We start from the raw sequence: 55,059 nt of genomic DNA, 5'->3' as shown, positions 1-55,059 counted from the left end.
ACATGCGGATCGTCGTGCTGGAACGCGAGTTCGCGGGGTTCGGCGCGTCCGGCCGCAACGGCGGCTGGGTGCTGGGGGACATCGCCGGGTCCCGGGAGCGCTACGCGGCCCGGCACGGCCGCGGCGCGGCGATCGCGTTGCAGCGCGCCATGTTCGCGGCGGTGGACGAGGTCGTCCGCGTCGCCGCCGACGAGCGCGTCGACGCCGGCCTCGTCAAGGGCGGCGTCCTGCACGTCGCCCGCAACGCCGCCCAGCGCGCCCGCCTCGCCGCCATGGTCGGCGAGGCCCGCGAGTGGGGCTGGACGGACGACGACCTCGTCCCGCTGCCCGCCGCCGAACGGGACGACCGGCTGCGCGTCGAGGGGGCGACCGGCGCCGCGTGGAGCCCGCACTGCGCCCGCGTCCAGCCGGCCGCGCTCGTCCGCGGCCTCGCCTCGGCGGTGCGGCGCCTCGGCGTGGAGATCTACGAGGGGACGCCGGTCGTCCGGATCATCCCGCGCCGGGCCGGCGGCCCGGCCGCCGCCGTCACCCCGCGCGGAACCGTCACCGCCGACCACGTGCTGCGGGCCACCGAGGGATTCACCGCCGCGCTCCCCGGCCACCACCGCGACTGGCTCCCGATGAACAGCTCGATGATCGTCACGACGCCGCTGCCCGCGCGGACCTGGAAGGCGATCGGGTGGGAGCGCCGGGAGCTGCTCGGCGACATGGCGCACTACTACATGTACGCGCAGCGCACCGCCGACGACCGCATCGCCTTCGGCGGCCGCGGGCGGCCCTACCGGTACGGGTCCCGCATCGACGACGGAGGCCGGACCGAGCCGGCCACGATCGACGCGCTCTGGACGATGCTGACCGCGATGTTCCCCGCCGTCGCCGACGAGGGCCGGATCGACCACGCCTGGTCGGGCGTCCTCGGCGTGCCCCGCGACTGGTGCGCGACGGTCGTCCTCGACCGGGCCACCGGGCTCGGCCATGCCGGCGGCTACACCGGTCACGGCGTCGCCACCGCCAACCTCGCCGGCCGCACCCTCCGCGACCTCGTGCTGCGGGACGACACCGAACTGACCGCGCTGCCCTGGGTGGACCGCCGCGTCCGCCGATGGGAACCCGAGCCGCTGCGCTGGCTCGGCGTCCACGCGATGTACGCCCTCTACCGCGCGGCCGACGCCCGCGAGTCGTCCGCGGGGTCAGGCCGTACGTCGGCCCTGGCCCGCATCGCCGATCGGATCACCGGTCACTGACGAGCCGCTGGACGTCGCCGTACGTGGGCGCGGGGCGCTCCCCGCCGTCGCCGGTGACGGCCAGGGCCGCGACGACCGTGGCCTGCAGCGCCTTGCGGAACAGCAGCGACCCGGTGCTCACCCGGTGCACGCCCAGCCGTGCGAGCCGCGCGTACTCGGTCTTGCCCGGCAGGTACAGGACGTTCAGCGGCAGCCCCGCGGCCTCCAGGACGGCGCGGATGTCGGCGTCGTCCACGATCCCCGGCACGAAGATGCCGTCGGCGCCCGCCTCCGCGAACGCGCGCGCCCGCCGCAGCGTCTCGTCCCGGTCGGGGTCGCCCAGCCAGAACGTGTCGGTGCGGGCGTTGAGGAACACCTGCGGCGCGGCCCGCTTGACGGCGGTGATGACGGTCGTCTGATGGCCGATCGGTGCCAGGGTGCCGTCGGAGCGCCCGTCCTCCAGGTTGATCCCGGCGATCCCGAACGAGGCCAGCTCGGTGACGAGCCCGGCGACGTCGGCGGCCCGGTCGGAGAACCCGCCCTCGATGTCGACGGTGACCGGCACCGGAAGCCGGGACAGCGTCCGGGCGAGGGCGAGCGTCTCCTCGCGGGTGCCGCCGGCGGCGTCCGGCTTCCCGGCCGCCGCCGCGACGCCGAGGCTCGTCGTCCCGATCGCGGGGAACCCCGCCTCGGCCAGTGCCGCGCCGCTCGCGAAGTCCCACGCGTTCGGCAGCACCAGCGGACGATCACCGTGATGCAGCTCCCTGAAGCTCATCGGGCGGCCTCCGTTCCGTGCTCGACGGCCTCGATCACACCGGCGGTCAGCTCCAGCGCGTGACCGGTGCCGGGACACGGCCGCCGGCCCGCGCCGAACGTCAGGTGTGGGCGTTCCCGCCGGCCGGGATCGAAACGGCCAGGGTCCCCGAACACGGCGGGATCCCGGTTGGCAACCCGCAGATCCAGCGTCACAAGGGTGCCCTGGGCGATCGCGCGGCCGTTCACGCGGGCGTCCTCGGTGGCGACACGGCGCATCGCGGGGACGGGCGGGTCGAGCCGCAGCGTCTCGGCGATGACGTCCTCGACGGGCCGGCCGTGCGCCTCAGGTCGGCGGACGTGGCGCAATGTCGCCCGCACGAGCGCGCCGGTCGCCGCGTACGCCTGCATGAGGACGGCGATTCGGCCGGCGACCACTTCGTCCGGGCCGGGCCCAAGGAGCTCGGCGAGTACGGCGACTGCCTCGTCCGCCCCGTCCTGCCCGTGGCCGGTGAGGTAGCCGGATGCCGCGACGGGCACGGCCCGCGCCAGCGCGGCCAGGTCGGCGACCCGCAGGGCCTCGCCGAGCACGAGGCACGCCACCTCGCCCGGGTCGCCGCCGTCCTGCGCGAGCTCGCAGGCGCGGCGGCGCAGGTGCGCGAGGTCCATGGCGTCCAGCGCTTCCCCCACGAGGGCGCGGCGGCGCTCGTGGTCAGTGCCCTCACTGAACCGGCACACCGTCCGCCGGAGCCACGCCAGCGAGGGTGGCGGTCCGTCGCCCGCGGGCGGGGGCGGCGGGACGATGAAACGCGCGTCGGACAGGACGGCGACGACGTCGGCGTACCGGGTGATGACCAGCGCTGTGTTCTCCACGTCCCCGAATCTAGGGACGGGTTGTTTCACCGCCGGTCGAAATGTCGGCCGAGTGCTCGACGACCCCGGAGAGGAGCGCGACGAGCCGGTCGCGGTCGGCGGGCGCGAGCCAGCCGAACAGCCGGGCGCTCACCGCCGCCGCCGTCTCCGCGGACGCCCGTGCGTGCCGCCGTCCCTCGCCGGTCAGCTCGACCGCGTAGGCGCGGCGGTCGTGGGCGTCGCGGTTGCGCACCGCGAGACCGAGCCGCTCCAGCTCGTCCATGATCCGGACGACGGCGGACTTGTCCAGGCCGAGCAGCGCGCCGAGCCGCCGCTGGCTGGTCGGACCGAGCCGGTCGAGCGCGGCCAGCACGGCGAAGTGCCTGGTCTCGATCCCGAGCGGCCGCAGCTCATCGCTCAGCGCACCGCGCGCCGCCTGGTGGGCGGAGGCGAGCAGCATTCCCAGCGCGGCGTCATCGGTGTGCGGGTCACCGAGCGCGGTCGGCTCGGCAGGTTCGGTGTCCACCCTCGGGATTTTAGGGGTCGCCGATATAGTCTTAGTCGAGACATTCTCATATGATCCTACTTGGGCGGCTTCGACGAGTGGTTGGAGGCACATATGCGCGACGAGAACGAGGGCCGCACAGCGGACGGTCCGAGCCGGCGGAGGGTGATGAAGACGGCGGCGCTGGCGACGGCCGCCGCCACCGTCACTGGGCTGGGGCCCGCGGGCACGCCCGCCGCCCGGGCGGCCGGCGGCCCGCGGACGGGGCGGATCGACACCCACCACCACGCGCTCCCGCCCGAGATGAGGCGGTGGGCCGTCGAGCACGGGCTGCTGCCGCCCGAAGGCGGGCCGAACTGGGGCCGGTGGGACCTGAACAAGACCCTCGACACCATGGACGACCTGGGCATCGCCGCGGGCGTCGCGTCGGCGCCCGCGCCGCCCGAGATCTTCCGTGACCGGAAGCTCGCCGTCTCGGGGACGCGCGTCTTCAACGAATCGCTCGCCGGCCTGGTCCAGGACCATCCCACCCGGTTCGGCTTCTTCGCCTATCTGCCGCTGCTCCATGTCGACGTGGCGATCCAGGAGGCGGCCTACGCGCTCGACGAACTCGGCGCCGACGGGGTCCTGCTGATGGCCAACGCCGGCGGACGCTACCTGGGCGATCCCGTGTTCGAACCACTGTTCGCCGAGCTGGACCGGCGCAGCGCGGTCGTGTTCACCCATCCCGCCGGGCTGGCCGACGCGCGTCCCGTGCCCGGGGTCGAGGAGTGGATCGCCGACTTCATGCTCGACACCACCCGCGCCGCCCTCAGCCTCGTCAACGCGGGAACCCTCGACCGGTACAGGCGCCTGTCGGTGATCCTCTCCCACGCGGGCGGCTTCCTGCCCTACCTGGGCGGACGGGTCGAGCACGCGGGCCGCCAAGGTGAGGGGCCGAGCCCGGCGGCGTTCCGGCGGGCGGTGCGGCGGTTCTACTACGACACCGCCATGCCGGCCTCCCCGTACGCGACGCCGACCCTGCTCGCCGCGGTGGGCGCCGGGCGGCTGCTCTTCGGCACCGACTGGCCGCAGGTCGTCCGCCCCGAGGTGGACAGGACGACCGCGCTGCTCGACCGCGACCCGTCGCTGAGCCGGAGGGCGCACGCCGCCGTCAACCGGGAGAACGCACTGCGTCTCCTGCCGACGCTGGCGAGGCGGCTCAGGAAGTAGCGGCGGGGCCGCCGCGCCAGGCGGGAAGAGCGCGGCGGCCCACCGCCACGTCGAAGGCGGCGCGGGCCAGGAGACGGGTCGAGTCGAGCGTGGGCAACGGCGAGACGGCGGGTGTGACCAGGAGCGGGATCTCCGTGCACACCAGCGCGACGGCGTCGCAGCCGCGTTCTGCCAGGCGGCCGATGATCCGGACGTACTCGCGGCGCGAGTCCTCGGTGAAGACCCCGTTGACCAGCTCCTCGAAGATGATCCGGTTGACGGTCTCACGGTCGGCGGCGTCCGGGACCTCGGCGGCGATGCCGCGCGCCTCGAACTCGCGCGGGTAGACCGGGCCGTCCATGGTGTAGCGGGTGCCGAGCACGCCGACGCGCGTCCGGCCGTCGCCGGCGGCCCGGTCCGCGACGACCTGGGCGATGTGCAGGCCGGGCAGCGCCAGATCGCCGCCGGGACGTTCGAGGGCCATGTGCGCGGTGTTGTCCGGGCAGACGAAGAAGTCCGCGCCCGCCGCCGCGAGGCGGCGCACGCTCTCGGCCAGGACGGCCCGGATCGCGTCGTGGTCCCCGGAGTTCCACGCGGGCATGCTGCGCGCCAGCGCGATGAGGTCGAGCGTCACGTCCGGATGGTCGTCGGGGCCCAGCTCGCGGAAGCCCTCCTGGCAGAAGGTGCGGAAGCACAGCGCGGCGCCTTCCGCGCTGTGGGCGAGAATGCCGAGATGCCTCATGCTCAGTTCCTGTTCGATGTGGCGAACAATCGTCCAGTAGGATGAACATACCCGAGATTGTTCGCTGTACTGAACATCTGGACGTCTGGAGCGAACATATGGACCTGATCGCGTCGATCGCCGCGTCGATCCGCCGGGAACGCGAGCGTGCCGGGCTCTCCCAGACCGAACTGGCCAAACGGGCCGGACTGGCCAAGTCGACGCTCTCCCAGCTGGAATCGGGCACGGGCAACCCGGGCGTCGAGACCCTCTGGGCCCTCGGCACGGCCCTGAACGTCCCCTTCAGCCGACTGGTCGACCCGCCGCGCCCCGCCGTCCGGGTGCTGCGCGCGGGGGAGGGCCCGGCGGCGCACTCGCACCGATCCGACTACACCGCCACGCTGCTCGCGTCCTGCCCGCCGAACGCCCGCCGCGACCTCTACCGCGTGACCGCGGAGCCGGGGGAGCCGCGCCGCTCCGACCCGCACCCGCCGGGCACGACCGAGCATGTCGTCCTCAGTGCAGGCCGCGCCCTGGTCGGCCCGCCGGGCGACGCGGTCGAACTGACCCCCGGCGACTACATCACCTACCCGGGCGACGAGCCCCACATCTTCGAGGCCCTGACCTCCGGCACCTCGGCGATCTTCCTCATGGAGCACATCTAGCGTCGGCCCAGCAGGGACGCCAGCCGACCCAGGTCCGCCAGGCCGGCGAGACCGTAGGTCAGTTCGGTGATCTGCTCGGCCTGGGACTCCGGGATCCGGCGGGCGGCGTTGAGGCGGAACTTCGCCGCCAGTTCGTCCGCCGAGAGCGGATTGCCGGGGCCGCCCCTGTTGACGTCCACCCGTTCCTCCAGCAGGGCGCCGTCGCGGGTGCGGACGCGCAGGGCGGCCGGGAACTGGTGCGGGAAGATCTCGTCGCAGCGGGCGTCGGGCACGCAGCGCACCTTCGCGGCCAGCGCCAGCCGGCCGGGGTCCGCGGCGGCCGCGTCGGTGAATTCCTCGTGGAAGACCCCGAGGCCGCCGCCGCCGAGGAGGGCCGCCGCGATGGTGTAGGGGCCGGAGAACGCGGCGTGGTAGCCGGACTTGGGCCGGATCTTGTCCTCGCGCGGCTCCCCGATGGTCCGCAGCACCGGACTCGGCGCACCCAGCTCGATCGACTCGATGCCGGCCGGGTCCAGGCCGCGGGCGCGCAGCCGCAGCGCCGCGTCGATGCCGGCATGGGTGAAGTGGTTGCACGGATACGGTTTGAAGAAGACGCCGGGAAGTTCCCAGTGCTCGCCGAGCCCCGTGGTGAGGGCGTCCAGGTCGACCCGGTCGCCGCAGAACGCCTGGAGCAGCCCGAAACGGCCTTCCAGGACGGTCGGCGGCCCGGTGATCCCGGTCCGTGCGAGGCCGGCGGCGGTGACGGCGGCATGCGCGGCCCATCCGCAGTGGATCCGCTTGACCGTGCCGCCCGTCCGGTTGGCCTCCAGGATGCCCGAGCCCATGCTCGCGGCGATGCCCATGGCGTCCGCGATCCCGGCGCCGTCCAGGCCGGAGAGCATGGCGGCGGACGCGGCGGCGCCGACCGCCCCGCAGATCGCCGTCGCGTGCTGGCCGCGCTCGAAGAACACCGAGTTGCCGAGGTCGCGGTCGTACCCGGCCATGCCGAGCCGGACGGTGATCTCGACGCCGACCCCGACCGCGTCCAGCAGCCGGGACCCGCTCGCGCCCCGCGCCTCCGCCACGGCGAGCGCGGCGGGGACCACCGACGCCGACGGGTGCAGGACGGACGGCAGGTGCGTGTCGTCGAAGTCCAGCGAGTGGGCGAGCGTCCCGTTGAGCAGGGCGGCGCTCGGCTCGGGAAGCCGGGCGCCGGTCCCGATCGCGGTGGCCCGGCCCGCCCCGCCCCATTCGGCGACGAGTTCCCCGACGGCCCGCGCCGGCCGCTCTCCGGTGGCGGCCAGGCTGTTGCCCAGCACGTCGAGAACCCGCCGCGCGGCATCGGCCCTGAGCTCGGCGGGCAGCCCGCGGGAGGCGACGGAGGCCGCCAGATCGGCGAGCCGCTGGACCGGCGTCATGCCGTCACCGCCGCGAGCGGCCGGACGGGCGAGCCGGTGCCGCCCTTGATCCGCAGCGGGGCCAGCACGAACACGAACTCGTGCAGACCGGCCTCGGCGAGGGCTTCCAGGGTGAGGTGTTCCAGGATGAAGATCCCGGACTCGACCAGCAGGATCCGGTGCACGGGCAGGACCGCGTGTCCCGCGCCCTCCGGGATCTGCTCGTAGGCGGTCGTGTCGGCGCCCGTCGCGACGACGCCCCGCTCGGCCAGCCAGTGCGCCGCCGACGGTGTCGCGCCCGGCACGCCCGTTTCCTTGCCCAGGTAGGCGGTCGCGTCGCCGAAGTTACGCGCCCAGCCCGTGCGGATCAGCGCCACGTCGCCCGGGCCGGGTTCCGCCCCGGCGCGCTTGGCCGCGAGGTCCAGGTCCTCGGCGGTGACGCCGTAGCCGGGCGGCAGCGTCGCCACCTCGTGCACGGCGGCCACGTCCAGCAGGACGCCCCGCCGGAGCAGGCCGGGAAGGTTCTCCGCCCCGTGACGGGTGAAGACGCCCCCGCGCTGCGCGTCGGCGGCCGAGATCCCGCCGTGCAGCTCCCCGTCGTGGCTCACGTGCGACAGCGCGTCGATGTGGGTGCCGACGTGGCCGCCGGTCACGATGATCTCGTTCGCCGCGGATCCGCCGTCCGGACGCTCCATGTCGCCGTGCCGCCGGATCAGCGTCATCCGGAACCCGGGATGGTTGGGGGAGCAGGGCATGCCGGTGAAGAACGGCTGGCCCAGCTCGATCAGCCGGACGCCTCCGGTCACAGCGGCGAGCAGCGGATCGGTCATGAGGTATGGCCTTCCTTCACGTTGACGGGGGGATTGTCGGCGGCGAGGTCGAGCAGCCACCTGGCGCGCTCGACGACGGCCTTGTCCACGAACCGGCCGCTGGAGTCGATCCAGGCGGCGTTGTTCTCTGCTGTGCTCTTCAGCCGGCTCATCAGGTCGCGCGCCCAGGCGACGTCGTCCGGGTCGGGGGCGCACGCCTCGTGGACCACGGGGATCTGCGCGGGGTGGATCACCGAGCGGCCGAAGAACCCCGCGCGCCGTCCCGCGACGGTGTCGGCCCGCAGACCGTCCAGGTCGCGGACGGCGGTCCACACGCTCTGCGGAGGGGACGGCAGCCCGGCGGCCCGCGCGGCCACCACGACCCGGGATCGCGGCCACGCGAGCGCGTCGCCGCCGGACACCCGCAGGTCGGCCGCCAGGTCCGCCTCGCCGAGCGAGATCCCGGCGACGAGCGGGTGCGCGGTCGCCAGGGCCAGGGCGTTCTCGACGCCGAGGGCCGACTCCAGTACGGGGAAGACCGGCACACCGAGCGTCTCGGCGACGCGGCGCAGCTCGTCCGGGTCCTCGCACTTGGGGACCCGTACCCCGGCCGGGCCGTCCGGCACGGCCGCGAGTACGGCGATGTCGTCGGCGCCATCCGGGGTGGCGGGCGCGTTGATCCGCACGTGGGAGGTGCGCCCGGAGGCGAGCGTTTCCACGACGTTGCGGCGCGCCTGGTGCTTGGCGGCCGGTGCGACCGCGTCCTCCAGGTCGATGATCACCGCGTCCGCGGCGGAGGCCAGCGCCTTGCCGATCCGGTCAGGGCGGTCGCCCGGCACGTAGAGCCAGGAGCGCGGCGTCACTTGATCACCCCCTTGGCGCGAAGGTCGTCCAGCCCGGCCTCGTCCACGCCGTAGCGGGCGAGGATCTCGGCGGTGTGGGCGCCGAGCGGCGGGCCGGCCGACTCGATCCGCCCCGGCGTCCGGGACAGCCGGAAGAGCACGTTCTGCATCTTCACCGGACCCAGCTCGTCGTCCGGGACGGTCGCGATGCTGCCGAGCGCCTCGAACTGGGGGTCGGTCATGACGTCGGCGGCGGTGTAGATGGGCGCGACCGCGGCCTGCGCCTCCTCGAACGCCTTGACGACCTCGTCGCGGTCGCGCGCGGCGATCCACGATCCGACGGCCTCGTCCAGCACGTCGGCGTGCCCGGCGCGCTCCGCTCCGGTCGCGAACCACGGCTCGTCGATCAGCTCGGGCCGGCCGACCAGCCGCATGACCCGCTCGGCGATCGACTGGGCGCTCGTGGAGATCGCGACCCAGCCGCCGTCCCGGGTCCGGTAGGTGTTGCGCGGCGCGTTGTTGTGCGACCGGTTGCCCGTGCGGGCCTGGAGCTCGCCGAGCTGGTCGTAGGTGATGATCTGCGGACCGAGCAGGGTGAGGATCGGCTCGATGATGGCGAGGTCGACCACCTGCCCCTCACCGGTCGCCTCCCGCGCCCGCAGCGCCGTCATCACCGCGAAGGCGGTGGTCAGCGCGGCGATGCCGTCCGCCAGGCCGAACGGCGGCAGGGTCGGCGGGCCGTCCGGTTCCCCGGTGACGGCCGCGAACCCGCTCATCGCCTCGGCGAGCGTCCCGAACCCGGGCCGTCCGGCGTACGGGCCGGTCTGCCCGAACCCGGTGACCCGCGCGAGGACCAGCCGCGGATTGATCTTCTTCAGCTCGTCGTAGCCGAGGCCCCAGCGCTCCAGCGTCCCCGGCCGGAAGTTCTCGATCACCACGTCGGCGTCGGCGGCCAGGCGCCGGAACAGCTCCTGCCCCTCGGGCGAGCCGAGGTAGAGCGTCATCGCCCTCTTGTTCCGGCCGAGCATCTTCCACCAGAGCCCCACGCCGTCGCGCTGCGCGCCGTGGCCGCGCACCGGGTCGCCCCTCGGATGCTCGATCTTGATGACGTCGGCCCCGTAGTCGCCGAGCAGCGTCGCCGCGAGCGGGCCGGCGAACAGCGTGGCCGCGTCGAGGACCCGGACTCCGGACAGGGCGTCGGTCATGGACGGTACCGCCTTCGAGGATGATCGTTCCTCTAAGAGAAACGCTTGTCGAAATCTCGTCCGGCTCGCTTACGCGACCCGGACTTCTCAAGTTGGCACTGCTTGCTGAGTTACGTCAAGTTTCACCTAGATATTGACCCGATGGCGTGACGGGTGCCACGATGACGCATCAGTGACCTGCTGTTCCTCTAAGCGGAACACCCGTTGCGGGGAACCAGGGCAGATGCGGCAGGAGAGATGTATGTCGGCTCGAAAGCTCGCCGCCGGGCTCGGCGCCTGCGCGGTCCTGCTGGCCGCGGCCGGCTGCGGCGGCTCGGCGCCGTCCGGCGCGGCCGGGGTGGCGGCCGGACGCGACCGGGGCCCGGTCAAGATCGGCGCCCTGCATCCGGTCAGCGGCGCCAACGCGGTCGACGGCCAGCAGATGCGGCGCGGCGCGCAGCTGGCGGTGGAGGCGATCAACGCCGCCGGCGGCATCAGATCCCTCGGCGGACGCAAGGTCGAGCTGGAGACGGGCGACACCCAGGGCAAGGCGGAGGTCGGCCAGAGCGAGGCCCAGCGGCTCATCTCCGAGGGGTCCGTCGGGCTCGTCGGCACGTACCAGAGTGCCGTCAGCACCAACGTCGCCGTCGTCGCCGAACGCAACCGGGTGCCGTTCGTCATGGACGTCACCGCCTCGGACGCGATCTTCGCGAACGGCTACCGGTACTCGTTCCGGGTCCAGCCGGGCAGCGCCGCCATCGCCGGCGCCGCGGCCCGCTACCTCAAGGAGGTGTCGGACCAGGCGGGCAAGCCCGTCAGGAAGGTCGCGTTCCTGCACGAGCAGACCGACTTCGGCAGCGGCGCGGCCGAGGCGTTCACCAAGGCGGCGAAGAAGCTCGGGATCGAGGTCGGCCCGAACATCAGCTACGACGCGCTCACCGTGTCCGACCTCACGGCGCAGGTCACCCAGGTCAAGGCGTCCGGGGCGGACGTGCTGGCGGTCGCCGGCTACTACCGCGACAGCCTGCTCGCCGCCAAGGCGATCGCCGCGGTGAAACCGGACCTGAACGCGGTCTGGGGCGTGTCGAACGGCGCCTACGACCAGCCGAAGTTCGTCACCGACGGCGGCGCCGCCGCGGAGCGGATCTTCAGCACCAACTACCACTTCGACGCCCAGAACCCGCAGACCGTCAAGCTGCGGGCCGAGTACCAGCGGCGCTACGGCGCCCCCATGCGCACGGGCGCGGTCCTCGCCTACGACGCGGTCCAGGTGATCGCGCAGGGCGTGGAACGCGCGGGCACCACCGACGCGGAGAAGGTGCGCGACGCGATCGCGTCCTCGAAGGTCGAGCCCCTCACGGTCGGCACCGGCCCGATCACCTTCGCCCCCAACGGAGACAACGGCAACGCCCTGCCCGTCCTCATGCAGGTCCAGGGCGGCCAGGTCAAGCAGGTCTATCCGCCGGAGAAGGCCGAATCCAAGCCCGACTACTCGGTGACGTGGCGGTCATGAGCAACATCGGAACCAAGACGCAGTCCCCTCCCACCCCCGCCGTCCGGCGCCGCCCGCTCCTCGGCGGTGACGGGACCGGGGCCGTCCTCAAGCGTGCCGCCGTGACCGGCGGCCTCGTCGCGGCCGCCATCGCGGTCGCCCTGATCAAGTCCGGCAGCGGCCTGGTCGTCTGGCAGTCGGTGGTGACCGGCCTGCTGATGGGCGGGCTCTACGGGCTCATCGCGATGGGCCTCACCCTGATCTTCGGCGTGCTGGACATCGTCAACTTCGCGCACGGCGCGCTGCTCGCCATCGCGATGTTCATCGCCTTCGGCGTCGTGCGGGGCACCGGCCTGCACCCCTACCTGACCCTGCTCGTCGCGGTGCCCGCGCTGTTCCTGATCGGCGCGGCCGTGCACCGCGGCCTGCTCGGCGGGACGGGCGGAGCGTCGCTGGAGAACCAGCTGCTCATCACGCTCGGCCTGTCGCTGCTGCTGGAGAACGGGCTGCTGATGTTCTTCGGCGCAGAGCCCAAGACCGTCGCGCTGCCCGCCGACTTCCAGTTCTCCCTGTTCGGCGCGGTCGTCCTGGGCGCCCGGCTGTACGCGTTCGCCGGCGCCGTCCTGATCGGCGCGGCGCTGTTCTGGCTGCTGCGCCGCACCCGGTTCGGGACGGCGATCCGCGCGGTCGCCGCGAACGGGCCGGGCGCCGAGCTGGTGGGGGTGAACGTCCGGCGCGTCCACACGCTCACCTTCGCCATCGGGACGGCCTGCGCCGGCGCCGCGGCGGTCCTCGCCGCGCCGCTGGTCACGGTCACGCCCACCCTTGGCGAGCAGTTCAACATCACCGCGTTCGTCGTCGTGGTGCTCGGCGGCATGGGCAACGTCGCCGGCGCGCTCGCCGGCGGACTGCTCATCGGGCTGGTCGAGCAGCTCACCACGATCTACATGGACGGCCAGAGCTCTCTGCTCGGCGTGTTCGCCGTCTTCCTGATCGTGCTGTTCCTCCGCCCGCAGGGACTGTTCGGGAGGCGCGCATGACCGGCATCACGCTCACCGGCCGCCCGGACGCGGGCGCGGCCCGCCCGGTGAAGGCGCCGCCGCTGCGGCCGCAGAACCGGCAGCTCGCCGTCCTCGCGGTGCTGCTGCTGGTCGCGATCCCGCTGCCGCTGGTGCTGCCGCCCGCGCAGGGCGCCGTCGCCGTCCGCATCCTGATCTTCGCGCTGATGGCCATCGGCTGGAACGTGATGAGCGGGTTCGGCGGGATGTTCAGCTTCGGGCACGCCGCGTTCTTCGGCCTCGGCGCCTACACCAGCGCGTACCTGCTCGTGGAGCACGACGTGTCCCCGTGGATCGGGATGCTCGCCGGGATGGCGGTGGCCGCGGCCGTCGCCGTGGTCATCGGGTTCTTCGCGTTCCGGTACCGGCTGCGGGGCGCCTACTTCGCGCTGGCGACGTTCGCGTTCGCCGAGATGCTCCGCCTCGTCGTCACCACCACGGAGTTCACCAACAAGGCGGTCGGGTTCACCGTCCCGCTGATCCAGGGCTCGTCGTTCCGGAAGATCCAGTTCGCCGCGGACTCGCCCGCCTACTTCTGGATCGCGCTCGGGCTCGCGGGCGTCGCGGCCCTGGTCAGCATCCTGTTCCTGCACTCGCGGACCGGACGCTACGTCACCGCGATACGCGACGACGAACTCGCCGCGGCGTCGCTGGGCGCACCCGTCATGCGGTACAAGCTGGTCACGGTCGCGCTGTCGGCCGCGATCACGGCGGTCGCCGGCGCCTTCTACACGCAGTACTACCTGTTCGTGAACCCGGACCTGGCGTTCGGCTCGTCGGTGTCCATCCAGGCGATCGCGACCGTGGTCATCGGCGGCATCGGCACGATCTGGGGCCCGGTCGTCGGCGCGATCATCCTCGGTGCGCTGACGGACGTCACCGCCACGCTGCTGCGGACCCCGCCCGACTCCCTGGGCTTCCTCCAGGGACGCAGCGGGCTGGACGTCGCCGTCTACGCGGTCCTGCTGATCCTGATCGTCCGGCTGCTGCCCAAGGGCATCGTCGGCACGATCGCCGGGAGGTGGCGCAGATGAGCATCCTGACGGTTTCCGATGTCGGCAAGGGCTTCCGGGGCCTGCGGGCGCTCGCGGAGGTCGGCTTCCAGGTCGGCGAGGGCGAGATCCTCGGCATCATCGGCCCGAACGGCGCCGGCAAGACGACGCTGTTCAACGTCATCTCCGGCGCCCTCGCCCCCGACACGGGGCAGGTCGTGTTCGGCGGCCGGGACATCACCGGCTCCTCGCCCCACCGCATCGCGAGGGCGGGCATGGTCCGGACGTTCCAGCTGATGCGGCCGTTCGGGAGCATGACCGTCCTTGAGAACGTCGGCCTCGCCGCCCAGCACCGCCGCCAGCCGCCCCACCGGCTGCGCAGGCGGTCGCTGGACGTCGTGGAACGCGTCGGCCTCGGGCGGTGGGCGCACTCCAACGCCACCGAACTGCCCACGGCCGGGCTCAAGCGCCTCGAACTCGCGCGGGCGCTCGCGATGCGGCCGAAGGTCCTGCTGCTGGACGAGGTGCTGGCCGGGCTGGTCCCGGCGGAGCGCGAGCCCGTCCTGGACCTGCTCGTCGCGCTCCGCGAGGAGGACGGGACGACGCTGCTGTTCGTCGAGCACATCATGGCGGCGGTGATGCGGCTGTCGGACCGGGTCCTCGTCCTGGACCAGGGCCGGGTCCTGGCCGCGGGCTCGGCCGAGGAGGTCACCTCCGACCCGCGCGTGATCGAGGCGTACCTGGGAGAGGAGCCCGGTGGTGGCGAGGACCGAGATGCTGAGGATTGAGAAGCTCTGCGCCGGCTACGGCCGCATGCGGATCCTGCACGACATCGACCTGCGGCTCGGCGAGGGCGAGATCGTCGCGCTCGTCGGCGCGAACGGCGCGGGCAAGACGACGACGCTGCGGACGGTGTGCGGGCGGCTGCGGCCGGCGTCCGGGACGATCACGTTCTCCGGGGCGTCCACGGCCGGGCGCCGCCCCGACCAGCTCGTCCGGGACGGCCTGGTGCACGTCCCGGAGGACCGGGCGCTGTTCGGCACGCTCACCGTCGAGGAGAACCTGCGCATGGGGGCGTGGACCCGCCCCTCCGGCGAGGTGGACGCCGCCATGCGCGAGGTGTTCGAGCTGTTCCCCGTCCTCGCGGAGCGCCGCACGCAGACCGCGCAGACGTTCAGCGGCGGGCAGCAGCAGATGCTCGCGATCGGCCGCGCGCTGATGGCGCGGCCGAAGCTGCTCATGCTGGACGAGCCGTCCACCGGCCTGTCGCCGAAGCTGACGTGGGCGGTGCTCGACGCGGTCAAGCGGATCCGCGACACCGGCGTGGCGGTGCTGCTCGTCGAGCAGAACGCGAAGCAGGCCCTGGGCATCGCCGACCGCGCCTACGTGATGGAGAGCGGCTCGACCGTCCTGCACGGGACGGGCAGCGAGCTGGCCGGGTCCGCCGAGGTCAGGAAGGCGTACCTGGGGCTGTGACGAACGCGGGGAAGGCCACGGCGCGCCTGGGGGAGTGGGTCGCGCGGCTGGATGTGGCGGAGGTGCCGGGGCCGGTGCTCGACCGGCTGTCGCTCGTGCTGCTCGACGTCATGGGCGTGACCGCGCTCGGCGCCGACCAGCATGAGACGCGCGCCCTGGGCTCGGCCTGGAACGCGCCCGGCGGCCCGGCACCTCTCATCGGCGGCGGGCGGTGCGTGCCGGTCGACGCCGCCGCCTGGCTGAACGCGGTGGCGCTCGTCTGCCTTGAGCTCGATGAGGGCAACAAGTACGCCAAGGGGCATCCGGCGGCGCACGGGTTCCCGGCCGTCCTGGCGCTGGCGAGCGAACTGGACGCCTCCGGGCGCGACACGGCCGCCGCCCTCGTCGCGGCGTACGAGGTCGCGTCCCGGTTCGGGCGCGCGTCCCGGCTGCGGCCGGGCGCGCACCCGCACGGAAGCTGGGGCGTCGCCGGGGCGGCCGCCGGATGCGCGCGGCTGCTCCGCCTCGGCCCGGACGCGGTCGCCGCCGCGATCGACACGGGAGCGGGGCTGCCGGTCGCGGGCCACTTCGCGTCCGCGACGGACGGGAACCCGGTGCGGAACGCCTGGATGGGCGCGTCCAACATGTCCGGTCTGGTCGCCGCCCGGATGGCGTCCGCCGGAGTCGCCCGCAACACCGGGACGGCGGCGCTGTCGCTCGGGACCCTGCTCGGCGAGTTCGACGCGTCCGAGCTGACCGACGGTCTCGGCGACCGGTGGGACGTCACGCGCGGCTACTTCAAGCGGCACGCCTCCTGCTCGTTCACGCATCCGGCCGCCGACGCGGTGCTCGGCCTGCGTGCCGGCCTCGACACGTCCCGGATCACGCGGATCCTCGTCGAGACGCACGCGCTCGGAGCCGGCCTGGCCTCGGCGGAGTGGGTCAACCGGCTGTCGGCGATGTTCTCGACGCCGTTCGCCGTCGCCGCCGCCCTGCTCGACGGCGAGGTCGGGCCGCGCGCGAGCCTCGACGACCCGGCGCTGCGGGCGCTGGCGCGGCGCGTCCGGCTGGCGGAGGCGGGCGACCTGACCGCGCGCCTCCCGGACGAGCGCGCCGCCCGCGTCACCGTCGAACTGGACGACGGGACGGCCCGCACCCGCGAGGTGCCCAACCCGGTCGGCGACGCCGACCACCATCCCCTGGACGAGCGACACGTCCTGGCGATGCTCAAGGGCCGGCTGCCCGGCCGCGAGGACCTGATCGAACGGGCCGCGGCCCTCTCCCGGGAACTGCCCGGCCTGGACCATGTCGGCGAACGCCTCCGCGCCCTCGCCGGCGACGACACCGAGGAGCCGAACTGATGCGCGCCCTGGCCATGACGCCGATCCATCTGCCGCCGGACGAGATCCGGCGCCGGCAGGCCCGCTACGACCGGCTCGCCCCGCCCGGCCTGACGGTCGAGCTGCGCGACGTCGGCCCGGCCGCGCCCGGATCGCTGGACGACGAGGCGGCGGTCCGCGCCTCCGAGCGGGAGGTCGCCGCCGCGCTTGCCCGGGCCGGGGACGGCTGGGACCTCGCCTTCCCCGACTGCGTGCTCGACCCGGCCGTGCCCGACACCGTCGCTGACCAGGGCATTCCGGTCCATGGCCTGCTTAGGCTGACTGGTATGCACCTTGCCGCGATGAATGTTCGGTTCGGTGCGGTGGTGCGGAACGAGGCGATCGGCGCGGAACTGGGCCGCCGGCTCAAGGCCTACGGCCTGGAGCCCTACGTCGCCGGGATCGCGATCCTGGAACTGCCCTTCGACGCCATCGCCGACGCCGGCGCCTGGAACGCCGCCCTCGGCGAGGCCGTGGACGCGCTCGCCGCCGACGGCGCCACCGCGGTGATCAACGGCTGCTCGGCCGTCGACGTCGAGGAGGACCGGTCCGCCTCCCGGGTCGTCGACCCCACGGCCCTCGCCCTGAAGCTGATGACGATCGGGAGGAGCGCATGACGGACGGACCCGACCTCGTCATCGCGGGTGCGGGCGGCGGGCTCGCCGGGGCGCTGCGCGCCGCCGAACTCGGCCTGAGCGTGGTCGTCGTCGAGTCGAGCGAGCACTTCCGGCGTGGCAACAACACGTCGATGTCGACCGCGATGTTCCCCGGTGCGGGCTCCCGCTGGCAGGCGTCCGAGGGCGTCGGCGACTCACCGGACCGGTTCGTCGCCGACATCATGGCCAAGACCCGGGGACGGGCCGACGCCCGCCTCGCCCGGACGCTCGCCGAGGTCAGCGGACCGCTCGTGGAGTGGCTCGCCGACTCGGCCGGGCTGCCGCTGTCCCTGGTGACCGACTTCAACTATCCGGGGCACTCCGTGCCGCGCTGCCACTCGGTCCCGGGGCGGCACGGCTCCAGCGTGATCGACCACCTGGCGCGGCGCGTCCGGGAGCATCCGGACATCGACCTGCTCGTCCCGGCCCGGCTGGTGGACGTGGCGGCCGGCGGGGAAGGAGCCGTGCGGGCCGCCGTCGTCCAGTACCCGGACGGGACGCGGGAGGAGATCCCGACGCGGGCCGTGCTGCTGGCGACCAACGGGTTCGGCGCCGACCGCGCGCTCGTGGAACGCCACCTCCCCGAAATCGCCGGGGCCCTCTACCAGGGCGGCGACCAGTCGCTGGGCGACGCCCTCCGGATCGGCGGCGGTCTCGGCGCCGCGACCGGCTACCTGGACGCCTACCAGGGCCACGGCGCAGTCGCCGCCGGGGCGGGCACCCTCGTCGGCTGGGCCACGATCATCCACGGCGCGATCATGGTGGACCTCGGCGGGCGCCGGTTCGGGAACGAGACCCGCGGCTACTCCGAGTACGCCGCCGAGCTGGCCGCCCGTTCCGGCGGCACCGGCTGGATCGTCCTGGACGAGACGATCTTCGGGCAGTGCGAGCGGTTCAAGGACTTCCGCGACACCGTCGAGTCGGGCGTCCTCGTCTGGGCGGACGACGCCGAGGGCCTCGCCAAGGCCACCGGCCTGCCCGCCGGCGCCCTCGCCGACGAGCTGGCGGGCAGCGCCGCCGCCGCCCGCGGCGAACGTCCCGACGACCACGGCCGCACCAACTGGGAGCGGCCCCTCGCCGCGCCGTACGCCGCCGTCCGCGTCGTCCCGGCCCTGTTCCACACCCAGGGCGGGCTGATCGTCAACGAGGACGCCGCCGTCGTCGACCCGGACGACCGTCCCATCCCCGGCCTGTACGCGGCGGGCGGCGCCGCCGCCGGCATCTCCGGCCACGGCGCCGACGGCTACCTGCCCGGCAACGGCCTGCTGCCCGCCTTCGGGCTCGCCTACCTGGCGGCCGGTGCGGTGGCCGGCCGCATCACCACCCGCGACAACCGAGGAGAGATTCGATGGCGACGACCGAGCTGCTGCTGAAGAACGTGCGGGTGGTCCGCCCCGACGCGCCCGAGGGCACCGAGCCGGAGCTCGCGGACATCGCCGTGAACGACGGCACCATCGTCCGTGTCGCGCCCGGCCTGCCGGACGACGACGCCGCCACCGTGGTCGACGGCCGCGGGCGGCTCGCGTTCCCCGGTGTCGTGGACGCCCACCAGCACTGGGGCATCTACAACGAGCTCGCGACCGACACGCGCACCGAGAGCCGCGCGAGCGCGCAGGGCGGTGTCACCACGTCCCTGACCTACATGCGCACCGGCCAGTACTACCTGAACAAGGGCGGGCCCTACCGCGAGTTCTTCCCCGAGGTGCTGAGCGCCGCGCAGGGCAACGCCTACGTGGACTACGCCTTCCACCTCGCGCCGATGACGGCCGAGCACATCGAGGAGATCCCGTACCTCGTGGAGGAGCACGGCGTCACCTCGTTCAAGATCTTCATGTTCTACGGGGGCCACGGCCTGCACGGACGCTCGTCCGGCCAGAGCGACTTCCTCATGACGCCGCCGGACGAGCGCTACGACATCGCGCACTTCGAGTTCGTCATGCGCGGCGTCCAGCGGGCCCGCGAGCGGCTCGCCGAGTACGCGCCGCACATCTCGCTGTCGCTGCACTGCGAGACCGCCGAGATCATGACCGCCTACACCAGGATGGTCGAGCGGGACGGGGCGCTCACCGGGCTGCGCGCCTACAGCGCGTCCCGCCCGCCGCACTCGGAGGGCCTCGCGGTCACGATCGCGTCCTACCTGGCGCACGAGACGGGCCTGCCCAACATCAACCTGCTGCACCTGTCGTCGGAGAAGGCGCTGTCGGCCGCGCTGACCATGGCGGGCGCGTTCCCGCACATCGACTTCCGCCGCGAGGTCACCATCGGGCACCTCCTCGCCGACGTCGACACCGCGCACGGCCTCGGCGGCAAGGTCAACCCGCCGCTGCGCGACCGCGCCGACGTCGAGGCGCTGTGGCGGCACGTCCTCGCCGGCGAGGTCGACTGGGTCGTCAGCGACCACGCCTGCTGCCGGGACGAGATGAAGTTCGGCGCCGACCGCGACGACGTCTTCCTCGCCAAGTCGGGCTTCGGCGGCGCCGAGTACCTGCTGCCGGGGCTCGTCGGCGAGGGCCTCAAGCGCGGCCTGCCGCTGCAGCGCGTCGCGCAGCTGACGTCATGGAACCCGGCACGCCGCTACGGGCTGCTCGACAAGGGCACCATCGCCGAGGGCTACGACGCCGACATCGCGCTGGTCGACCCGGACGCGTCCTGGACGGTCCGCGCCGCCGAGTCCGAGTCCACGCAGGAGTACACGCCGTTCGAAGGGTTCGCCATGACCGCGCGGGTCACCGACACCTTCGTCCGCGGTCACCACGTGTACGCCGGCGGCGCGATCGCCGGAGACCCGGTCGGCCGCTACATCCACCGCGGCCGCTGAATCCTAGGATCGACGGGTGACCAACCAGACCACCGCCGCCCCGCCCTCGGGGGGAACCGAGGTCGCCGGGCGCGTCGCCGACGTGCTGCTGCTGTTCGCCGGCGGGCCCGAGTACCTCGGCGTCACGGCCATCAGCCGCGAGCTGGGCATCTCCAAGGCCGTCGTGTACCGCATCCTGCAGTCGCTGGTGTCACGGGAGATGCTGGAGGCGGGCCCGTCCGGCTACCGGCTCGGCCCCGCCTCGGTCGCCCTCGGCGTGAGCGCGCTGCGGCGCTTCAACGTCCGCAACGCCGCCGCGCCGGTGCTGCGCCGGCTGCGGGACGAGACCGGCGAGACGACCACGCTGTCCGGGCTGGTCGGCGACGAGCGGGTCTACCTCGACCAGTTCGAGAGCCCCCGCGAGGTCAAGATGACGGTCGAGGTCGGGCGGCGGTTCCCCCTGCACGCGGGCTCCTCGGGCCGGGTGATCCTCGCGTTCCTGCCCGAGGAGCGGCGCGAGTCGATCCTGGCGCGTCCCCTGGCGGCCCTGACCGACCGGACCGTCACCGACGAGGCCGCGCTCCGCGCCCGGCTCGCCGACACGGCCCGGGACGGCGTCGGCGTCTCCCTCGGCGAACGCCAGGCCGACGCCGGCTCGGTGGCCGCGCCGCTCTTCGGCCCGGACGGCGAGGTGCACGGCTCGATCAGCGTGTGCGGCCCCCGGCACCGCTTCACCCCGGAGGCGGTCGAGCGGTACAAGGCACTCGTCCGCGACGCCGCCGAGGAGATCACCCGGACCTGGATCACGCACCGCTAGACGGTGCGGTAGTGCGTCGTCAGGCGGCCGTCGTCGTCCAGGAGATGGAACGCCAAGCCAGGGGGAGCGTCGTAGTCGGCGATGTCGCCCCCCTGCCAGGGCAGACGGAGCGTGGAGACGACGCCCGGCGCGACGAGTAGCGGCCGCCCGGCGAAGGTCGTGACCGCGGCGGTGTGGTTGTGCCCGCACAGGACGGCCTTCACCTGCGGATGCCGTCCGATCACTTCGGCGAGCCGCTCCTCGCCGAACTGCCGGATCCCGTCCACGTACGGAATGCCCTGGGTGACCGGCGGGTGGTGGAAGCAGACGAACGCCGGGGCCTCGGGGTCGCCGGCGAGTTGCCGGTCGAGCCAGCCGATCGTCTCGTCGCCGAGGAAGCCGTGGTCCTTGCCGGGCACCGTCGAGTCGCACATCGCGAACAACGCGCCCGCCACCCTGTGCACCCGGTTGATCGGACCGTCGCCGGGCGGTTCGTCCAGGAGAACCTCCCGGTACGGGGCTCTGACGTCATGGTTGCCGGGGCACATCAGCACGGGGTGCGGCGACTCCAGTACCTTCCGGGCCTGCTCGTACTCGGCGGGCTCGCCGTGGTCGGCGATGTCGCCGGTGACGAGGACGGTGTCGACCCGCAGCCCGTTCAGGTGCTCCATGACCCGCGCCGCGCGTCCGGCCCGTTCGTCCCCGGTGTCGAGATGAGTGTCGCTGAGCTGGGCGAAAACAATCATGTCGATGAATCTAGGTCGCGACCGGACCAGGATTAAGATCCGGTTCCATGCCGAAAAGCTGGTCCGGTTCGGTCGACCTGCATCTGGACATCGACACTTCGGGCGGCCGCCGGGCGGGTCTGGAACGTGCTCTCCGCGCCGCCATCGCGGCGGGACGCCTCGCTCCCGGCGCACCGCTCCCCTCGACGCGCGCCCTCTCCGCGGAACTGGGCCTCTCCCGCGGGACGGTGAGCGCCGCCTATGACCAGCTCATCGCCGAGGGGCACATCATCGCCGTCCCAGGCTCCGGCACTCGCGTCGCGGACATCGCCCACCGGGCGGATCAGGCGCCGGCGTCGGCCCCCTCCACCTGGGCGGGTTCCGCGACCGCGACGGCGGCAGGTCTCTCTCCTGGGGAAGCGCGGCGCGGGGAGAGCCATCGGACGCCGGTACACGATCTGCTGCCGGGAAGGCCCGACCTGAGCACGTTCCCTTCGGCGGCGTGGCTGCGCTCGACCCGGCGCGTCCTGGCGGAGGCGCCGTCCGAGGTGCATGCGCTCAGCGATCCGCGCGGTCGTCCCGAGCTGCGCGCGGCGCTGGCCGACTACCTCGGACGCGCGCGCGGCGTCCACGCCGAGCCTGAGCGGATCGTCGTCACGTCCGGCTACGCCCAATCCCTCGGTCTCCTGGCCTCCGTCCTGCGGGAGGCGGGGACGGCGGCGTTCGCGATGGAGGAGCCGGGGCATCCGTTCCACCGCGCCATCGTCCGGCGGGCCGGGCTCGGCGTCGTCCCGCTGCCGGTGGACGACATGGGCGCACGTGCCGAGCCCCTCGACGGGGTGGGCGCGGCCGTGCTCACCCCGGCGCACCAGTACCCGTCAGGGGCGACCCTCGGCCCGGACCGGCGCCGCGCCTTCGTCGCCTGGGCTCGCGGCGCCGGCGGGCTCCTCGTCGAGGACGACTACGACGGCGAGTTCCGCTACGACCGCCAGCCCGTGGGCGCCCTCCAGGGAACGGCGCCCGACCACGTCGTCTACGGCGGAACCACGTCCAAGACCCTTGCCCCGGCGCTGCGGCTCGGGTGGCTCGTGCTGCCCGCGCATCTGGTCGAGCCCTTCGCCGAGGCCAAACGGCTCGCCGACGCGCACACCCAGTCGCTGGGGCAACTCGTCCTCGCCGACCTCATCGGCACGCACGCCTACGATCGCCACGTCCGCGCGTCCCGCCTCCGCTACCGCCGCCGCAGGGACCTGCTCGTCAAGACGCTCCGTGCCCGCGTCCCCCATATCCGTGTGCTCGGCATCGCCGCGGGACTGCACGCCCTAGTGCTGCTCCCGGACGGCGGCCCGGGCGAGGACGAGGTCATGCGCCGTGCCGCGGCCCATGACCTGGCCCTCATGCCCCTCGGCGGCCACTGGCACCACCCCGCCGGACGGCCGCAGGGCTTCGTCGTCGGCTACAGCACCCCGCTCGGCGCCGCCTACCCGGCCGCCCTGGAAGCCCTGTGCGCCGTACTCACCGCGCGCCCGGCATGATCCGGCCCGGGCCTACGTCCCCGGCCAGAACGGGTCGCGGCCGATGAAACCGATCAACCGGGCCTGGGCGTCCGCGCCGTCCGGAACCTCGACCCGGGGCCCGTACTGTCCGGACGAGCGGAGGACCTCCTCCATCTGCTCCATCCCGTCGAGGAGCCGCGCGCAGAAGTCCGGGTCCAGCCGGTCGTCCTGGCCGGTGGCCCTGGAGAGATCCCAGGTGTGCATGAACACGTCGGCCGTGTAGAACTGGTCGATCGCGGCGTCCAGAGGCAGGCTGCCGATGTGCTGGTTGGTGAGTTTCCGGTGCTCCGTCTCCGGATCCTCCAGCACGGCCTGCACCCCGTCGCAGTGAACCTGCCACGCGGTGACCGGGTCGTCGTCCACCGACGGTCCGCGGGGCAGGTCGATCCCCGCACCGGAGGCGAGGAACCCAGGGAACCAGTCGGTCAGGTGCCGGACGACGTCGCGGGCGGTCCAGCCGGCGACCGGTGCCGGCACGTCCCACGACCGGGTGCCGCGGACCCGGTCGGTGAACAGTCCGGCGACCTGCCGGTGCCGCTCGGCCGGACGGTCAGACAGCGTCATCGGCGATCATCCTCTCCAGCTTGGCGTATCCCTCGTTGACCCCGGCTTCCATGCCGCTTCGCAGCCACGCGTCGCGGCCGTCGAAGGTGTCGACCAGCGACTGCGTCCGCAGCCGTGTGCGGCCGTCGCCCAGGGCCTCGAACCACAACGTCTCCAGCGCCACCCCGTCGGGATCGCCCTCGTACGTGAAGGTCTGCACGATCCGGTCCGGCCGGACCTCGTGGAAGCAGCCGTGGAACCAGTACTCGTCGCCGCCCCGCACCGAGGCGTATCGCCAGCTGCCGCCGGTGCGCGCGTCCCAGTGCTCGATCCGCGTCGTCATGGAGTCGGGACCCACCCACCTGGCGAACAGCGTGGGGTCGGTGTGAGCGCGGAACAACCGCTCGGGGGTCGCCGCGAAGTCACGGGTCATCCGGATGACCGGTAGTCCCGGGTCGGCTTCGATGACCGTCTCCGTGATCTTGTTCATGCTGGTCCGCCTCCATCTCCGCCAGGACGGCGTCAAGGCGCTGGTAGCGCCGCTCGACACGGGCCCGGTGGCGTTCGATCCAGGTGTCCATCAGGTCGAGGGCCTGGACCTCCAGGCGCACTGGCCGGGGTTGCGGCCCTCGCGGCCGGCTGACGAGCCCGGCGTCCTCGAGCACCCGCAGGTGCTTGTAGACGGCCTGCAGCGTCATCCGGTACGGCGCGGCCAGTTCGCTCGCGGTCGCGTCGCCCTCCGAGAGCCGAGCCACCATGTCGCGCCGGGTCGGATCCGCGAGGGCGCCGAACACCCGGGACAGTGCGTCCGCGGTCATCGCCCTCCACTTTCAACTCAACAGTTGAAAGCATCGTAGACCCCAGACCGCCCGGTTGTAAACCATGCGGTTGAAAGTGCTGCTCCATGGGTCGGTAACCTCAAGGTGCGCCGGTCTAGGCCGGGGGGCCGAACCAGCGGGTGAGAGCCTCCCGGAGGTTGCCGCCTCCGGCCCATGCCACGTATCCGTCGGGGCGGACCAGCATGGGTTCGGTGGAGTCGGCCTCGACGGTGTCCACCCGGTCTTCCCAGCCGGGGCATTTCGCGCCGACCAGCAGCGGGCGGGCACGGTGCATGTGCTCGGCGAGTCTGCCGCCGTCCTGGGTCATCACATCGGGTGCCCACCGGCCCACTGGGAGATCGTCGTCGATGCCCATGTCGTAGCGGGTGTCCATGGCGTACACCAGTGCGGCGATGCGGCGGGTCGTCTCGGGGTCGGTGAGCAGTTCGCCCAACAGGTCGCGGAGCGCGCCGACCCGGCCGTCTTCGATGGTCAGCGCGCCCTGGGCCCTGGTGTGCATCATGACGCGGGCGCCCTCGGCGTGCCGCTCGGAGTGGTAGGTGTCCAGGAGGCCTTCGGGAGCGCGGCCCCGGACCTCGGCGGCGAGCTTCCAGCCGAGGTTGGCCGCGTCCTGCAGACCGGTGTTGAGCCCCGGCCCGCCCGCGGGCAGATGGACGTGCGCGGCGTCGCCCGCCAGGAGGACCCGATGGGCGCGGTATCGGTCGGCCTGCCGGGAGGAGTCGGTGAACCGCGACACCCAGCGTGCAGTGCTGATCGGCAAATCGACGCCGACGGTGCGGCGGACGCTGTCGTGCAGCTCGCCGACGGTCATCGGCGCGTCGCGGTCGAGGCCGGGCGGGAACGGCTCATTGGTGATCACCCTGAAGACCCCCTCGCCCAGCGGTACCACCCCTCCCCGGAAGAAGGGGATCCGGCCGCCGCCGGGCAGCGCGAGGTGGTCGTCCTGGGCCACGCCCGCGGGGACGGTGAAGTCGGCCAGACGTAGCACCCTGGTCGGCGGCAGCCCGGGAAAGCCGATCCCGGCCAGCTTGCGGACGGCGCTGGCGCCACCGTCGCAGCCGACGGCGAACCGGCACCGGATCGGTGCCGTGTCACCAGTGTGCAAGGCCACGCCGTCCTCGTCCTGGTCCAGGCCGACGACCTCGACGCGGCCGATGCCCTGGGTGGAGCTGCTCACGGAGGCGGTCCGGCCGGTGAGATCGATGTCCATGAGCCGATCCTTCCCGGCCCGGCGCCGGCAAGCCCGCCTCCGGCGCCGGATTCGGGCCTCTCGAAGACGGGCTCGGCCAAGAACCGCGCGCGACGCTCGTGCGGCGGTCGTCAGGGGCGTTCCAGGGCCGCTTTCGGGAGGCGCCTGGCGAGCGGTGCCGGCAGCCACCAGGCGTGCCTGCCGAGCACCTGCATGACGGCCGGGACGATCAGGCAGCGGATGACGACCGCGTCCAGCAGGACGGCCACGGCGAGGCCGAGCCCGAACTGCCGGAGCATGCGGTCGGGGCTCAGCACGAACGCCGCGAACACGACGATCATGATGGCGGCGGCGGCCGTGATGACCTTGCCCGTGGCGGCCAGGCCCTCCCGCACCGAGCGGGACGGATCTCGCGTGCGCTCCCATTCCTCGTGGATGCGGGACACCAGGAACACCTCGTAGTCCATGGAGAGGCCGAAGACGATCGCGAAGATCATCACCGGGATGAACGCCTCGACGGGGCCGCTCTGCGCGCCGAACCGGCCGTCCTGGAACACCAGGGTGATCGCGCCGAGCGCGGCCGAGATCGACAGCAGGTTGAGCAGCGCGGCCTTGACCGGGATCAGCACCGAGCGGAACACCACCGTCAGCAGCAGGGCGGACAGGCCCACGACGACGGCGACGAACAGCGGCATCCGCGCCGAGACGGCGTCCGAGAAGTCCTGCGCTGCGGCGGTCGGGCCCCCGACCAGGTACCCGGCGCCGGTGCGGGCCGACAGGGAGGGGAGCACGTCGTCGCGCAGTTCGTGGACGAGGCGGGCGGTCGCCTCGTCCTGCGGCGCGGTGGCGGGGTAGGCGATGACGGCGGACACCGCGCCGTCCGCGGACGGTATCGGCGGGGTCGCGGCCGCGATGCCCCTGGTCCGCGTCAGCGCCGCCTGAAGCCCCTCGGCGTCGCCCCGGGCCACCACGATGAGCGGCCCGTTGAACCCGGGGCCGAACCCCTCCGCCAGCAGGTCGTACGCCTGCCTGCCGGTCGTGGACGGGGCGTCGTTGCCGGCGTCGGCGAAGCCGAGGCGCATGTCCAGCGCGGGCGCCGACAGGACCAGCAGCGCGGCGACGGCGACCAGCAGCGCCGGGACGGGACGGCGCTGGACGGCCGCGGCCAGCCGCCGCCAGCCGCCCTCCTCCGGCGGGCCCGGCTTCGCGGCCCGCTTGAGCACGAGCCGCTGGATGCGGCCGCCGAAGACGCCCAGCAGCGCGGGCAGCAGCGTGAGGGACGCCGCCATGGTGACCAGCACGGTCAGGGCGACACCGAGCGCGACTCCCTGGAGCGATCCGAGGCCGAGCGCGATCAGGCCGAGCAGCGCGATGATGACGGTGCAGCCGGCGAAGAAGACCGTCCGCCCGGCCGCGTCCAGCGCCCGGCGGGTGGCCGCGGCGGGATCGGCGCCGTCCCGGAGTTCCCGCCGGTACCGGTAGAAGATCAGCAGGGCGTAGTCGACGCCGACGCCGAGCCCGATCAGCATCATGATCGGCGGGGTGAAGTCGGCCACGGTGAAGACGCGCGAGGCCAGCGCGATCAGCCCGATCGCGCCGCCCACCGCGAACAGGGCGGTGACCAGGGGGAGCGCGGCGGCGACGAGGGAGCCGAACAGCAGCACGAGGATCACCAGGGCCGCCAGCATTCCCGCGCCCTCGGCTCCGCCGCCTCCGCCCTCCTCGGCGCCGCGGACCGGGTCGCCGCCTGGCTCGACGCGCAGGCCGTGCCCGGAGGCGGCCCGGGCGGTGTCGATGATCCTGGTCACCCGCTCCTTCGGGACGTCCTGCGCGGCGGCGTCGAGCGTGACGGTGGAGTAGCCGATGGTGCCGGACCGCGAGATCGTCAGCGGGCCCACCTCGGTGACGGAGGGGAGCCCGCGGACCTCCGCCAGCATGGCGCCGATGTCCTGGCGGTCGGCCGCGAGTCCCTGCGCGTCCTGGACGACGATCTGCACGGTGGCGTCCGCCTGCCGCGACCCGTGCTTCGCCATCAGGTCGGCCGCCGCCTGCGAATCGGTTCCGGGCAGGGAGAAGTCGTTGTGGTAGGTGCTGCCGGCGGCCTGGGAGCCGACCGTGATCGCCGCGACCACGGCGACCCACAGGACGAGCGCGGCCCAGCGGTGCCGCTGCGACCACGCGGCCAGGCGGCCGAACCGGCCTGCCGGGGGAGTGCCGGGGGTGGGCATGTCAACCTCGGTTCCCGAAGCGGGCGCCGGCGACGGCGCCCGACACGGCGGACAGGATCGGCACGACGACGAAGGCGGCGAGCAGGACGGGGGTGCCGTCCACGTCGAGCGCGCGGTCCAGGACGAAGGTGAAGAACGCGCCGACGGTCTCGGTCAGCAGGAAGCCCGCGGCCCCGCCGACGAAGAACCCGATGAAGGCGCCCGTGATGTTCATGCCTGAAGCGTCGGGTCGCGGTGTGCCGCCGGGCATCGGCCCCGGGCGGGCATCCGGGCCACCCCGCGGGTTGCGGGGCGGGCGGGCCGGCTACCTCCCGGGTCGCATCCAGCGGGGGTTGACCATGCCCGACTCGTAGGCCATGACGACCAGCTGGGCGCGGTCGCGCGCGCCGGCCTTCGCCATGATGCGGCTGACGTGCGACTTGACGGTGGCGGAGCTGAGGACGAGCCGTGCGGCGATCTCGTCGTTGCTCAGCCCGCCGGCGACGAGGAGCATGACCTCGCGCTCGCGGTGGGTGAGGGCCTTCAGCCGGGGCCCGGGCTCGGGCGCGTCGACCCGCCCGGCGAACTCGCCGATCAGCCGGCGGGTGACGGACGGGGTGATCAGCGCGTCCCCCCGCGCCGCGACCCGCACGGCGTGGATCAGCTCGGCCGGGTCGGTGTCCTTCAGCAGGAAGCCGGTGGCGCCGGCGCGCAGTGCGCCGTACACGTACTCGTCCAGGTCGAACGTGGTCAGGATGACGACGTGGACGCCGTCCAGCCGCGGGTCGGCGGTGATCCTGCGGGCGGCCTCCAGCCCGTCCATCCGGGGCATCCGGACGTCGAGCAGCGCCACGTCCGGGCGCAGTTCGCGGCAGGCGGCCACGGCCCGCTCGCCGTCGGCGGCCTCGCCGGTCACGGTGATGTCGTCCTCGTCGTCGAGGATGGAGCGGAAACCGGCGCGGACGAGGCCCTGGTCGTCGGCCAGCAGGACCTTGATCATCGGACTACCGCCCCGGTCCGGCCCGGGGCCGGGTACGGCAGCCGGGCCCGGACGAGGAAGCCGCCGCCCGGCCCGGGGCCCGCGGTCAGCTCGCCGCCCAGCGCGCGGGCCCGCTCCCGCATGCCGTCCAGCCCGCTCCCCGGCGCGCCGGGGGAGACGCCCTGGCCGGGGCCGTCGTCGGCGACCTCGATGCGAAGCTCGCCCGGTCCGTGCTCCACGCTGACGGTGACCTCCGCGGCCGAGGCGTGCCGCGACACGTTGGTGAGGGACTCCTGGACGATCCGGTAGGCGGCCAGGCCGACCTCGGTGGGCGCGTCCGCCGCCCCGGCGAGACGGCTGTGCACGGTGAGCCCCGCCGACCGCGCCGACCCGATCAGCTCGCCGATCCGGTCGAGGCCGGGGGCCGGGGCGGTCGGCGCCTCCTCGTCGGCCTGCCGGAGCACCCCGAGCGTGGCGCGGAGGTCGCGCAGCGCCTCCCGGCTCGACTCCTTGATGGCTGTGAGCGCGGCCTCGCCCTGCGCGGGGTCCCGGTGGAAACGGTGCAGTGACGTCCCGGCCTGGACGTTGATGAGCGAGAGGTGGTGCCCGACGACGTCGTGCAGTTCGCGGGCGATGCGGAGCCGCTCCTCGCCGGCGGCGCTGCGCTCGGCCTCCCGCAGGTAGGCCAGGCGGCTGTACCGCACCCAGCCCAGCGCGACCATGGCCACGACCCAGCCGGTCAGCATGAAGAGGGCGACGCCGTTGACGTCCTTGTTCCCGAGCAGCGTGCCGGTGCCGGTGCAGATCACGGTGAGGGCGGCGAGGACGACGGCCGCCTGGAGCCGGCCGGCGGCCGCCACGAGGTAGAGCGCCACGATGACCGCGATCATCAGTCCGCCGTCATGGACGCTGGTGACGTAGTAGACGGCGGTGGTCACGAGGACGAACGCGGCGACGGTCACCGGATACCGGCGGCCGAAGTACAGCGCCCCGCAGGCGAGAAAGATCAGCGTCCAGCTGAACGCCGTGGCCGTCCAGGGCTCCGCCGAGGCGGCGACGAGCGACTTCAGGCTGCTGGCGGGCACCACCAGCAGCGCGCCGCCGGCCAGGGCCGCGTCCCGGACCCGGCCGCGCGGAGCGCGGGGACCACCGCGACCACCCATGTGATCAGCCTAGACGGGCGGGCCCGTCCGGACCGTCCTCCGCGCGGCCCAACGCCCTGGGCCGGACCCGCAACCGGAGGTGTAGGCGGACGGTCCTAACCCGCAACCCGGGGGTGACGCGCGGCCGGTGCCCGCCCGGTCAGGCAGCGGACGCCGGGAGCCGGGCGCACTCCCGGCAGGCACGGGAGGAGGCCGCGACCACGGCGTGCGAGGCGGCCGCGAACCCGCCGGAGAGCACCATGAGCGGCCAGTCGCCGGCCAGCGCGGCGGCGGCGACCAGGGCGAGCGCGGCCACGGCCATGGCCACGGCGGAGGCGGTCCCGGTCCAGGCGACCGTCAGGGGAAGCCGGGACGGCACGGGCAGCCGGCGGGCGATCGGGCCCGTCGCGGCCAGCGTCGCCGCGGCGAGCAGGCCGGCGGTGGCGGCGACGCAGGCGAGGTGGACGCCCAGCAGCCGCATCGGCCAGCCGCGGTCGAGCCCGGACGTCCAGATCAGCAGCCAGCAGCCGGCCAGGAAGGGGACGGTCAGGGCCGCGGCGCGGCCGGTGCGCCGGGTCTGGGCGATCGTCAGCTCCCGCTGGCAGGCCGGGACCAGCTCGTCGGCGGCGCCGAACTCGTGCACGGCCCTGCGGACGGCCTGCTCATAAGGCAGCCCCTGGTCGGTGTGGGCGGCCACGGTGTCCGCGAATCCGTCGCGGATCTCCTCGACCATCCGGGACTTGGCGCGCGCCGGGCCGCGCAGGGCGTCCGCCAGGGCGGCGGCGTACTCCTCGGCCGGGTCGGCCTCGCCGATGCGGGCGCTCATGTCGCCGGGTTCAGGACGGAGCCGATCGCGGCGGTGAACTCCCGCCAGGCCGCGCGCTCGTCGGCCAGGGCCCGCCGCCCCGCGTCGGTCAGCTCGTAGCTGCGCCGCCGCCGCTCGCCGACCGCGTCCCAGGCGCTGCGCAGCAGCCCGAGCCGCTCCAGCCGCTGCAGGGTCGGGTAGATCGTGCCCGTGCGCAGCTCCAGCGCCCCGCCGCTGCGGCGCTGGACCGCGGCGATGATCGCGTAACCGTGCAGGGGCCCCGGCTCCAGCACGGCCAGCAGCAGGCCGTCCAGATGTCCGCGCACCGCGTCCGCCCTCATGAGTAGGCAGCCTACACAAAATTGGTGTAGGCATAGTACCTATTGGCAGCCAATACATAGGGAGGAAGACATGGGAGACGGGTTATGACCAAGGTGCTGCTGTCCGTGCACGTGCTCGCGGCGATCCTGGCGATCGGGCCGATCGCCGTCGCCGCGTCGGTGTTCCCCCGGTACGCGCGCGAGGCGAAGCCGGGCGACGGGACGACCGCGTTCCTGCACCGCGTCTGCCGGGGCTACACGGTCGTCGGTGCCGCAGTCCCCGCCTTCGGGTTCGCGACCGGCGCGAAGATGGGCGTGCTCACCGACGCGTGGCTGATCGCGTCGATCGTGCTGACCGCGATCGCCGCGGGCGTCCTCGCGCTGGCGATCCTGCCCGGGCAGCGGCGGCTGCTCGCCCTTTCGCCGGGGGAGGACGTCCCGGCCGGGGCGGTGGCGCGGCTGGCCGGTCTCACGGGCGTGTTCAACCTGCTGTGGGCGATCGTCGTCGTTCTCATGATCGTCCGTCCCGGCTCGACCACGGGAGCCTGAGCGCGCGCTCCCCGCGGCGGCTCGCCGCCCGGGAGGGTCAGCCCTCGTAGGTGTGGACGAAGCGGGCGAGGAGGCGGGCGAACTCCGCGCGCTCCTCGTCCGTCCAGTCCCGCATGGCCTTGGCGAAGTGCTCCTGCCGCGTCCGGCGGGTGGCGTCGACGACCGCCCGGCCGGCGTCGGTGAGCTCCAGGTGGATGCGGCGGCCGTCCTCCTGGGACGCGACGCGGCGGATGTAGCCGGACTTGACCGCCTCGGCGACGATCCGGCTGCCGCGCGAGGCGTCGACGCCGAGGCGGGCGGCCACCAGCCCCACGCTCATCTCCTCGCCGGGCCGGTCGGGGCCCTCGTCGACGACGTCCACGACGTGCAGGACCTGGACGTCCACGGGGAGGTTGTGGTCCCGGATCGCCGCCTTGCCCAGCCGCTGCCGCGCCATGCCGCGCCGCAGCCTGACCATGCTCCGCTCGACTGTGTCCAGTGCCTCCCGGTTCATGGCGGCAAGTCTAGCTAGCTTGCGCCGCTCATCCGCCTGTGTTTAGCATCTATATGTCTTAAGCATAGGAATGTGAGGTGCACATGGTTGCGACGATGCCGCCGATGAGCCGCCGGCACCGGCTGCTGGTCTTCGCCGGGCTGATGCTCGCCGGGCTGATGTCCTCGCTGGACGCGACGGTCCTCGGCACCGCGCTGCCGGCGATCGTCGGGGACCTCGGCGGGCTCGGCCGGCTCGCCTGGGTGTCGACGGGGTACGTGCTGGCCACCAGCGTCACCGTCCCGCTGTCGGGACGCCTCGGCGACCTGTTCGGGCGGCGCCCGATCCTGCTGATCGGGCTCCTTGGGTTCATGGCCGGGTCGGCGGCGTGCGGGGCGGCGCCCACCATGACCTGGCTGATCGTGTTCCGCGTCGTGCAGGGCGCCGCCGCCGGATGCCTGATGAGCTCGATGTTCGCGCTCACCGGAGACCTGTTCGAGCCCCGCGAGCGCGCGAAGTACCAGGGGTACTCGGCGCTGATCTTCGCGGTGTCCAGCATCGCCGGCCCGCTGGCCGGCGGGTTCCTCACCGACCACGCCTCATGGCGGTGGGTCTTCTACGTCAACCTGCCCCTCGGCCTCGCCGCCACCGCCACGACGGTGCTGTTCCTGCGGCTGCCGAGACCGGACGGCAGGCCGCGGATCGACTACCCGGGCATCGTCCTGCTCGGCGCGGCGGTCACCTGCTTCACGCTGTTCACCAGCTGGGCCGGGACGCGGTACGCGTGGGGCTCGCCCGTCGTCCTCGCGCTGGCGGCGGGGTCGGCGGTGCTCTTCGCGGCATGGGCGCTCGCCGAGCGGACGGCCGCCGAGCCGGTGATCCCGCCGCGCCTCTTCCGCGACCGCTCGTTCGGCGTCGCCTGCGTCATCGCGGCCGTCGGCGGGGCGACGGGATTCGGCCTCGCCACCTACCTGCCGATGTTCTTCCAGGTCGTCGGGGGAGTGGGGGCGACCAGATCGGGCCTGCTGCTCCTGCCGATGATGGCCGCCCTGGTGGCCGCCTCGATGGCCGCCGGACGGTACATCCACCGGACCGGGCGCTACCACCGGCTGCCCGCCGCGAGCATGGCGGTCAGCGCGGCCGGCGTGGCGCTCCTGGCGAGCATGGACGCCGGGACCGGGCTGTTCACCGCCGGCTGCTACATGGCCGTGCTCGGGTTCGGGGCCGGGCTGTCGCAGCAGGTCGTCATGCTGATCGCGCAGAACGCGGCGCCGCGCGCGGACCTGGGGGCGGCCAGCTCGGGCGTGTTCGCGACCCGGATGCTCGGCACGGCGGCCGGGATGGCGGTCTTCGGCGCCATCGTGGCGAACCGGTTCGCCGAGGAGGTCGGGCGGCGCGTCCCGGCCGGGCAGGTCCCCGCGTTCGACGACGCCGTCCGCCCCGAGGTGCTCGACACGCTCCCCGCGCCGGTGCGGGACGGCGTCGCCGAAGCGTTCGCGGACGCGTTCTCCACCCTGTTCCTCGTGGCCCTGCCCGTCCTCGCCGCGGGACTCGCGGCGGCGCTGCTCCTCCGGCACGTCCCTCTCACGTCCGGCGGGCGGGAGGACTAGTCGTCGAGGGCGGCGTCGTGGACGAGCAGCGCGATCTGGACGCGGTTGTTCAGGTCCAGCTTCGTCAGCAGGCGCGACACGTACGCCTTCACGGTGGCGACGCTCAGCGACAGCTCCCGGCCGATCTCGCTGTTGGTCCGGCCGCGTCCGACCAGCGCGGCCACCGCCCGCTCGCCGTCGGTCAGCCGGGCGAGCAGTTCGCGGGCCCGGGCCTGGCGAGGGTCGACGCCGCTGTCGGCCACGTAGGACATCATCTTGCGCAGCACGGCCGGTGACATCATCGGCTCACCGGCCGCGACCTGCCGGATCGCACGGACGATCTCCGGCGGCGGGGTGTGCTTCAGCAGGAAGCCGCTCGCGCCGGCCCGCATGGCGCGAGCGATGTGGTCGTCGGTGTCGAACGTCGTCAGGATGATGATCTCCGGCGGCTCGCGGCGGCCGCGCAGCAGCTCCGTCGCCGCGAGGCCGTCGAGCCGGGGCATCCGGATGTCCATCAGGACGACGTCGGGGCGGTGCTGGTTGACGGCGGCGACGACCTCGGCGCCGTCGGCGACGTCGCCGACAACGTCCAGGTCCTCGGCGCTCGACAGCATCATCGACAGTCCGGCGCGGACGAGCGCGTCGTCGTCCACGATCAGCACGCGCACGGGAGGGGAGTCCATTCCGCAACCCTACGGCCCGCAACCCCCTCGGTCCCGTGCGTCAGGGCCGGTGCAGGCGTCGGCCGGTGACGTCCATCGCCGCCAGCCGGAACCACGCCTCGCGGTCGCCGCCCGGCCACGAGTCGACCTGCGGGACCTTCGCCTTCTCCTCCGCCGACATGTGGTGGGCCCCGCCGCGCAGCAGCACACTCCAGCCCTCGTGGTTCGACTCGTCGAACCGGTCGACCTGGAACGCCGCCCGGACGTCCCCGCCGGCCACGGACGTCAGCAGGCTGCGGTTCAGCCGCCCGGACGAGGACGTCCGGAAGATCACCGAGTCCCCGTCGACGGCGTAGTTCACCGGGATGACCGTGGGGCCCTCGCCGTCGTCGAACGCGATCCGGCCGATGCTGCCGCCGCCGATGAGCCGCAGGCACTCGGCGCGGTCCAGTTCCTCCAGCAGGGGCCGGTCAGAGGAGTTCGCTGCCATGCGTATCACCCTTCCCCGCGGCCCCGGCGCCATGCGCGACCTCCAGCGGGAGCCGGGCGCGCAGCCGGAACCGGCCGTCGCCGGTGCGGCCGTGCTCCAGCGTCCCGCCGAGCAGCGCCACCCGCTCGGCGAGGCCGACGAGCCCGGCCCCGGACCCGGGCAGGGGGCGCGCGGGCGGACCGGGCGGCAGCGCGTTGACGATCTCGATGTCCAGGTCGGCCCCGGCGCCCAGCGACACCAGGACGTGCGCGCCCGGCGCGTGCTTGCGGGCGTTCGTCAGCCCTTCCTGGACGATCCGGTAGGCATGCCGCCCGACACGGGACGGGACCGACGCCGCGTCGGGCACGCCGTTCTCCAGCGTGACCTCGGCGCCGGCGCGCCGCGACTCCCGGACGAGCCCGGCGACGTCGGCGAGCGTCGGCTGCGGACGCTCGGGCTCGGCGCCCGGCGAGTCGTCGCGCAGCACGCCGATCACCTCGCGCAGGTCCTCCATCGCCTCGTAGGCGCTCTGCCGGATGATCCCGGCGGCCTCGCGCTGCTCGGCGGGCGCGTCCGGGCGGAACTCCAGCGCCCCCGCGTGCACGGCCAGCAGCGAGATCCGGTGCGCGAGGACGTCGTGCATCTCGCGGGCGATCCGCTCCCGCTCCAGCAGCCGGGCCTCCTCGACCCGCAGCCGCTGCTCGGTCTCGGCGGCACGGGCGCGCTCCCGCAGCGACGCGATGAGCTGCCGCCGGGACCGGACCAGCATTCCGGTGGACAGGAGCGCCACGTGCAGCAGGCCGAACGCGACGATGCCCTCCCGGAACTCGCGCTCGGAAAGCGGCGCGAGCCAGAACAGCCCGAGGACCGTCAGCGCGGTCGTGGCGGCGACCGGGACGCTCGTCCGCCAGGGCCGGAGCATCGCGACGGAGAACACCGCGGCCATGGCGGTGCCGAGCACGGTCGAGGCCGTCAGCTGGCCCGCGGTCATCACCAGGGCGATGGCGACCGGATACCGGCGCCGCCACAGCAGCATGACGATCCAGGACACCACGCCGATCGCGATGTCGCGGGGGATCGCGGTCTTGGAGTCCTCGGGGAAGTCGTTCAGCGACGCCTGGAGCATCAGCAGGCCGAGCAGCACCGCCGCCGTGGTGACGGCCACGTCGCCGAGCCAGTCGCGCCACGATCGCCTGAGGTTCACCCGCCCAACGGTAGCCATGCGCTCCGGCCGGGAAAGCATCCCGAGGTCGGCGGCGCATCGACTTTGGTAGGCACACCGGAGGGCCGCGCGGTGTGCGCGCGGCCCTCCGGCGGGGTATCTCAGCGGCGGCCGGGCAGGTACCGGACGGACAGCGCGGCGGTGACCAGGATGACGGCGGCTGTGACCAGGACGCCGAGGTCGGCGCCGTGGACGAACGCCTGGGCGGCGCTCTCGCGCAGGGACTGCGCGGCGGGGCCGGGCAGGTGCTGCGCGATCCCGGCGGCGGCGCCGATCGACTCGCCCGCCGGACCCTCCGGCATGCCGCCGGAGTACGTGGTGGCGGCGATGCTGCCGACCACCGCGACGCCGAGGACGGTGCCGAGGTTGCGGGTGGTGTTGCTGACCGCCGACCCGATCCCGGTCTTGGCGGGCGGCAGCGACGACATGACCGACTGGGTGGCGGGGGCCATGGTCAGCCCGATCCCGGCGCACAGCACGATCGAGGCGATCATGTAGTGGACGTAGCCGGTGCCGCCGGACGCGGTCGCGAAGAACCCCAGCCCCGCGGCGGCGGCCAGCAGCCCGGCCGTCATCGCGGTGCGGATCCCGAAGCGGGCGGCGAGCCGGGTGCCGGCCGGCGACGCGACGGTCAGGGCGAGCGCGCCGGGCAGCGACCGGACACCGGCCTCCAGTGGCGAGTAGCCGAGGACGAACTGGTAGATCTGGGTGACCACGAACGTGATCCCGGCGAGCCCGAAGAACAGCGCCGTCACCGACATCGCGGCGGCGGTGAACCGGCCGTCCCGGAACAGGCCCAGGTCGAGCATCGGGTGGTCGCCGCGGACCTGCGACACACCGAAGACCGCCAGCAGGACGATCGCGATCGCGAACCGCAGCAGCGTCCCGGACGAGGTCCAGCCGCTCTCGCCGGCCTGGATGACCGCGTAGGTGAGCGAGCCCAGGCCCGCGGCGGCGAGGACGGCGCCCGCCATGTCGATCCGCGGCCGGTGCGGCGCCGCCGAGGCGGGCACGAAGAACCGGCCGGCGGCCAGCGCGACGAGCACGACCGGCAGGTTCACCGCGAAGATCGCGCTCCACGAGTAGTGCTGGAGCAGCCAGCCGCCGGCGGTCGGGCCGATCGCGACGCCGACACCGCTCACCGCCGACCAGAGGCCGATCGCCCGGGCCCGTTCGCGCGGGTCGGTGAACACGGCGGTCAGCAGCGCCAGCGTGGCGGGCATGATCAGCGCGGCGCCGGCGCCCATGACCGCGCGGGCCGCGATCAGCTGGCCGGCGGTGGCCGACATCGCCGCGCCGAGCGATCCGGCGCCGAAGACGAGCATCCCGGCGGCGAGCGCCCGGTGCCGGCCGAACCGGTCGCCGAGGGTTCCGGCGGGCAGCAGCAGGGCGGCGAAGACGAGGGTGTAGGAGTCGACGATCCAGGCCAGCGCGCCGGCGCTCGCACCGAGCGAGGACGCCAGGGTGGGGATCGCGACATTGACGATCGTCGTGTCGACGACGATCACGAGCAGCGACAGGCAGAGCACGGCCAGCGTGAACCAGCGGCGGGGATGGGAAGCGGTGGCCTGTGCGGCCGCCGATGCGCTCTTCGGCGCGTCAAGGGCGGTGGGGGAGGACATCGGGACTCCTTGTGATTGATAGACCTATAAATAAATGGCCGGAAAAGATCCCGTCCGCGGCCGGACGGGACGGGTCAGGGGGTCATGTGCGTGTACTCGGGCGGAAGCCCGAGCACCGTGCCGAGGTTCAGCAGGTTGCCGGCGGCCATGAACCGGACGACCGTCGCGCGGTCGGCCCCGGTCATCTCCATGACCATGTCGGAGGCCTCCATGAAGCCGCGGCGCATGAACGCGCGGATCTCGGGGTCGGCGGACGCGGCGTGCCCCTGCAACTGGCAGCGCGGAGCGTCGGGGTTGGCGAGGACCTTGTGGTAGTTGCGGCCCAGGGCCATGAGCGACTGCTCGGGTGTGTCGCCGGGCCGCCAGGCCTCGGTGAACGCGTCCCGGATCTGCTCGCGCACGCGCTGCAGGCAGGCGAGGAACAGGGTCTTCTTGTCGTCGAACAGGGCGTAGATGTACGGCTGGGAGATGCCGGCCCGCTTGGCGATGTCGGCGGTCTTCGTGGCGTGGTACCCGAACTCGGCGAACACGCTGATCCCGGCTTCGAGCACCTGCTCGCGGCGCTCCTCCGCGGTGGGCCTGCGCGTACCCCGCTTCGTCGTCCCTCGGCCTGTCGTCATGGCCTAATTATTGATACACCAATCAAAATCTGTCAACCCCCGTCTTCCAGGAGTGTGCGCTCCGGCGAGGAGGTGACGCCCGGAGCGGTCAGCCGGGCTTGGCGACGGTGAGCAGGACGGCGGCGTCCTCCACGGCCTCCAGGCTGTGCCGCGCATCCGGGACGATCAGCAGATCGCCGGACATCCCGTCCCAGGAGTTCTCGCCCGACAGCAGCCGCACCCGCCCGCGCAGCACGAGGACCGTCGCCTCGCCGGGATTCTCGTGCTCGGCCAGCGTCGTCCCCGACGTCAGGGCGATGAGGGTCTGGCGCAGGACGTGCTCATGTCCGCCGTAGACGGTCTCGGCGCTGCGCCCGGTCGAGGCCGCGGCGGCGCGCTTCAGGTGGTCCCGTACCTGTGCGTCCAACGAGAGCTTCTGCATGCGGCCAAGTCTGCCAGTGACGCTCGTGACGGCACGTGAGCCGGGTCACTTGAGGGGCGTGCCCATGACCGGCTTGCCCGTCGCGCTGCCCTTCAGCCAGGCGTCCCACGATTTGGCCCACGGCGTCGGCCCGTTCCCGAACTGCAACTGCCGCGTGGTGCCCGTCACCTTCACGATGTCGCCCCGGTTGGTGAAGTTGTAGAACCACTTGGCGTCCGAAGGGGACGCGTTCACGCACCCGTGGCTGACGTTGTCGTTGCCCTGCGAGTCGGTCGACCACGGGGCCGAGTGGACGAACGTCCCGCTGTAGGTGAGGCGGACGTTCCACTTGGTGGGGATCCGGTACTCGCCGGGGTCGCCGGTCGTGGCGGAGTCCATGATGATGTTCGCCGCCTTCTCCTGGGCGATCATCGTCCCGCTGTAGCTGTCGTGTCCCGGCTTGCCGAGGCTGACCTTCATCGTCCGGACCGTCTTGCCGCCGTCGGTCACCGTCGCACGGTGCTTCTTGGCGTCGATGGTGGTGACGTGCCGTGGCCCCACGGTGAAGCTGACGCTGCGGTCCTTCGTCCCGTACATGCCCTCGCCGGCCTTCAGCCCCGCCAGGTGCGCGACGACCTTCACCTTCTGCCCGGACGGCCAGTACTCGTGGGGCCGGAAGTCCACTTCCTTGTCGCTGATCCAGTACCAGGCGCCCTCGACCGGCTTGGACATGCGAACCTCAAGGGCCTTCTCCACCGCCGCCTTGCCGGCCTTGGTGCTGACGGGCTTGGACAGCAGCAGCTGCACGGGCATGCCGACGCCGACGTTCTCGCCGTCCAGCGGCGACATGCCGCTCTCCAGCTTCTTCTTCGGTGTCAGCGTCGTGAACGTGGACGTCGTGGTGACCGGCTTGCCGCCGTCCCCGGTGCCCTGCGCGGTGACCGTGTACGTCGTGGACGGCCGCAGTGTCCACGACGACTTCCACGACTTCCCGTCCGGAGCGAGAGTGCCCTCCGCCTTGGTGTTCTTCTTGCCGTAGGTGAGGGTCACGCTGGTCAGCTTGCCGTTGTCGGCGGTGACGGTGACGGGCCGGTCAGGGGCGGCCTCCTTGGAGCCGGTCGCGGGGGTGATGGCCAGCTTCACCGCGTCGGCGGCCTTGCCGCCGCCGTCCCCGCCCTTGCCGCCGTCGCCGCCGCCGGACGAGCAGCCCGCGGCGGCGATCGCCACCGCCCCGAGAATCGCCGCACTCGCCGTCCCTGCCCGACCCTTGAGCACCAGAGAACTCCTCACGCTCGACGGGGGTAATCCCTTCGCCAGGGTATGCACGGTTCCCGGCAAAAGACCCAACATGCGCAACATTCCGCCCGTCCGCCAAGCGGACGGACCGGCTCCCATCGCTTCGGGAGCCGGTCCGTACCTCGCGCAGCCCGGAGTCAGCCGGGCGGGAGCTCCGAGGCGGCGGCCCGGTCCAGCAGGAAGAGGGTCCGCCGCCGGCCGCGGGCCCCCGAGCACGGGGCCTGCGTGCGCGGCGTGTCCGGTGACAGCCCCAGCCGGACGGCCTTGGCCTTCGACTCACCCGACGCCAGCACCCACACCTCGTCCGCGGCCCGCAGTGACGGGAACGTCAGCGAGATCCGGGTCGGCGGCGGCTTCGGGGCGCCGTGGACCGCCACCACCGCGCCCTCGTCGTGCAGCGCCGGCATCTCCGGGAACAGCGACGCCACGTGCGCGTCCGGCCCCACGCCCAGCATCAGCACGTCGAATGCCGGCACCGGGCCCGCGTCCGGCGCGGCGGCCCGCAGTTCGGCGGCGTACCGTTCGGCCGCGGCCTCCGGGTCGTCGCCGTCCGGCCCGTCCGTCGCCGGCATCGGATGCACCCGCACCGGGTCGAGCGGTACGTGGTCGAGCAGCGCCGCCCGCGCCCCGGTCTCGTTGCGCTCCGGGTCGCCGGCGGGCAGGAAGCGCTCGTCGCCCCACCACACGTCGAGGCGGCCCCAGTCGATCGCGTCGCGCGCGCCGGTGGCGGCCAGCGCGGCGAGCACCGCGGTGCCGACCCCGCCGCCGGTCAGCACGACCGACGCCGACCCGCGCTCCGCCTGGGCGTCGGCGATCCGCGTCACGAGCCGCGCCGCGACGGCCTGCGCGAGGACGTCCTTGTCGCGGTGCACCAGCACCGCCGGCGGGGGAGTCACGCGTCCCCCGACTTGCCGCGCGGCCGCTTCGCCGGCCCGGACGACGACCGGGACCGGGACGGCTTGGCCGCCTCCTTCTTGGCGGGCGCGGTCTTCGCGGCGCCGGCCGTCGCCGACACCGGCTCGCGCGCCACGCCCGGCTTCTCCGACCCGCCCGCGAGGTCCTTGGCGAACCGCGCGGCGGCCTCGCGGTAGACCTCGTCGGGGTCGAGCCGCCGCAGCTCCTCGGCCAGCAGCTCGGCCATCGGGCGGCGCATCAGCGACACCTGCCGGTCGGGCTGGCCGGGGCGGCACAGCGTCGCGACCCGCCCGTCCGGGCGGTCGATGACGATGTCGCCGCCGGTCGTCGCCAGCCGCACGCCGGTGATGCCGGGTCCCTCGGAGACCGTCCGGTCCACCGGGACGCCGAGCCGGATCGACAGCCATGCCGCCAGCAGCTCCGCGCTCGGGGAGTCCGGTTCGGCCATCACCTCGCCGGCCGTGATCTCGTCGTGGTCCTGGTCGAGCGCGGCGGCCAGCAGCGACCGCCACGAGGTCAGCCGGGTCCAGGTGAAGTCGGTGTCGCCCGGCCGGTATCCCTCGGCGAGCTGGGCGAGGGTGCCGAGCCGGTCGCGGGCGGCGTAGGAGTCGGTGACCCGGCGCTGCGCCAGCCGGCCGAGCGCGTCCTGGGCGGGCACCTTCGGCACCTTGCCGCCCGGCCACCACGTCACCACCGGGGTGTCGGGCATCAGCAGCGGCACGACGACCGAGTCGGCGTGCTCGGCGAGCGGCCCGTACATGCGCAGCAGCACCGTCTCGCCCGGGCCGGTCTCGCCCATCCGGATCTCGGCGTCCAGCCGCGAGGAGCTGCCGCGCGGATCGCGGGAGATGACGGTGAGCACCCGGCAGGGGTGCTCGCGCGCCGCCTCCGTCGCCGCGCGGACCGCGTCGTACTGCGCCGACTCGTCCGTCACGATGATCAGTGTGAGCACCATGCCGACGGCCGGGCCGCCCATCAGATGCCGGGACTGGGTCAGCGCGTCCTGGATCTTGCGGGTGGTCGTGCCGGTCAGATCGATGTTCATCTCTCAGAGCCTCTGTTCATCTAGAGCCGCCGCCAGGTGCGGCCGTCGCGCGCCATCAGCTCGTCGGCGCTGTCGGGTCCGTAGCCGCCGGACTTGTACTGGTCGAGACCGCCGCGGCTCGCCCAGTACTCCTCGATCGGGTCGAGGATCTTCCAGGACAGCTCGACCTCCTCCTGCCGCGGGAACAGCGGCGGGTCGCCGATCAGCACGTCCAGCAGCAGCCGCTCGTAGGCCTCCGGCGAGGCTTCGGTGAACGACTCGCCGTAGGCGAAGTCCATGTTGACGTCGCGGATCTCCATCGAGGTGCCGGGCACCTTCGAGCCGAACCGGACCGTGATGCCCTCGTCCGGCTGCACCCGCATCACCAGCGCGTTCTGCCCGAGCTCCTCGGTGTCGGTGTGCGAGAACGGCAGGTGCGGCGCCTGCTGGAACACCATCGCCACCTCCGTCACCCGGCGGCTGAGCCGCTTGCCGGTGCGCAGGTAGAACGGGACGCCCGCCCAGCGGCGGTTGTCGATCTCCAGCTTGACCGCGGCGTAGGTCTCGGTGCGGGAGTCGGCCGGGATGCCGTCCTCCTCCAGGTAGCCCCGGACGTTCACGCCGCCCTGCCAGCCCGACGCGTACTGGCCCCGCGCGGTGGACTCGGCCAGGTCGCCCGCCACCCGCACCGAGGAGAGGATCTTGGCCTTCTCCGCGCGGACGGCGTCGGCGCGGAACGACGTCGGCTCCTCCATCGCGGTCAGCGCCAGCAGCTGCAGCAGATGGTTCTGGATGACGTCGCGGGCGGCCCCGATGCCGTCGTAGTACCCGGCGCGGCCGCCGATCCCGATGTCCTCGGCCATCGTGATCTGCACGTGGTCGACGAACGAGCGGTTCCAGATCGGCTCGAACATCGTGTTGGCGAACCGCAGCGCCAGGATGTTCTGCACCGTCTCCTTGCCGAGGTAGTGGTCGATCCGGAAGATCGACTCCTCGGGGAAGACGCGGTGCACGGTGTCGTTCAGTTCCAGGGCGGTCTTCAGGTCGCGGCCGAACGGCTTCTCGATGACGACCCGGCGCCAGGAGCCCTCCTTGCGGTCGGCGAGGCCGCTGCGCTGCAGCTGCTCCACCACCTGAGGGAACGCCTTCGGGGGGATCGACAGGTAGAACGCGTAGTTGCCGCCGGTGCCGCGGCTGTCGTCCAGCTCCTTGACCGCCATCGACAGCGCGTCGAACGCGCCCGGGTCGCCGAACTCGCCGGGGACGAAGTGCATGCCCTCCGACAGGTGCGTCCACACGTCCTCGCGGAACGGGGTCCGCGCGTGCGCCTTCACCGCCTCGTAGGCGATCTGGCGGAAGTCCTCGTTCTCCCAGTCGCGCCGGGCGAAGCCCACCAGGGAGAAGCCCGGCGGCAGCAGCCCCCGGTTCGCCAGGTCGTAGATCGCCGGGAGGAGCTTCTTGCGCGACAGGTCCCCGGTGACCCCGAACAGCACGAGCACGCACGGCCCGGCCACCCGCGGCAGGCGCTTGTCCCGCGGGTCGCGGAGCGGATTGGCTGTGTTGGTCACGTGGCCCCCTCTGATCGCACTGCGCCTTCTTCGACTACTGCTGCAAGCATCCTGCCCCAACTCGTATCGCGGGCCCCAACCGGGAGTCGCCCCCTGTCCGGCCACGGTTTCCAGCCCCCGGCGGGGGCGCTCATCTCTCTCCTCTGGCGCAGTCGAGCAGCCGGGTGAGCCCCGCCCAGCGGTTCTGCAGATGCAGCCGCACCACCGGGCGGCCCGCCGCCCGCGCGTCGCGGGCGTCCCCGAGCGCCCGCGCGAGCTGCAGCATGCCGAGCCGGTGGTGGCGGCCCGGCACCGGCACGTCGCGGACGACGTTCCCGGTCACCAACAGGTATACGCCCGCATCCGGATGATCATTCCCGATCGCGGGCGGCGGCGCGCCCCAGCCGAGCTTGACCGGGCGGCCGCAGCGGGCGGCGAGCAGCGCGGCCAGCCGGCGCACCTGCGCGCCCTGGCCGCGCGCCTCGTCGGGGTCCAGGTAGGCGAGGAGCGCGAGGTGCTCGTCCGGGCCGACCCGGGCGGCCAGCGCGTCCAGCAGTTCGGTGAGGCCGGACGTGTCCGCGAGCGCCGGGACCGTCGTGTGCACCTCGACGGCCCGGCCGTGGTCGCCGTCGGCGAACAGCGGCTCGCCCGTCCCGTCGTCCAGGGTCATCGGCGCGGGACGTGCCACCGGGGCCAGCGGATCGGCCTCCAGCAGGTAGGACGCGACGGCGGCGGCGTACTCCCACACGACGAGCTGCGCGGCGAGCGGCCCGGCGACGGTGGCGTCGTCCTGGTGGGGGCGGCCGTCGAACGTCACCAGGAACAGATCGTCGGCGGGAACCAGCGGCAGCCCGCCGTCCTGGACGATCGGCGTCAGCCGGCCGCGGGTCGTCTCGTCGAGCAGCAGCGACACCCAGCGGGCGATGCCCGGCAGCGCCGCCGGGTAGCCGCCGAGCACGGCCGTCCGCCGCCCGGCGCGGACGGCGCCGCCGAGGATGGCGCCGAGGACGAGGCCCGGGTTGTTCTCCGGCCGGGTCAGCGACGGCAGCACCGCGGTGGCCTCGTCCAGCAGCGTCGCCATGTCGGCGCCGGCCAGCGCGGCGGGCACCAGCGCGTAGGGGGACAGCGCGCCGAACGCCGTGGCGGCCGGCGCCTCCACCAGCGGATGCCCCTCCTCCGTCGCCTGCTTGGCGGCCGCCGCGCGCGGCTCGGCGACCGTCACGAACCGCCGTGCGACCCCGGCGGGGGACAGGCCGCGGTCCCGCAGCGCCTCCGCGAACACCCGGCGGAGCGTCTCGGTGCCCGGGTCGTCGCCGGTGACCACGACCATCGTCCGGTCCAGCCGTTCCGGGTCCTCCCGGATGCGCAGCAGCGGCCCCGGCTCCGGGCCGTCCAGGACGAGGAGCGGCGCGCCGTCCCCGTCCGGCGCGGCGGGGCGGTGCGCCCGGGCGATCAGCTCGGCGGCGCAGGCCGGGGCGCCGCCGCCGAGCAGCACGACGTCGGTCAGCCCGTCCTCGCGGGCCTGGGCGCGCAGCTCTTCGGCACGGTCCAGCACCGCGCGGCCGGGACCCGGCTGGCCCGGCCAGCACAGCGGGCGGCCCTCCACCCCGGCGGTGGCTGCCGCCGGCCACAGCGACGCGTCCTCGGAGGCGAGCCGGACCGGCACCTGGTCGATCCACAGCCGGCCGAGGACCCGCTCGGCGTCCTCCTTGAGCGGCCCGCGGGCGGTGATGGCCGTCTCCCCCGAGACGACCGCGGTGAAGCTCACGGTCTGCGCGCCCCCGCCACCGCGCGGACCGCCTCGGTCAGCCGGCCCGCGCCCTCGACCGGGTCGCGCAGGTGCAGCCGGATCACCGGCAGCCTCCGCTCGCGGAGCGCCCGCAGCTCGCCGAGGGCACGCGCGATCTGCAGCTCCGCCAGGCTGTAGGGGCGGCCGGGGACGGGATGCGCCGCGAGCTCGTCCCCCGGCGCCGGATCGCCGGTGATGATCAGGAACGCGCCGTTGCCCGGGCCGTCCTTGTGCACCGGCCCGGTCGCGTGCGGGTAGCCGGGCCCCGGCCCGTAGGCGACGGGGCGCCCCGACGCGCGCGCCAGCGACGGCGCGAGGTAGCGGCCGGAGAAGTCGCCCGACAGGTACGTCATCACCGACAGGTATCCGTCGGACGGCACGGAGGCGACCAGCCCGCCGAGGACGGTCTGCAGCTCGGCGCCGGGCGGCCAGGGGAAGTCGGCGTGCACCTCGATGCCGTCCTCGACGTACACCGGCCGCTCCGCCGTCAGCGGGCCGCCGCCGGCCGTGCGCAGCAGCGTCGCCGCGTCGTCCTCGGCCTCCTGCACGACCGTGCTGCCCGCCTCGAACGGGTTCACGCCGAGCAGCCAGCCGGCCACCGCCGTCGCGTACTCCCACAGCAGGAACTGCGCGCCGAGCGGCGCCCACACGGAGGTGTCGGACTCGTCCTGCGCCGCCGACCGCGGGTTGATCGAGACGCCGTGCACGTCGGGGAAGTCGCCGCGCCCGCCGGGCGGCTCGAACGCCAGCACGCCGCGGCCCCGCTTGCCGGTGCCGACCGCGAGCAGCTGGGAGATCCAGGCGCTCAGCGCGCCCGGTCCGCCCGGCTCCCGCAGCAGGACCTTGTCGCGGGCGAGGCCGCCCGGGCCCTGCTGTGCGCAGCCGCCGAGGACCGCGCCGAGCAGCAGCCCCGGGTTGTCCTCGTCCTTGGCCAGCGACGGCACCAGCGACGCCGCCTCGTCCAGCAGCCGGTCGGCGTCCGCGCCCGCCAGCACGGCCGGGACGAGCCCGTACGCCGACAGGGCGCCGTAGTGGCCGGGCAGGTACGGGTCGGTCAGCCCGATCCGGTAGCCGCACTGCCGGGCGAAGTCGTGCAGCGGGCTGCCGTGGTCGGTGATGACCAGGAACCGGCTCGCGATCTCCCGCTCCGACAGGCCCCGCTCACGGAACGCCGCCGAGAAGATCCGGCGGTAGGCGTCGCCCTCCAGGGACACGCCCGCCTTGCTGGCCAGCACGACCAGCGTACGGTCGAGCCGCTCCATCGCGAACGCGAGCGCCGCGGTGTCGCCGCCGTCCAGCACGGTCAGCTCGCCGGCCGGCCGCTCGGGCCCGGCGGCGCCCGTACCGCCGGCGGCGCCGGCCAGCGCGGGCGTCTGCGCCTCCATCACGGCCTGCGCCGCGAGGCTCTCCGCGCCGACGCCGATCAGCACGATGTGGTCGAGGCCCGAGTACCGGGCCTCCGAGACCAGGCCGCCCAGCTGGTTCAGCAGCCCGCGGGAGGCGAAGGGCAGATCGAGCCAGCCCAGCCGGCTGTGGTCGACCGCCCGCCGCCCCCACAGCCGGGGGTCCTTGGCGGCCAGCGCGCCGGGGACGCCGCAGCTGACGAGGTAGTCCCTCGCCTGCAACGCCGAGTCGAGCACGTCGCCGCGCGTCAGTACGTCGAATCCGGACACCGTTACCCTCCCGCCCCCCATCGTTTCAGGAGAGAAAGGGCATTCGCGACCATCTCCATCGATCTTCTTGGTCGCGTCCCGGATCCGGCCGGTCGCCCTGCGTCGGGATCGGGCGGCCCGGCCGGTCCGGGCACGTGCCGCTCAGCCGAGCGCCGCGGTGAGCTGCGCGAGGCCCTCCGCGCGGTCGCGCAGATGGAGCCGGAAGGCGGGACGGCCGAGCGAACGCAGCACCCGCAGGTCGCCGAACGCCTGGGCGAGCTGCAGTTCGCCCAGGCTGTAGGGCCGTCCGGGCACCGCGACGTCGCCGGCCGCGGCACCGGTGATCTGCAGGAACGCGCCCCTCGCCGGTCCGCCCTTGTGGTACTGGCCGGCCGTGTGCAGGTAGCGCGGCCCCCAGCCGAACGTCACCGGAGCCGGATGCCGGCGGACCTTGGCGCCCCGCGCAGCCAGCAGCGGACGCAGCCCGGCCGCCGAAGCGTCCGCGGACCGGTCCAGGTAGGCGAGAACGGCCAGGTAGCCGCCGTCCTCGACGCCCTCCAGGATCGTCCCCAGCGCCTCGGTCAGCGTCTGCGCCCCGCCCAGCGCGTCCTCCGGGGCGTGCAGCTCGACCGCGCCCTCGACGAGTTCGGGCGGCCGCCGCACGACCGTCGGCGCCGTGCCCTCCTCCGACCGCAGCAGCGCCGCCGTGCTCTCCCGCGACTGGCCGGTGTCCGGCTCGGCGAACGGGTCGACTCCGATCACCCGGCACGCCACCGCGACCGCGTACTCCCACAGCAGGAACTGCGCGCCGAGCGGCCCGGCGACGCTCACCCCGGCCTCGCGCCCGGGACCGGGCTCGTCCGGGCGGCGGCCGAGGATGATCCGCCGCAGGTCGTCGGCCAGCTCGAAGCCGGGGGAGTCGACGCCCTCCACCACGACCGGCAGCATGCCCTTGCCGTCCTTGCCCATCGCCCCGGCGACCAGCTGCTCCGCCCATGCGGCGAAGCCGGCCAGGCCGGAGCCGAGGTCGGCGATCACCAGCTTGTCGCGGGGCCCGAGCGCCGACGAGCCCAGCGCCGCGCCGAACGCCAGCGCCGGGTTGTCGTAGGGCTGGCGCAGCGCCGCCGCGAGCCGGGACGCCTCCTCCAGCAGGACGTCGATGTCCACGCCCGCGAGCGCGGCCGGCACCAGCGCCCGCGCGCCGAGCGCACCGAACCGGTCGTCGACGTCGGGTTCGGCCAGGACGAGATGATGGCCGACCTCGCGGGCCGCCTGGGCGAGCTGGGAGTCTTCCTCAGCGACGACGACGAACCGGCGCGCCAGTTCCGCGCCGCTCAGCCCCGCCTCGGAGAACGCCCGCCCGAAGACGCGGCGCAGCGACTCCCCCTCGACGCCGTCGTCCGCCACGACCACGAGAGTCCGGTCCAGGTCCCCGGCCAGGACGCCGGACACCTCGTGCGGATCGGTCGTGTCGAGGACGACGAGGTCGCACCCGGCCGTCCGGCACATGGCCTCGGCGGCCAGCGCCGTCCCCCCGGAGGCGACGAGCACGATCCGGTCGAGGCCGGCGTCGCGGGCGTCGGCCGCGGGCCCGGCCAGCCGGTCCCGCAGATACCGCGAGGTCTCCGGCAGGCCGAGCCAGCCGAGCCGATGGGCGGCGAGCGGGGCCGCGTCGGGCCCCCACAGCTTGGCGTTCCGGGACGCGAGCGCGCCCGGCACGCCGTCGGAGACGAGACGGTCCAGGACCGTCTCGCTCTCGTCGACGACGACGCCGCGGATGGTGACCGAGATCCCCCCGGCGGTCACCACCGAGGTCACGCGCCGGCCCTCTTCGCCTCCAGCTCGCCGGTGATGGAGTCGAGCATCTCCTTCCAGGAGACCGCGAACTTCTCCACGCCCTCGTCTTCCAGCACCTTGACGACGTCGTCGTAGTCGACGCCCGCCTCCTTCAGCGCCGCCATGTGCGCGCGGGCGTCGTCGTAGGCGCCCCGCACCGTGTCGCCGCGGACCTCGCCGTGGTCGGCGACCGCGTCGAGCGTCGCCTCCGGCATCGTGTTGACGATCCCCGGCGCGACCAGCTCGACGACGTACAGGGTGTCGGGGAGGTCCGGGTCCTTCACACCGGTCGAGGCCCACAGCGGCCGCTGGGGACGGGCCCCGGCGTCCTTCAGCGCCTTCCACCGGTCCGTGCCGAACTTCTCCTCGTACAGCGCGTACGCGAGCCGGGCGTTGGCGAGGCCCGCCTTGGAGCGCAGCGCCTTCGCCTCGTCCGTGCCGATCTTGTCGAGCCGCTTGTCGATCTCGGTGTCCACCCGGCTGACGAAGAAGGACGCGACCGACGCGATCTTCGACACGTCGTGGCCGTTCGCCCGCGCCTGCTCCAGGCCGGCGAAGAACGCGTCGATGACCGCGCCGTAGCGCTCCAGCGAGAAGATCAGCGTCACGTTCACGCTGATGCCCTCCGCGAGCGCCGCCGTGATCGCCGGCAGGCCCTCCTTCGTCGCGGGGATCTTGATGAACAGGTTGGGCCGGTCCACCAGCCACCACAGCGCCCGCGCCTCCGCGATCGTCCTGCGGGTGTCGAGGGCGAGCCGCGGGTCGACCTCGATCGACACGCGGCCGTCCAGACCCTCCGTCCGGTCGTACACCGGGCGCAGTACGTCGCAGCCCCAGCGGATGTCGTAGGTGGTGATGGCGCGGGACGCCTCCTCGACGTCCACGCCGCGCACCGCCAGGTCGCGGACCTGGTCGTCGTAGGCGTTCCCCTTGCTCAGCGCCTTGGCGAAGATCGTCGGGTTGGACGTGACGCCGACGACGTGCCGGTCCTTGACGAGCTGCTCCAGGTTGCCGGTCCGCAGCCGCTCCCTGCTGATGTCGTCCAGCCAGATCGAAACGCCCTCGTCCGAGAGCTTCTTCAGAATGCCGCTCATCGCTTTCTCCTCGTCTTCACCGTTGCACCGGGGGCCGGGGCCGGCGGAGCTCCGGGCGCGCGGGCTCCGCCGGCCGCACGGGCTCGTTGTCAGTTGCCGGTCGTCTCGCCGCGTCCGGCGTGCTTCACGCTCGCCTTGATCAGGCTGGCCTTCGCCGCCGCCACCACCCGCTCGGACGTGATGCCGAACTGCAGGAACAGCGTCTTGTAGTCGGCGGAGGCGCCGAAGTGCTCCAGGCTGACCGACTCGCCGGCGTCGCCGACGTAGGCGCGCCAGCCGAGCGCGATCCCGGCCTCCACCGACACGCGGGCGCGCACCCCCGGCGGGAGGACCTCCTGCCGGTAGGCGTCGGTCTGCTGCTCGAACCACTCCACGCAGGGCATCGACACGACACGGGCCGGGGTGCCCTCGGACTGCAGCGTCTCCCGGGCCTCCAGCGCCAGCTGCACCTCGCTGCCCGTCGCGATGATGATCACGTCGGGCTGCCCGCCCTCGGCGTCCGCCAGCACGTATCCGCCCTTGGCGACGCCCTCCGCGGACGCGAGGTCGCCGCCGCGGTCCAGCGTGGGCAGCTTCTGCCGGGTCAGCGCGAGGCCCGCCGGGCGGTCGGTGTTCCGCAGGACGGTCCGCCACGCGACCGCCGTCTCGTTGGCGTCCGCCGGGCGGACGACGTCCAGGCCCGGGATCGCCCGCAGCGCCCACAGGTGCTCGACGGGCTGGTGCGTCGGGCCGTCCTCGCCGAGGCCGATCGAGTCGTGCGTCCACACGAAGGTGACCGGCAGCTTCATCAGCGCCGCCAGCCGGACCGCCGGGCGCATGTAGTCGCTGAAGATCAGGAACGTGCCGCCGTACGGGCGGGTGCCGCCGTGCAGCGCGATGCCGTTGCAGATCGAGGCCATCGCGTGCTCGCGGACGCCGAAGTGCAGCGTCCGGCCGTAGCGGTGGCCGGGGAACTCCTTGGTCTGGAACTCCTCCGGGATGAAGGACGGCTCGCCCTTCATCGTCGTGTTGTTGCTCTCCGCGAGGTCGGCCGAGCCGCCCCACAGCTCCGGCAGCACCGGCGCCAGCGCCGCCAGCACCTCACCGGACGCCGCGCGGGTCGCGATGTCCTTGCCGGGCTCGAACTCGGGCAGCGCGCCGTCCCAGCCGGCCGGGAGCGTGCGGGACGAGATCCGGTCGAACTCGGCGGCCCGCTCGGGGTTCGCCGCGCGCCACGCCTCGAACGTCTTCTTCCACCCGGAGTGGTCGGCGCGGCCCCGCTCGCAGACCTGCCGGGCGTGGGCCAGCACGTCCTCGGGGACGTGGAAGCTCTCGGCCGGGTCCATGCCGAGGATCCGCTTGGTCGCGGCGACCTCGTCGGCGCCGAGCGCCGATCCGTGGATCTTGCCGGTGTTCTTCTTGTTCGGCGCCGGCCAGCCGATGATGGTCCGCAGCGCGATGAAGGACGGCCGGGACGTCTCCGCCTTCGCCGCCTCGAACGCGGCCCCGAGCGCGGCGACGTTCTCCTCGTAGTCGCCGTTCTCGGTCCAGTCGACGTGGTGGACGTCCCAGCCGTACGCCGCGTAGCGGGCCCGCACGTCCTCCGACAGCGCGATCGCGGTGTCGTCCTCGATCGAGATGTGGTTGTCGTCGTAGAGCAGGACCAGGTTGCCGAGCCGCTGGTGGGCGGCCAGCGCGCTCGCCTCGTGGCTGATGCCCTCCTCGATGTCGCCGTCGGACGCGAACGCCCAGACGGTGTGGTCGAAGGGGGACTCGCCCTGCGGCGCGTCGGGGTCGAAGAGGCCGCGCTCGCGGCGCGCCGCCATCGCCATGCCCACCGCGTTCGCGATGCCCTGCCCGAGCGGCCCGGTGGTCGTCTCCACGCCCGCCGTATGCCCGTGCTCCGGGTGGCCGGGGGTCAGGCTGCCCCACTTGCGCAGCGCCTTCAGGTCTTCGAGCGTCATCGGGTAGCCCGACAGGTACAACTGGATGTACAGGGTCAGGCTGGAGTGTCCGCAGGACAGCACGAACCTGTCCCGTCCGGCCCAGTGCGGGTCCGTCGGGTCGTGCCGCAGGAACCGCTGGAAGAGAAGGTAGGCGGCGGGCGCGAGGCTCATCGCCGTCCCGGGGTGACCGGAGCCGGCCTCCTCGACCGCGTCCATGGCGAGGGCGCGGATCACGTCCACCGCGCGCCGGTCCTGGTCGGACCATTCAAACGTGCTGTTGTCCCTGCTCACGGAACGCCAGGCTCCTCTCGAACCGGTGTGAGAACCACTCTGTGATGTTGTGCGCCGGAGGCCCTGCAGGCGATAACGTCCGGCGGCGTGGCGTCTCTTCCCCCGTGGCCCTGCGGCCGCCCGTCCGCGGCCCGCGAAGATCATGCCGCGCTCATCGCGAGCCTATCGCGCGGGGGGCCGCCGCAGGCGGGAGCGGGGCGCCGGACGCCGCGCTCCGGGGTCCCGGGCGCGTCGCCGCTTCAAGCACCCTTGCCCGAAGGCCCGGCGGGCTAACCCCCTCGCAGGGGTGATCCGGCGGGTGATCCGGGCGGGCCCCCGACACGGTGCGGGACGGGGGCCGCACGCCCTGCACGGCGCGTCCGGCGACCCGGTGCGCGACCTCCGGAGGGGGCGGACTACAGTGATTGCGCGGCTGACGGCAGCGGCCGCGGGCAAGACGACCGAAGCCGAAGTCGAACCACGCCGAGGCCCGCCAGGATCGCGCGGCACCGCCGAGGTGGTACCGATTTCTCATCCCTAGTCAGACGTGGACCCGATTGTGACGGTGCTCAGTAACAAGCGCGGGATCGAGCTCGACGAGCAGGTGCCGGATGTACCGGTGACCCCGCTCGTGCCGGTGCCCGCGGAGCGGGCCGCCCGCTGGACGCTCGGCGCCAGTGTGCGCGCCTACGTGGCGCTGACCAAGCCGCGCGTGATCGAGCTGCTCTTGATCACCACCATCCCGGTGATGTTCCTCGCGGCCGACGGTGTCCCGCCGCTGTCCACCGTGCTGCTGACGCTGGCGTTCGGCACCATGTCCGCCGGCGCCGCCAACGCGATCAACTGTTACATCGACCGCGACATCGACGCCAAGATGCGCCGCACCCGGCGCCGCCCGCTGGCCCGCCACCAGGTCACCCCGGCCCGCGCCCTGATCTTCGGGGTGACGCTCGCGGCGCTGTCCACGGCCGGGTTCCTGCTCACGGTCAACCCCGTCGCCGCGGCCGGCTCGCTCTTCGCGATCCTGTTCTACGTCTTCGTGTACTCGCTGCTGCTCAAGCGGCGCACCTCGCAGAACGTCGTGTGGGGCGGCATCGCCGGGTGCATGCCCGTCCTCATCGGCTGGTCCGCCATCACGGGGGACGTCGCCTGGACTCCGTTCGTCCTGTTCGGCGTCGTCTTCCTCTGGACGCCGCCGCACACGTGGACGCTCGCGATGCGCTACCGGGAGGACTACGCCGTCGCCAAGGTCCCGATGCTGCCGGTCGTCGCCTCCGAGCGTCGCGTCGTCACCGAGAGCCTCGTCTACACCTACGCGACCGTCGCCTGCTCCCTGCTGCTGTGGCCCGTCGCCGGGATGGGCCCGGTGTACGGGGCCGTCGCCATGGTGCTGGGCCTGGTCTTCCTCGCCGAGGGGCACCGGCTGCTGAAGGCGGTGCGCGCCGGGGTGACCGGCGTCCACCTCCGGCCGATGCGGTTCTTCCACCTGTCCAACGTCTACCTGGCGCTGCTGTTCACCGCCGTCGCGGTCGACCCGCTCCTGCACTGATCCCGGCGGGGCGTGCGGGCGGCGGCCTTCCGCGGCGACCGCGCTTTAGCGATCGGCACGACCTGCCGTTACGCTTCGCGCTATGGCGCGAATGGACCCCAAAGCGGTGCTCGAAGGCCGCATTCCCGGCAGGCCCCCGGTCGGCCTGATCCTCGGCATGACGGTGTCCGGGCTGTGCGCCGTGGTCGCGCTCGGCGCGGACGCCGTGCTCGGCGGGGCCGGCTTCTGGGTGGGGCTGGTCCTCGCCATCCTGCCGATCCCGGTGCTGATCGCCCTCGCTCTCACCCTCGACCGGCTGGAGCCCGAGCCGCCGCGCGCCCTCGCGTTCTCGTTCATGTGGGGCGCGGGCGTCGCCGTGCTCGGCGCCCTCGTGCTCAACACGGCCGGGCTGCTGTACGTGACCGTGCCGATCTTCGGTGAGACGGAGGGCCACTTCGTCAGCGCCACCTTCGGCGCGCCCCTCATCGAGGAGACGCTGAAGGGCGCGGTCCTGTTCGGCCTGCTCTGGTTCCGCCGCAACGAGATCGACGGCTTCGCCGACGGCATCATCTACGCCGCCATGGTCGGCCTCGGCTTCGCCATGATGGAGAACGTCACCTACTACATGCGGGCGTTCGAGGACGGCGGCGCCCAGCAGCTCCAGGCGGTCTTCATCCTGCGCGGCCTGATCGCGCCGCTCAGCCACCCGCTGTTCACCTCGATGACCGGGCTCGGCGTCGCCTACGCCGCCACCCACCGGCGCGGCCAGATCATCGCGCCGCTCGCCGGGCTGCTCGGCGCCATGATCCTGCACGGGCTGTGGAACGGCGCCGCGTCGTTCGGGCTCGGCGGCCTCGGCGTCGTCTACCTGCTGGACTTCTGCGTCCTGGTCACACTGATCGTCATCGTGTTCGTCGAGCGCCGGCACACCGTCCGCCGCATCGAGACGTACCTGCCGATGTACGCCGGGACGGGGCTCGTGACGCCGCAGGACGTGCGAATGCTGCGCTCCATCCCGTCCCGCCGGGCCGCCCGCCGCTGGGCCCGCAGGGTCGGCGGCGCGCCCGCCGGCCGCGCCATGGGCGACTACCAGCTCGCCGCGACCGAGCTTGCGCTGCTGCACAAGCGCGCCGACCGGGGCGTCGCCGACCAGCGCTGGTTCGCCGCCCGCCGCGACGCGCTGCTCGGCCTGATGTCGATGGCCCGGCAGGCGTTCCTGCGCACCCCGCCGCGTCCCGGTGCGTACGGGCCGGCCGGCCCGCCGTGGGCGGGGCAGGGCCCGTCCGGATTCCTGCCGCCGCAGCCGCCCGGCCCGTACGGGGGGTAACCGGGGGCCGGGTCACGGCCACCGGGGCCCGCCCATACGATTGATGCCGTGGCAGAGCGACAGTCGTCCAACCTCCTCGTCCGGACCTGGAACGCCGTATGGCGTCCGACCCCCGGATCGCTGCGGCTGCTCGCGCTCCTCGGCGTCATCGGCAACGTGGTGATCGTCGTCAGCGGCGGTGCCGTGCGCGTCACCGAGTC

Annotated in this window: 54 protein-coding genes (2 of these 54 only partly in view); 19 read left to right on the top strand and 35 right to left on the bottom strand. The window is 73.6% G+C overall.

All coding sequences use genetic code 11. The features are described 5' to 3' along the window. A protein-coding gene (locus ACQPZP_RS24360) for an NAD(P)/FAD-dependent oxidoreductase (RefSeq protein WP_433472034.1) crosses the window boundary here: on the top strand, nucleotides 1-1,244 show its 3' portion. 193 nt of this gene lie to the left of the window's left edge; the window shows 1,244 of its 1,437 coding nt (coding positions 194-1,437); the start codon falls outside the window, past its left edge; it ends in the stop codon at nucleotides 1,242-1,244. On the opposite strand, the gene ACQPZP_RS24355 is transcribed toward ACQPZP_RS24360, so the two are convergent. The 3 genes from ACQPZP_RS24355 to ACQPZP_RS24345 are packed head-to-tail and all read right to left on the bottom strand — an operon-like array spanning nucleotide 1,231 to nucleotide 3,354. Next, a complete protein-coding gene (locus tag ACQPZP_RS24355) occupies nucleotides 1,231-1,998 on the bottom strand; it encodes an isocitrate lyase/PEP mutase family protein (protein WP_433472033.1) in 768 nt (255 codons plus the stop codon). The genes ACQPZP_RS24360 and ACQPZP_RS24355 overlap by 14 nt on opposite strands. Continuing rightward, complete coding sequence (locus tag ACQPZP_RS24350) at nucleotides 1,995-2,849, bottom strand: cytochrome P450 (protein WP_433472032.1); 855 nt, start codon at nucleotides 2,847-2,849, stop codon at nucleotides 1,995-1,997. Before ACQPZP_RS24350 ends, ACQPZP_RS24355 begins: the two co-directional genes overlap by 4 nt. 10 nt (nucleotides 2,850-2,859) lie before the next feature. Beyond that, a complete protein-coding gene (locus tag ACQPZP_RS24345) occupies nucleotides 2,860-3,354 on the bottom strand; it encodes a MarR family winged helix-turn-helix transcriptional regulator (protein WP_433472031.1) in 495 nt (164 codons plus the stop codon). 93 nt (nucleotides 3,355-3,447) lie between these two features. On the opposite strand from ACQPZP_RS24345, the gene ACQPZP_RS24340 reads away from it, so the two are divergent. Further along, nucleotides 3,448-4,545: an amidohydrolase family protein gene (locus ACQPZP_RS24340; protein WP_433472030.1), complete on the top strand. Its 1,098-nt coding sequence runs from the start codon at nucleotides 3,448-3,450 to the stop codon at nucleotides 4,543-4,545. On the opposite strand, the gene ACQPZP_RS24335 is transcribed toward ACQPZP_RS24340, so the two are convergent. Continuing rightward, a complete protein-coding gene (locus ACQPZP_RS24335) occupies nucleotides 4,535-5,266 on the bottom strand; it encodes an aspartate/glutamate racemase family protein (protein ID WP_433472029.1) in 732 nt (243 codons plus the stop codon). The two genes, ACQPZP_RS24340 and ACQPZP_RS24335, sit on opposite strands and share 11 nt — an antisense overlap. Nucleotides 5,267-5,364: 98 nt before the next feature. Between ACQPZP_RS24335 and ACQPZP_RS24330 the strand changes: the two genes are divergently transcribed. Next, nucleotides 5,365-5,910, top strand: coding sequence for a helix-turn-helix domain-containing protein (locus ACQPZP_RS24330; protein ID WP_433472028.1), 546 nt, complete (start codon nucleotides 5,365-5,367; stop codon nucleotides 5,908-5,910). Here ACQPZP_RS24330 and ACQPZP_RS24325 read toward each other — a convergent pair. The 4 genes from ACQPZP_RS24325 to ACQPZP_RS24310 are packed head-to-tail and all read right to left on the bottom strand — an operon-like array spanning nucleotide 5,907 to nucleotide 10,142. Continuing rightward, on the bottom strand, nucleotides 5,907-7,307 hold the full coding sequence (locus ACQPZP_RS24325) for an MmgE/PrpD family protein (protein ID WP_433472027.1): 1,401 nt from the start codon (nucleotides 7,305-7,307) through the stop codon (nucleotides 5,907-5,909). The two genes, ACQPZP_RS24330 and ACQPZP_RS24325, sit on opposite strands and share 4 nt — an antisense overlap. Then, a complete protein-coding gene (locus tag ACQPZP_RS24320) occupies nucleotides 7,304-8,116 on the bottom strand; it encodes a cyclase family protein (protein ID WP_433472026.1) in 813 nt (270 codons plus the stop codon). The genes ACQPZP_RS24325 and ACQPZP_RS24320 overlap by 4 nt, the downstream gene beginning before the upstream one ends. Beyond that, complete coding sequence (locus ACQPZP_RS24315) at nucleotides 8,113-8,958, bottom strand: HpcH/HpaI aldolase/citrate lyase family protein (RefSeq protein WP_433472025.1); 846 nt, start codon at nucleotides 8,956-8,958, stop codon at nucleotides 8,113-8,115. Before ACQPZP_RS24315 ends, ACQPZP_RS24320 begins: the two co-directional genes overlap by 4 nt. Then, on the bottom strand, nucleotides 8,955-10,142 hold the full coding sequence (locus tag ACQPZP_RS24310; protein ID WP_433472024.1) for a CaiB/BaiF CoA transferase family protein: 1,188 nt from the start codon (nucleotides 10,140-10,142) through the stop codon (nucleotides 8,955-8,957). The genes ACQPZP_RS24315 and ACQPZP_RS24310 overlap by 4 nt, the downstream gene beginning before the upstream one ends. Before the next feature lie 241 nt (nucleotides 10,143-10,383). Between ACQPZP_RS24310 and ACQPZP_RS24305 the strand changes: the two genes are divergently transcribed. Genes ACQPZP_RS24305 through ACQPZP_RS24260 form a run of 10 tightly spaced genes read left to right on the top strand, consistent with a single transcriptional unit; the run spans nucleotide 10,384 to nucleotide 20,767 of the window. Beyond that, nucleotides 10,384-11,634: an ABC transporter substrate-binding protein gene (locus ACQPZP_RS24305; RefSeq protein WP_433472023.1), complete on the top strand. Its 1,251-nt coding sequence runs from the start codon at nucleotides 10,384-10,386 to the stop codon at nucleotides 11,632-11,634. Continuing rightward, the gene (locus tag ACQPZP_RS24300) at nucleotides 11,631-12,653 is read left to right on the top strand and encodes a branched-chain amino acid ABC transporter permease (protein WP_433472022.1); all 1,023 of its coding nucleotides are present in this window, start codon (nucleotides 11,631-11,633) and stop codon (nucleotides 12,651-12,653) included. The genes ACQPZP_RS24305 and ACQPZP_RS24300 overlap by 4 nt, the downstream gene beginning before the upstream one ends. After that, nucleotides 12,650-13,705 (top strand): branched-chain amino acid ABC transporter permease, encoded by a 1,056-nt coding sequence (locus ACQPZP_RS24295; RefSeq protein ID WP_433472021.1) that lies wholly within the window; start codon nucleotides 12,650-12,652, stop codon nucleotides 13,703-13,705. The genes ACQPZP_RS24300 and ACQPZP_RS24295 overlap by 4 nt, the downstream gene beginning before the upstream one ends. After that, nucleotides 13,702-14,451, top strand: coding sequence for an ABC transporter ATP-binding protein (locus tag ACQPZP_RS24290; RefSeq protein ID WP_433472020.1), 750 nt, complete (start codon nucleotides 13,702-13,704; stop codon nucleotides 14,449-14,451). Before ACQPZP_RS24295 ends, ACQPZP_RS24290 begins: the two co-directional genes overlap by 4 nt. Further along, nucleotides 14,438-15,139, top strand: a complete 702-nt coding sequence (locus ACQPZP_RS24285; protein ID WP_433472019.1) for an ABC transporter ATP-binding protein — start codon at nucleotides 14,438-14,440, stop codon at nucleotides 15,137-15,139. Before ACQPZP_RS24290 ends, ACQPZP_RS24285 begins: the two co-directional genes overlap by 14 nt. Next, nucleotides 15,136-16,479 carry an MmgE/PrpD family protein gene (locus ACQPZP_RS24280; RefSeq protein ID WP_433472018.1) on the top strand — a complete coding sequence of 448 codons (1,344 nt, stop codon included), beginning with the start codon at nucleotides 15,136-15,138 and terminating at the stop codon, nucleotides 16,477-16,479. The genes ACQPZP_RS24285 and ACQPZP_RS24280 overlap by 4 nt, the downstream gene beginning before the upstream one ends. Further along, nucleotides 16,479-17,114, top strand: coding sequence for an aspartate/glutamate racemase family protein (locus ACQPZP_RS24275; RefSeq protein WP_433472017.1), 636 nt, complete (start codon nucleotides 16,479-16,481; stop codon nucleotides 17,112-17,114). The genes ACQPZP_RS24280 and ACQPZP_RS24275 overlap by 1 nt, the downstream gene beginning before the upstream one ends. Next, nucleotides 17,111-18,526 carry an FAD-dependent oxidoreductase gene (locus ACQPZP_RS24270; RefSeq protein WP_433472016.1) on the top strand — a complete coding sequence of 472 codons (1,416 nt, stop codon included), beginning with the start codon at nucleotides 17,111-17,113 and terminating at the stop codon, nucleotides 18,524-18,526. The genes ACQPZP_RS24275 and ACQPZP_RS24270 overlap by 4 nt, the downstream gene beginning before the upstream one ends. Further along, nucleotides 18,502-19,971, top strand: coding sequence for a dihydroorotase (locus ACQPZP_RS24265; RefSeq protein WP_433472015.1), 1,470 nt, complete (start codon nucleotides 18,502-18,504; stop codon nucleotides 19,969-19,971). Before ACQPZP_RS24270 ends, ACQPZP_RS24265 begins: the two co-directional genes overlap by 25 nt. Before the next feature lie 16 nt (nucleotides 19,972-19,987). Beyond that, nucleotides 19,988-20,767: an IclR family transcriptional regulator gene (locus ACQPZP_RS24260; protein WP_433472014.1), complete on the top strand. Its 780-nt coding sequence runs from the start codon at nucleotides 19,988-19,990 to the stop codon at nucleotides 20,765-20,767. Here the strand turns inward: ACQPZP_RS24260 and ACQPZP_RS24255 are convergent. Then, nucleotides 20,764-21,492 (bottom strand): phosphodiesterase, encoded by a 729-nt coding sequence (locus ACQPZP_RS24255; RefSeq protein WP_433472013.1) that lies wholly within the window; start codon nucleotides 21,490-21,492, stop codon nucleotides 20,764-20,766. The two genes, ACQPZP_RS24260 and ACQPZP_RS24255, sit on opposite strands and share 4 nt — an antisense overlap. Nucleotides 21,493-21,539: 47 nt before the next feature. Here ACQPZP_RS24255 and ACQPZP_RS24250 point away from each other — a divergent pair, with 47 nt between their 5' ends. Continuing rightward, the gene (locus ACQPZP_RS24250; protein ID WP_433472012.1) at nucleotides 21,540-23,006 is read left to right on the top strand and encodes a PLP-dependent aminotransferase family protein; all 1,467 of its coding nucleotides are present in this window, start codon (nucleotides 21,540-21,542) and stop codon (nucleotides 23,004-23,006) included. Between the two features lie 12 nt (nucleotides 23,007-23,018). Here ACQPZP_RS24250 and ACQPZP_RS24245 read toward each other — a convergent pair whose 3' ends face one another. From ACQPZP_RS24245 to ACQPZP_RS24200, 10 genes are all read right to left on the bottom strand, one after another. Further along, a complete protein-coding gene (locus tag ACQPZP_RS24245) occupies nucleotides 23,019-23,591 on the bottom strand; it encodes a TIGR03086 family metal-binding protein (protein WP_433472011.1) in 573 nt (190 codons plus the stop codon). Further along, the gene (locus ACQPZP_RS24240) at nucleotides 23,578-24,060 is read right to left on the bottom strand and encodes an SRPBCC family protein (protein ID WP_433472010.1); all 483 of its coding nucleotides are present in this window, start codon (nucleotides 24,058-24,060) and stop codon (nucleotides 23,578-23,580) included. Before ACQPZP_RS24240 ends, ACQPZP_RS24245 begins: the two co-directional genes overlap by 14 nt. Beyond that, on the bottom strand, nucleotides 23,993-24,388 hold the full coding sequence (locus ACQPZP_RS24235) for an ArsR/SmtB family transcription factor (RefSeq protein ID WP_433472009.1): 396 nt from the start codon (nucleotides 24,386-24,388) through the stop codon (nucleotides 23,993-23,995). Before ACQPZP_RS24235 ends, ACQPZP_RS24240 begins: the two co-directional genes overlap by 68 nt. Before the next feature lie 115 nt (nucleotides 24,389-24,503). Next, a complete protein-coding gene (locus ACQPZP_RS24230) occupies nucleotides 24,504-25,619 on the bottom strand; it encodes an FAD-dependent monooxygenase (protein WP_433472008.1) in 1,116 nt (371 codons plus the stop codon). Between the two features lie 110 nt (nucleotides 25,620-25,729). After that, a complete protein-coding gene (locus ACQPZP_RS24225; protein ID WP_433472007.1) occupies nucleotides 25,730-27,826 on the bottom strand; it encodes an MMPL family transporter in 2,097 nt (698 codons plus the stop codon). 1 nt (nucleotide 27,827) lies between these two features. Continuing rightward, nucleotides 27,828-28,040, bottom strand: coding sequence for a hypothetical protein (locus ACQPZP_RS24220; RefSeq protein ID WP_433472006.1), 213 nt, complete (start codon nucleotides 28,038-28,040; stop codon nucleotides 27,828-27,830). 90 nt (nucleotides 28,041-28,130) lie between these two features. After that, a complete protein-coding gene (locus tag ACQPZP_RS24215) occupies nucleotides 28,131-28,805 on the bottom strand; it encodes a response regulator transcription factor (protein WP_433472005.1) in 675 nt (224 codons plus the stop codon). Further along, the gene (locus ACQPZP_RS24210) at nucleotides 28,802-29,947 is read right to left on the bottom strand and encodes a sensor histidine kinase (protein ID WP_433472004.1); all 1,146 of its coding nucleotides are present in this window, start codon (nucleotides 29,945-29,947) and stop codon (nucleotides 28,802-28,804) included. Before ACQPZP_RS24210 ends, ACQPZP_RS24215 begins: the two co-directional genes overlap by 4 nt. 139 nt (nucleotides 29,948-30,086) lie before the next feature. Continuing rightward, nucleotides 30,087-30,752 carry a permease prefix domain 1-containing protein gene (locus ACQPZP_RS24205; RefSeq protein WP_433472003.1) on the bottom strand — a complete coding sequence of 222 codons (666 nt, stop codon included), beginning with the start codon at nucleotides 30,750-30,752 and terminating at the stop codon, nucleotides 30,087-30,089. Further along, entirely contained in the window at nucleotides 30,749-31,072 is a 324-nt protein-coding gene (locus ACQPZP_RS24200) for a PadR family transcriptional regulator (RefSeq protein WP_433472002.1), read from the bottom strand. Before ACQPZP_RS24200 ends, ACQPZP_RS24205 begins: the two co-directional genes overlap by 4 nt. An 84-nt stretch (nucleotides 31,073-31,156) precedes the next feature. Between ACQPZP_RS24200 and ACQPZP_RS24195 the strand changes: the two genes are divergently transcribed. Then, complete coding sequence (locus tag ACQPZP_RS24195) at nucleotides 31,157-31,600, top strand: hypothetical protein (RefSeq protein ID WP_433472001.1); 444 nt, start codon at nucleotides 31,157-31,159, stop codon at nucleotides 31,598-31,600. A gap of 37 nt (nucleotides 31,601-31,637) precedes the next feature. On the opposite strand, the gene ACQPZP_RS24190 is transcribed toward ACQPZP_RS24195, so the two are convergent. Next, nucleotides 31,638-32,093: a MarR family winged helix-turn-helix transcriptional regulator gene (locus ACQPZP_RS24190; protein ID WP_433472000.1), complete on the bottom strand. Its 456-nt coding sequence runs from the start codon at nucleotides 32,091-32,093 to the stop codon at nucleotides 31,638-31,640. 104 nt (nucleotides 32,094-32,197) lie between these two features. Between ACQPZP_RS24190 and ACQPZP_RS24185 the strand changes: the two genes are divergently transcribed. Further along, nucleotides 32,198-33,682, top strand: coding sequence for an MDR family MFS transporter (locus tag ACQPZP_RS24185; protein ID WP_433471999.1), 1,485 nt, complete (start codon nucleotides 32,198-32,200; stop codon nucleotides 33,680-33,682). Here ACQPZP_RS24185 and ACQPZP_RS24180 read toward each other — a convergent pair. From ACQPZP_RS24180 to tkt, 15 genes are all read right to left on the bottom strand, one after another. Further along, nucleotides 33,679-34,344 carry a response regulator transcription factor gene (locus tag ACQPZP_RS24180; RefSeq protein WP_433471998.1) on the bottom strand — a complete coding sequence of 222 codons (666 nt, stop codon included), beginning with the start codon at nucleotides 34,342-34,344 and terminating at the stop codon, nucleotides 33,679-33,681. The genes ACQPZP_RS24185 and ACQPZP_RS24180 overlap by 4 nt on opposite strands. A 40-nt stretch (nucleotides 34,345-34,384) precedes the next feature. Beyond that, nucleotides 34,385-34,813, bottom strand: coding sequence for a pyridoxamine 5'-phosphate oxidase family protein (locus ACQPZP_RS24175; RefSeq protein WP_433471997.1), 429 nt, complete (start codon nucleotides 34,811-34,813; stop codon nucleotides 34,385-34,387). Beyond that, nucleotides 34,794-35,996: a sensor histidine kinase gene (locus tag ACQPZP_RS24170; RefSeq protein ID WP_433471996.1), complete on the bottom strand. Its 1,203-nt coding sequence runs from the start codon at nucleotides 35,994-35,996 to the stop codon at nucleotides 34,794-34,796. The genes ACQPZP_RS24175 and ACQPZP_RS24170 overlap by 20 nt, the downstream gene beginning before the upstream one ends. A 119-nt stretch (nucleotides 35,997-36,115) precedes the next feature. Next, a complete protein-coding gene (locus ACQPZP_RS24165) occupies nucleotides 36,116-37,636 on the bottom strand; it encodes a DHA2 family efflux MFS transporter permease subunit (RefSeq protein WP_433471995.1) in 1,521 nt (506 codons plus the stop codon). A 74-nt stretch (nucleotides 37,637-37,710) separates the two neighbouring features. Further along, the gene (locus ACQPZP_RS24160) at nucleotides 37,711-38,256 is read right to left on the bottom strand and encodes a TetR/AcrR family transcriptional regulator (protein WP_433471994.1); all 546 of its coding nucleotides are present in this window, start codon (nucleotides 38,254-38,256) and stop codon (nucleotides 37,711-37,713) included. An 88-nt stretch (nucleotides 38,257-38,344) separates the two neighbouring features. Continuing rightward, nucleotides 38,345-38,677, bottom strand: a complete 333-nt coding sequence (locus ACQPZP_RS24155; RefSeq protein ID WP_433461547.1) for a cupin domain-containing protein — start codon at nucleotides 38,675-38,677, stop codon at nucleotides 38,345-38,347. Nucleotides 38,678-38,722: 45 nt separating this feature from the next. Then, nucleotides 38,723-39,931, bottom strand: a complete 1,209-nt coding sequence (locus ACQPZP_RS24150; RefSeq protein WP_433471993.1) for an Ig-like domain-containing protein — start codon at nucleotides 39,929-39,931, stop codon at nucleotides 38,723-38,725. A gap of 158 nt (nucleotides 39,932-40,089) precedes the next feature. Beyond that, the gene (pgl, locus tag ACQPZP_RS24145) at nucleotides 40,090-40,848 is read right to left on the bottom strand and encodes a 6-phosphogluconolactonase (protein WP_433471992.1); all 759 of its coding nucleotides are present in this window, start codon (nucleotides 40,846-40,848) and stop codon (nucleotides 40,090-40,092) included. Further along, a complete protein-coding gene (gene opcA / locus ACQPZP_RS24140) occupies nucleotides 40,845-41,912 on the bottom strand; it encodes a glucose-6-phosphate dehydrogenase assembly protein OpcA (RefSeq protein WP_433471991.1) in 1,068 nt (355 codons plus the stop codon). The genes pgl and opcA overlap by 4 nt, the downstream gene beginning before the upstream one ends. A gap of 20 nt (nucleotides 41,913-41,932) precedes the next feature. After that, nucleotides 41,933-43,459: a glucose-6-phosphate dehydrogenase gene (gene zwf / locus ACQPZP_RS24135; protein ID WP_433461543.1), complete on the bottom strand. Its 1,527-nt coding sequence runs from the start codon at nucleotides 43,457-43,459 to the stop codon at nucleotides 41,933-41,935. A 130-nt stretch (nucleotides 43,460-43,589) separates the two neighbouring features. Then, nucleotides 43,590-45,206, bottom strand: a complete 1,617-nt coding sequence (locus ACQPZP_RS24130) for a glucose-6-phosphate isomerase (protein ID WP_433471990.1) — start codon at nucleotides 45,204-45,206, stop codon at nucleotides 43,590-43,592. Beyond that, the gene (locus tag ACQPZP_RS24125; protein ID WP_433471989.1) at nucleotides 45,203-46,900 is read right to left on the bottom strand and encodes a phosphoheptose isomerase; all 1,698 of its coding nucleotides are present in this window, start codon (nucleotides 46,898-46,900) and stop codon (nucleotides 45,203-45,205) included. The genes ACQPZP_RS24130 and ACQPZP_RS24125 overlap by 4 nt, the downstream gene beginning before the upstream one ends. Nucleotides 46,901-47,041: 141 nt before the next feature. Beyond that, on the bottom strand, nucleotides 47,042-48,697 hold the full coding sequence (locus ACQPZP_RS24120) for a glucose-6-phosphate isomerase (RefSeq protein ID WP_433471988.1): 1,656 nt from the start codon (nucleotides 48,695-48,697) through the stop codon (nucleotides 47,042-47,044). Then, a complete protein-coding gene (gene tal / locus ACQPZP_RS24115; RefSeq protein ID WP_433471987.1) occupies nucleotides 48,694-49,809 on the bottom strand; it encodes a transaldolase in 1,116 nt (371 codons plus the stop codon). The genes ACQPZP_RS24120 and tal overlap by 4 nt, the downstream gene beginning before the upstream one ends. An 89-nt stretch (nucleotides 49,810-49,898) precedes the next feature. Continuing rightward, complete coding sequence (gene tkt / locus ACQPZP_RS24110) at nucleotides 49,899-52,025, bottom strand: transketolase (protein WP_433471986.1); 2,127 nt, start codon at nucleotides 52,023-52,025, stop codon at nucleotides 49,899-49,901. 538 nt (nucleotides 52,026-52,563) lie between these two features. Between tkt and ACQPZP_RS24105 the strand changes: the two genes are divergently transcribed. The 3 genes from ACQPZP_RS24105 to ACQPZP_RS24095 form a co-directional block, all read left to right on the top strand. Continuing rightward, the gene (locus ACQPZP_RS24105; protein ID WP_433471985.1) at nucleotides 52,564-53,553 is read left to right on the top strand and encodes a heme o synthase; all 990 of its coding nucleotides are present in this window, start codon (nucleotides 52,564-52,566) and stop codon (nucleotides 53,551-53,553) included. A gap of 82 nt (nucleotides 53,554-53,635) precedes the next feature. Beyond that, entirely contained in the window at nucleotides 53,636-54,859 is a 1,224-nt protein-coding gene (locus tag ACQPZP_RS24100; protein ID WP_433471984.1) for a PrsW family intramembrane metalloprotease, read from the top strand. Between the two features lie 48 nt (nucleotides 54,860-54,907). Further along, on the top strand, nucleotides 54,908-55,059 hold the beginning of the coding sequence (locus ACQPZP_RS24095; protein WP_433471983.1) for a COX15/CtaA family protein. Its footprint extends 844 nt past the window's final position; the window shows 152 of its 996 coding nt (coding positions 1-152); it begins with the start codon at nucleotides 54,908-54,910; its stop codon lies off the right edge, out of view.

The organism is Spirillospora sp. CA-142024, assembly GCF_050942325.1.
Lineage (GTDB): Bacteria > Actinomycetota > Actinomycetes > Streptosporangiales > Streptosporangiaceae > Spirillospora.
The sequence above is the reverse complement of the archived record's forward strand: the minus strand, read 5'-3'. Positions and strand labels throughout refer to the sequence as shown.

Excerpts from the sequence above, each read along its gene's own strand:
- ACQPZP_RS24355 (WP_433472033.1), bottom strand. The coding sequence starts at position 1,998 with ATGAGCTTCAGGGAGCTGCATCACGGTGATCGTCCGCTGGTGCTGCCG.
- ACQPZP_RS24340 (WP_433472030.1), top strand. The coding sequence starts at position 3,448 with ATGCGCGACGAGAACGAGGGCCGCACAGCGGACGGTCCGAGCCGGCGG.
- ACQPZP_RS24335 (WP_433472029.1), bottom strand. The coding sequence starts at position 5,266 with ATGAGGCATCTCGGCATTCTCGCCCACAGCGCGGAAGGCGCCGCGCTG.
- ACQPZP_RS24330 (WP_433472028.1), top strand. The coding sequence starts at position 5,365 with ATGGACCTGATCGCGTCGATCGCCGCGTCGATCCGCCGGGAACGCGAG.
- ACQPZP_RS24325 (WP_433472027.1), bottom strand. The coding sequence starts at position 7,307 with ATGACGCCGGTCCAGCGGCTCGCCGATCTGGCGGCCTCCGTCGCCTCC.
- ACQPZP_RS24320 (WP_433472026.1), bottom strand. The coding sequence starts at position 8,116 with ATGACCGATCCGCTGCTCGCCGCTGTGACCGGAGGCGTCCGGCTGATC.
- ACQPZP_RS24310 (WP_433472024.1), bottom strand. The coding sequence starts at position 10,142 with ATGACCGACGCCCTGTCCGGAGTCCGGGTCCTCGACGCGGCCACGCTG.
- ACQPZP_RS24305 (WP_433472023.1), top strand. The coding sequence starts at position 10,384 with ATGTCGGCTCGAAAGCTCGCCGCCGGGCTCGGCGCCTGCGCGGTCCTG.
- ACQPZP_RS24300 (WP_433472022.1), top strand. The coding sequence starts at position 11,631 with ATGAGCAACATCGGAACCAAGACGCAGTCCCCTCCCACCCCCGCCGTC.
- ACQPZP_RS24295 (WP_433472021.1), top strand. The coding sequence starts at position 12,650 with ATGACCGGCATCACGCTCACCGGCCGCCCGGACGCGGGCGCGGCCCGC.
- ACQPZP_RS24290 (WP_433472020.1), top strand. The coding sequence starts at position 13,702 with ATGAGCATCCTGACGGTTTCCGATGTCGGCAAGGGCTTCCGGGGCCTG.
- ACQPZP_RS24285 (WP_433472019.1), top strand. The coding sequence starts at position 14,438 with ATGCTGAGGATTGAGAAGCTCTGCGCCGGCTACGGCCGCATGCGGATC.
- ACQPZP_RS24275 (WP_433472017.1), top strand. The coding sequence starts at position 16,479 with ATGCGCGCCCTGGCCATGACGCCGATCCATCTGCCGCCGGACGAGATC.
- ACQPZP_RS24270 (WP_433472016.1), top strand. The coding sequence starts at position 17,111 with ATGACGGACGGACCCGACCTCGTCATCGCGGGTGCGGGCGGCGGGCTC.
- ACQPZP_RS24265 (WP_433472015.1), top strand. The coding sequence starts at position 18,502 with ATGGCGACGACCGAGCTGCTGCTGAAGAACGTGCGGGTGGTCCGCCCC.
- ACQPZP_RS24255 (WP_433472013.1), bottom strand. The coding sequence starts at position 21,492 with ATGATTGTTTTCGCCCAGCTCAGCGACACTCATCTCGACACCGGGGAC.
- ACQPZP_RS24250 (WP_433472012.1), top strand. The coding sequence starts at position 21,540 with ATGCCGAAAAGCTGGTCCGGTTCGGTCGACCTGCATCTGGACATCGAC.
- ACQPZP_RS24245 (WP_433472011.1), bottom strand. The coding sequence starts at position 23,591 with ATGACGCTGTCTGACCGTCCGGCCGAGCGGCACCGGCAGGTCGCCGGA.
- ACQPZP_RS24240 (WP_433472010.1), bottom strand. The coding sequence starts at position 24,060 with ATGAACAAGATCACGGAGACGGTCATCGAAGCCGACCCGGGACTACCG.
- ACQPZP_RS24235 (WP_433472009.1), bottom strand. The coding sequence starts at position 24,388 with ATGACCGCGGACGCACTGTCCCGGGTGTTCGGCGCCCTCGCGGATCCG.
- ACQPZP_RS24230 (WP_433472008.1), bottom strand. The coding sequence starts at position 25,619 with ATGGACATCGATCTCACCGGCCGGACCGCCTCCGTGAGCAGCTCCACC.
- ACQPZP_RS24225 (WP_433472007.1), bottom strand. The coding sequence starts at position 27,826 with ATGCCCACCCCCGGCACTCCCCCGGCAGGCCGGTTCGGCCGCCTGGCC.
- ACQPZP_RS24220 (WP_433472006.1), bottom strand. The coding sequence starts at position 28,040 with ATGAACATCACGGGCGCCTTCATCGGGTTCTTCGTCGGCGGGGCCGCG.
- ACQPZP_RS24215 (WP_433472005.1), bottom strand. The coding sequence starts at position 28,805 with ATGATCAAGGTCCTGCTGGCCGACGACCAGGGCCTCGTCCGCGCCGGT.
- ACQPZP_RS24210 (WP_433472004.1), bottom strand. The coding sequence starts at position 29,947 with ATGGGTGGTCGCGGTGGTCCCCGCGCTCCGCGCGGCCGGGTCCGGGAC.
- ACQPZP_RS24205 (WP_433472003.1), bottom strand. The coding sequence starts at position 30,752 with ATGAGCGCCCGCATCGGCGAGGCCGACCCGGCCGAGGAGTACGCCGCC.
- ACQPZP_RS24200 (WP_433472002.1), bottom strand. The coding sequence starts at position 31,072 with ATGAGGGCGGACGCGGTGCGCGGACATCTGGACGGCCTGCTGCTGGCC.
- ACQPZP_RS24195 (WP_433472001.1), top strand. The coding sequence starts at position 31,157 with ATGACCAAGGTGCTGCTGTCCGTGCACGTGCTCGCGGCGATCCTGGCG.
- ACQPZP_RS24190 (WP_433472000.1), bottom strand. The coding sequence starts at position 32,093 with ATGAACCGGGAGGCACTGGACACAGTCGAGCGGAGCATGGTCAGGCTG.
- ACQPZP_RS24185 (WP_433471999.1), top strand. The coding sequence starts at position 32,198 with ATGAGCCGCCGGCACCGGCTGCTGGTCTTCGCCGGGCTGATGCTCGCC.
- ACQPZP_RS24180 (WP_433471998.1), bottom strand. The coding sequence starts at position 34,344 with ATGGACTCCCCTCCCGTGCGCGTGCTGATCGTGGACGACGACGCGCTC.
- ACQPZP_RS24175 (WP_433471997.1), bottom strand. The coding sequence starts at position 34,813 with ATGGCAGCGAACTCCTCTGACCGGCCCCTGCTGGAGGAACTGGACCGC.
- ACQPZP_RS24165 (WP_433471995.1), bottom strand. The coding sequence starts at position 37,636 with ATGTCCTCCCCCACCGCCCTTGACGCGCCGAAGAGCGCATCGGCGGCC.
- ACQPZP_RS24160 (WP_433471994.1), bottom strand. The coding sequence starts at position 38,256 with ATGACGACAGGCCGAGGGACGACGAAGCGGGGTACGCGCAGGCCCACC.
- ACQPZP_RS24155 (WP_433461547.1), bottom strand. The coding sequence starts at position 38,677 with ATGCAGAAGCTCTCGTTGGACGCACAGGTACGGGACCACCTGAAGCGC.
- opcA (WP_433471991.1), bottom strand. The coding sequence starts at position 41,912 with ATGAACATCGATCTGACCGGCACGACCACCCGCAAGATCCAGGACGCG.
- tal (WP_433471987.1), bottom strand. The coding sequence starts at position 49,809 with ATGAGCGGCATTCTGAAGAAGCTCTCGGACGAGGGCGTTTCGATCTGG.
- ACQPZP_RS24100 (WP_433471984.1), top strand. The coding sequence starts at position 53,636 with ATGGCGCGAATGGACCCCAAAGCGGTGCTCGAAGGCCGCATTCCCGGC.